Source organism: Bradyrhizobium sp. PUT101, assembly GCF_052043945.1.
Taxonomy (GTDB): Bacteria; Pseudomonadota; Alphaproteobacteria; order Rhizobiales; family Xanthobacteraceae; genus Bradyrhizobium.
In genome coordinates this window covers 5,044,716-5,101,244 of the sequence record NZ_CP197207.1, presented here as the reverse complement: position 1 = coordinate 5,101,244, position 56,529 = coordinate 5,044,716, and the positions used below count along the sequence as shown (strand labels likewise).

The following is a 56,529-nucleotide window of genomic DNA, read 5'->3' as shown; positions in this document are numbered from 1 at the left end:
CGGTCTCGATTTTCGAGGAGGCGACGCGCACGCGGCTGGAGCAACTCACCCAGTATTTCGTCAATCACGGCGTCCTCGACCAAGCGGATGCCGCGCATCGCGCCTATGTCGCGATCGGTCGTATCGTGCAGAAGCAGGCCTATATCCTCGCCTTCAGCGACACCTTCTATCTGCTCGGCATGGCGCTGATCGTGGCGTTGCTCGCCGTCCTCTTCCTGAAGAAGTCCGGCCAGACCTCGGCCGGTGGCGCCCACTGACCTCAACCCAAGAAGCAAGGAGACGATCATGAAGCCTCGCATGAACTACTTCCAGGCCGCGCCCGATACGATGAAAGCGCTGATGGCGCTGGAGGAGCAGATCCAGTCGACCGGCATCGAGAAATCGCTGATCGAGCTGATCAAGATCCGGGCGTCGCAGATCAATGGCTGCGCCTTCTGCATCAACATGCACAGCGAGGACGCGCGCAAGCGCGGCGAGACCGAGCAGCGCATCTACCTGCTCAATGCCTGGCGCGAATCCCCGCTCTATACCGAACGCGAACGCGCCGCGCTCGCCTGGACCGAGGCGGTGACGCTGATCTCGCAGACGCATGCGCCGGACGACGTCTACGAACAGGTCCGCGCGCAGTTCTCCGATGAGGAGACGGTGAACCTGACCATGCTGATCGGCGCCATCAACGCCTGGAACAGGCTCGCGATCTCGTTCCGCGCGGTGCATCCGGTAAAGGTGAAGGCTTCGGTGGCGTGAGGCATCCGCAACTGTCATGCCCCGCGAAGGCGGGGCATCCAGTACGCCGCGGTCCATCGGGCCTATCACTGCCGTCACGGCGTACTGGATCGCCCGGTCAAGCCGGGCGATGACAGCGGTGGGCGTGGCTCAGACCGCAGTCGCCTTGGCGAACTCCACGTAGATCTCGCGAAGGCGCGTTGCCATCAGACCGGGCTTGCCGTCGCCGATCGTCTTGCCGTCGATGGCGACCACCGGCTGCACGAACGAGGATGCGCTGGTGATGAACGCCTCCTTGGCAGCGAGCGCCTCGGCGACCGTGAAGGACCGTTCCTCGACGCGGAGCTGGCGCTCCTCGGCAAGCGCGATCACGGCCTTGCGCGTGCAGCCCGGCAGGATCGCGTTGGAATTCTTGCGCGTGACGATGACATCGTCCTTGGTCAGGATGAACGCCGACGACGAGCCGCCCTCGGTGACGTAGCCATCCTGCAACATCCAGGCCTCGCCCGCGCCGGCTTCTGCCGCTGCCTGCTTCGCCAGCACCTGCGCCAGCAGCGCCACGCTCTTGATGTCGCGGCGTTCCCAGCGGATGTCAGGCACCGTGATGACATTGATGCCGGTCTTCGCCGCCGCCGCGTTGATGATGTCCTTCTCGGACGTGAACATCACCAGGCTCGACTTGACGTCCTCCTTGGGGAAGGGGAAGTCGCGCCCCTTGTCGGCGCCGCGCGTGACCTGGAGATAGACGAGACCGTTCTGGAGCTTGTTGCGCGCGATCAGCTCCTTCTGGAGCGCGGTGATGCGCTCGATCGTCTCCGGCAGTTTCAGCTTGATCTCCCCGACCGAACGCTCCAGCCGGGCCAGATGCGAGGCATTGTCAACCAGCTTGCCATCCAGCACAGCCGAGACCTCATAAATGCCATCGGCGAACAGGAAGCCGCGATCGAGCACCGAGATCTTGGCCTCCGAGAGCGGGACGAATGAGCCGTTGACATAGGCGATCGGGTCCAAGGCAGGTCTCCTGGCGAGATGGGGAATTTGGCGCGCTTATACGCCAGTTAGGGGGACGGATCACCCCTCTATTCGTCATTCCGGGGCGGCGCGAAGCGACGAGCCCGGAATCCATTTCGCCCGCGTTACGCCGCTGATGGATCCCGGGCTCGCGCTACGCGCGCCCCGGGATGACGATCGGTTAGTGGGAGAGAATCTTCGACAAGAACTTCTGCGCGCGGTCGCTGCGCGGCTTGCCGAAGAAGTCTTCCTTCGCCGCGTCCTCGACGATCTCGCCGCGGTCCATGAAGATGACGCGGTTGGCGACCTTGCGGGCAAAACCCATCTCATGGGTGACAACCATCATGGTCATGCCCTCATGAGCGAGATCCACCATGACGTCGAGCACCTCGCTGACCATTTCCGGATCGAGCGCGGAAGTCGGCTCATCGAACAGCATGACGATCGGATCCATGGCGAGCGCACGGGCGATCGCAACGCGCTGCTGTTGGCCGCCGGACAGGTTCGCAGGATACTTTTGCGCCTGTTCCTTGAGGCCGACGCGCTCCAGCAGCTGCATACCTTTCGCCATCGCCTTGTCGCGTGACCGGTCGAGCACCTTCTCCTGCGCGAGGCAGAGATTGTCGATAATCTTCAGGTGAGGAAACAGCTCGAAGTGCTGGAACACCATGCCGACCCGCGAACGCAGCTTCGGGAGGTTGGTCTTAGGATCGTTGACCTTGATGCCGTCGACCAGGATGTCCCCGCTCTGGAACGGCTCCAGCGCATTGACGCATTTGATCAGCGTCGACTTGCCCGAGCCGGAGGGGCCGCAGACCACGACCACCTCGCCCTTGGTGACGTTGGTGGTGCAGTCGGTCAGCACCTGGAAGCTCGGGCTGTACCATTTGTTGACGTGGCTGATTTCGATCATGACCGACACGCTCTAGCGAATGATGGCGATGCGCGCCTGGAGGCGGCGGACGCCGTAGGACGCGATACAGGAGATGGTGAAGTAGACGACTGCTGCGAACAGATACATTTCGACGAGGCGCCCGTCGCGCTGCGCCACCTTGCTGGCCGCTCCCAGGAAGTCCGTGATCGACAGGACGTAGACCAGCGAGGTGTCCTGGAACAGCACGATGGTCTGCGTGATCAGAACCGGAAGCATGTTGCGGAAGGCCTGCGGCAGCACGACGTAACGCATGCTCTGCGCGTAGGTCAGCCCCAGCGCGCTCGCCGCGGCCGGCTGTCCGCGCGAGATCGACTGGATGCCGGCGCGCATGATCTCGGAGAAGTACGCCGCCTCGAACATGATGAAGGTGATGAGCGAGGAGGCGAAGGCGCCGACGCTGATCGGCCGCGAGGCGCCGGTCACCCACTGCCCGATATAGGGCACCAGGAAGTAGAACCAGAAGATGACCAGCACCAGCGGCAGCGAGCGCATGAAGTCGACATAAATTCCGGCGATGCGGCCGAGGACCTTGAAGCCGGAGAGCCGCATCAGCGCGAGCGCCGTGCCGAAGACGAGGCCGCCGAGGGCGGCGAGCCCCGTCAGCGTCAGCGTGAACGTCATGCCCTCGAAGAACAGATAGGGTAACGCGCGGCGGATGACGTCGAAATCGAGATTGGCGAACATCGCTTATTTCCCCGTGATGTAGCCGGGGATCGCGACCCAGCGCTCGAGGAAGCGCATCGCGGTCACGACGACGGCGTTGACGAGGAGGTAGAGAATGGTCGCGGCGGTGAAGGCCTCGAATACCTGGAACGAGAATTCCTGCATCGAGCGCGCCTGTCCGGTCAGCTCGAGCAAGCCGATGGTGATCGCGACCGCGGTGTTCTTGATGGTGTTGAGAAACTCGGACGTCAGCGGCGGCAGGATGATGCGGAAAGCCATCGGCAGCAGCACGTAACGATAGCCCTGCACGGTGGTCAGGCCCAGCGCGGTTGCGGCCATTTTCTGCCCGCGCGGCAGTGAACCGATGCCGGCCTGCAGCTGCACGGCCACGCGCGCCGACATGAACAGGCCGATGCCGATCGCGGCCGTCCAGAACGGCGCGTTCGGCAGCTGCTTCAGCCAGGTGCCGGCAGCTTTTGGCAGCAACTCCGGCAGCACGAAGTACCACAGGAAGAGCTGCACGAGCAGCGGCATGTTGCGGAAGAATTCGACATAGGCAAAGCCGAACCAGTTCGCCCCCTTCGACGGCAGCGTGCGCATCACGCCGACGATCGAGCCGGTGATCAGCGCGATCACCCAGGCCAGCGCCGCGGTCTTCAGGGTCAGCACCAGGCCTGACAGCAGCATGTCGAGATAGGTGCCGGTCCCCATCGGGTTCGGCTGGAAAAAGATTCCCCAGTTCCAGTTGTAGTTCACGTGTCCCCCGCGCGAACGCGCCAGTCATGGATTTCCTGAGCGCCTATGCAAATGTCCGGCCACCCTGGTGTCAAGAGTGGCCGGACATGATCCCGATCGAAAGATCGAGGTTTTATCTTACTTGTAGTCGTCCGGGTTCGGCGAGTCCGTCGGCTTGGCGAACTCGTTCTTCAACTCGGCCGAGATCGGCGTGTTGAGGTTCAGGCCCTTCGGCGGGATCTTGCTCATGAACCACTTGTCGTAGAGCTTCTGGGCTTCGCCGGAGGTGTAGAGCGCAGCAGTTGCCGCATCGACCACCTTCTTGAAAGGCGCATCGTCCTTGCGAAGCATGATGCCGTAGGGCTCGGGCTTGGAGAACGCATCCTTGGAGATGACGTAGTCGCCCGGGGACTTCGAGCCGGCGACGAGGCTGGCGAGCAGGATGTCATCCATGACGAAGGCTACTGCGCGGTCGGTTTCGACCATCAGGAAGGCTTCGGCATGGTCCTTGGCCGGGATGATGTTGGCGCCGAGGTTCTTCGCGACGTTGGCCTCGGTGAGCTGCTTGATGTTGGTGGTGCCGGCGGTCGAGACAACGGTCTTGCCCTTGAGGTCGTCGATCGACTTCAGGCCGCTCGACTTCTTGAAGACATAGCGGCTGGCGGTCAGGTAATGGGTGTTGGTGAAGGCGACCTGCTTCTGGCGCTCGGCATTGTTGGTGGTCGAGCCGCATTCGAGGTCGATGGTGCCGTTGGCCATCAGCGGGATACGCGTCGCCGAGGTCACCGGGTTGAGCTTGACCTCGAGCTTGTCGAGCTTGAGCTCCTTCTTCACGGCGTCGACGATCTTGTAGCAGATGTCCATCGCGAACCCGACGGGCTTCTGGTTGTCGTCGAGATAGGAGAATGGGATCGAGGAGTCGCGGAAGCCGAGCGTGATGGCGCCGGTGTCCTTGATGTTCTTCAGCGTGCCGGTCAGCTCCTGGGCCCCGGCCTGGCTGACGACGAAGGTCGCGGCGAGCGCGAGCCCGATGCTACGGAAATGTTTCACTTTCTTCTTCCCCTTTCAGGATGATGCGGCCCGGATGCAAGCACAAATCGAGCCGGATTAGAATGTGACTTTCGGCTGGATCGAAGGCTCAGGTTAACGGGCCTGCGAGTGGCTTTGCTAGTGGTCTTGGCAATTCCCCGAGATCCCAGAACAGCCCGGCCATCACCGTCAAGGCCTCCTCGGTCAATGGCAGCAGGATGTGCTCATTGGGCGCATGCTGGGAGCAGCCGGGATAGGAGTGCGGCACCCAGATCGTCGGCAGGCCCAGGATCTCGGAGAACACATCATTGGGCAGCGAGCCGCCAAAATTCGGCAGCACTGCCGGCGCCTTGCCTGTGGTCTCCTTGACCGAATCCGCCGCCCATTTGATCCAGGGGCTGTCGAAATCGGTGCGCGAGGCGGCAAAGCTCTGCGCCGCGCGGACCTCGACCATGGGAAAACCCTTCTCGACCAGATGCGCGCGGATCGCCTCGATCAGCCCGTCAATTTTGGTGCCGACCACGAAACGCAGTTGCAGCACGGCATTGGCGTGACCGGGAATGGCGTTCGCCGGCTTCTCGATATTGCCCGACGACATCGCCAGCACTTCGAGCGTGTTCCAGGCATAGAGCCGCTCGGCCGCCGACAGCCCCTCCTCGCCCCAGTTCTCCGCGAGCGCCGGCTCGTCCGCGGTCGGCACCACCTGCACGTCGGCGAGATAGCTGCGGATCTGGTTGGTGAGCCGCGGCGGCTTCAAGGCATCGAGCAGGAGACGGCCGTGGCCGTCGACCAGGGTCGAGATCGCGTTGACCAGGATGGTCGCGGGGTTGGCGAGCACGCCGCCCCAATTGCCCGAATGGTTGCCACCGTCGCGCAGATTCACGTCGAGATGAATGCGGATGCCGCCACGGCAGCCGAGAAAGAGCGTCGGCCGTTCGGCGGACAGGCGCGGCCCGTCGGAAGCCATGAACAGGTCGGCCTTGAGCGCGTCGCGATTGAGATCGCAGACCTTGCCGAGATCCGGCGAGCCGATCTCCTCGCCCATCTCGATGATGAATTTCGCGTTGAAGCCGAGCTTGCCGCCGCGGGCATCACGCACCGCGCGGAGTGCCGCCATATTGATGCTGTGCTGACCCTTGTTGTCGGCGGTGCCGCGGCCGTAGAGGCGAGTCCCCGCAACCGCCGTGCGCCAGGGATCGCGCCCCTCGCGCCACTCGCCCTCCATGCCGTCGACGACGTCGCCATGGCCGTAGATCAGCACGGTCGGCGCAGACGCGCTCTCGTGATGTTCGGCAAACAGGAAGGGCGCCTTGCCGCTCGGGGATTCGACGATGCGGCTGGAAAAATCGAGCGTGGCGAAGGCCGGCTGCATCTCCTGTTCCAAATAGGCGCGCAGCTCGGCGCCGCGCGACGGATTCTGGCTTTCGGTCTTGAAAGCCACGCGACGGTCGAGTTCGGCGAGGAACGCGCCGGATTTGAAGTCGTCCCGGGCGCGGGCGATGGCGTCGGCTCTGGTCATTGCTTTCGTTTTCAAGGTTTCGACGCGGGCGAACGTAGCGGGCTACATAGGCCATCGAAAGTGGCAGGGCTTGGAGAGTTCTTGGAGTTTCTCTTGTAGTTCTCTTGGGATTTCGTTCCCGCTCGCTGGAGATTGGCTTGCCAAGCGGCGGTACCGCTGATTTTGACCTTGCCAACACCCCAACATATGCAAGAACTTCGCCAAGTTGGGGCGCACATCTATCATTCGAAGAGCGCTCAGTACAGGGCGCCGAGGGGACCAGCATGGCCAAAGAGATCAGGCTCAACGCCTTTGCGATGAATTGCGTCGCACACCAGTCACCGGGCCTGTGGACCCATCCACGCGACCGCACCGCCGACTATAACCGCCTGCCCTACTGGATCGACCTCGCCAGAACCCTGGAACGGGGCCGCTTCGACGGGCTGTTCCTGGCGGACGTGCTCGGCGTCTACGACGTCTATGGCAACAGCCCTGACGCAGCCTTGCGCAATGCGGCACAGACGCCTTCGAACGAGCCGCTGCTGCTGCTGTCGGCAATGGCAGCCGTGACCCAGAATCTCGGTTTTGGCGTCACCAGCAATCTGTCCTTCGAGCCGCCCTACCCGTTCGCACGGCGGATGTCGACGCTCGATCACCTCACCGAGGGGCGGATCGGCTGGAACGTCGTCACCGGCTATCTCGACAGCGCCGCGCGGGGCGCCGGCAAGGACAAGCAGACGGGGCATGACGACCGCTACGACATCGCCGACGAATATATGGAGGTGGTCTACAAGCTCTGGGAAGGGAGCTGGGAGGACGATGCCGTGCTGCGAGACCGCAAGCGCGGCATCTTCACCGATCCCGCAAAGGTTCATCGCGTCAATCATGAAGGCGCGAACTACCGCATCAACAACACCATTCATCTCAGCGAGCCCTCGCCGCAGCGAACGCCGGTGCTGTACCAGGCCGGCACGTCGCCGCGCGGGCGGCAGTTCGCGGCAAAGCATGCCGAATGCGTGTTCATGTCGGGACCGTCGGCCAAGGTGATCGCGCCGCGCGTGTCAGCAATCCGGCAGGAGGCCGCCGCGCTCGGCCGCAACCCGGCTGAAATCCTGATGTTCTCGATGATGACGATCATCCTCGGGCGGACCGAAGCCGAGGCGAAGGAGAAATACGCCGACTGCCGCCGCCACATCGGCCCCGAGGGCGCGCTCGCCCTGATGTCGGGATGGACCGGCGTCGATTTCTCCGGCTACGATCTCGACCAGCAGGTCCGCCACGTCCAGAACGACGCCGGCCGCAGCGCCATGGACAACGTCACCCGCGCCGATCCTGACCGGGTCTGGACCGTGCGCGACGTCATCGAGCATGTCGGCATCGGCGGCGCCGGACCGGTCGTGGTCGGCACGCCGGAGATGGTCGCGGACAAGATCGAGCAATGGTTCGAAGCGACCGACGTCGACGGGCTCAACGTCGCGTTTGCGATCTCGCCCGGCGATTTCGAGGACATCGCCGACATGCTGGTGCCGGAGCTGACCCGGCGCGGGCGGTACAAGCCGGAATACGCAAAGGGCACGTTGCGTGAGAAGCTGTTTGGCGAGGGCCGGGCAAGGCTAGGTGCGCCGCATCCGGCAGCGGGATATCGGGTGGGAGGGAAAGGGTAGCGCTCCTAGGTACGCTGTCATTCCCCGCGTAGGCGGGGAATCCAGTACGCCGCGGCATCTCGGTCGACAACAGCTGTCTCTGGAATACTGGATCGCCCGGTCGAAGCCGGGCGATGACACCGAGTGTGTCGAGATTCAGACCTTCCCGTCCACCATCACCTCGATCAGCTTGGTGCCCGGCCGGCCGAACGCCGACGTCAGCGTCGCCTTCAGCTCGCGGGGATCGCTGACCTTGATCGCCTCGCAGCCCAGTGCCTTGGCGACGCCGGCGAAATCGACAGGCGGATCGACGAAATCCATGCCGACATAATTGTCGTCGCCATGAAAGGCGAGCAGGCGCTGCTTGATGATGCGGTAGCCGCCATTGTTGGCGATGACGACGTTGAGCGGCAGCTTGTGGTGCGCCGCTGTCCACAGCGACTGGATCGAGTACATCGCGCTGCCGTCACCCGAGAAGCACACGACGGGCCGATCAGGATTTGCGATGCTGGCGCCGACCGACGCCGGCAGGCCCCAGCCGATGCCGCCCGAGGCAAGGCCGTGATAGCCATAGCGATCGCGGTGCGGCCGCAGCGCCGTGATCTGGCGGCTGGAAGTGAGGCCTTCGTCGACCAGGATGGCATGGTCCGGCATCGCCTCGATCATTTGCAGCACCAGGAAGTCCGGATCGATCGGCGCGCGGCCAGCGCTCTTGCTGATCTGCTCGACCAGCTCGGCGCGGCGCGCGGTCCAGTTCTTCGGCGCGAGCTCGGCAAGGCGCCGCTTGGCGCGTTGCGCCAATGCCTCGCCACCCATCTCCTTCAGCACAGGGATCAAAGCGCGCAGCGTTTCCTTCAAATCCGCCTTCAGCGCGATCTCGGCCCCATAATTCTTGGCGATCTCCCAGTCGACAAGACCGATCTGCACGATGCCAAGGCCATCCGGCAGCGCATCGACCTCGCTATGAACCGACATGCGCAAGGGATCGCCACCGAGCGCGATCAGCAGATCGTAAGGCGCCAGCGTATCGCGTGCGACCTTCTGCACGCGCGCGAGCGTGCCGACGAAACTCGGGCTCCCCGAGAGGAAATGCGAGCCATAGGGCGTGGAGGATTGATAGGCGGCAGCGCCCATCAGCTCGGCGAACTCGGCGGCCTCCTGCAACGCATCGCTCTTGACCACCTCGTCCATGGTGACCAGCACCGGGCGTTCGGCCTTGAGCAGACGGGCCGCAAAGGCCTTCAACGCTTCATCCGACGGTCTTGTCCGCGCATCGATGCGGGTGGACCGGCCGAGATCGATGCCGGCCTCGCTATTCAGGATGTCGCCGGGCAGCGAAATGAAGACCGGTCCGGTCGGCGGCGTCGTCGCGACCTTGGCGGCGCGGCGCACGATGCGCGGCAGGTCCTCCAGCCGCGTCACCTCGACCGCCCATTTCACCAGCGGCTCGGCCATCCGCACCAGCGGTCCATAAAGCACCGGCTCCATCAGGCCATGGCCCTGCTCCTGCTGGCCGGCCGTGAGGATCATCGGCGTGCCCGTGAACTGGGCGTTGTAGAGCGAGCCCATTGCGTTGCCGAGGCCGGGCGCAACATGGACGTTGCAGGCGACGAGCTTGCCCGAGGCGCGGCTGTAGCCATCGGCAATCGCGACCACCAGGCTCTCCTGCATCGCCATCACATAGGTGAGATCGGGATGATCCTTGAGCGCGTGCATGATCGGCAGCTCGGTGGTGCCGGGATTGCCGAACAGATGCGTGATGCCCTCGTCCTTGAGCAACGCGAGAAAGGCGGAGCGGCCGGTGATCTTGTTCTTCATGTTTCCTCCAGGAGCGGACGTTGCCGCAAGGGCTGAAGGCATGATGGCCGAAGTCCTGGGAAGTGCGCAAGGAAGCGCGGTCATGGCTGCGTTGCGCGGGAGAGGCAAACTACGCTCTCGTGTCCCGGACGCGACGCAACGTGCAACGTTGCGGCGCAGAGCCGGGACCCACCTTTAGCGAGGTTGCCGATGCATGAGCCCCGGCTCAGCAGCGCACCGCCGAAGAGGCGCTGCGCTGCGTCCGGGGCGCGAGAGGTGAGTGCGCGGCCCGCGCTACATCTCCTCCCGCCCCAGCTCGAATGGATCCTCGCCGCCCGCGCGCTTCTTCTTTTTCGAGCGCTGCCACACCACGCCCGGAAACCCCTTCAGTGGCACCAGCGGCTCGCCGGTATAGGCCCATTCCTGCAGCTCTTCGATGGCGATGTGATAGAGCGGCTGGCGGCCGGTGCGCTCTGTGAACAGCGCGCGGGGGATGTTGACCATGTGCGGACCGCGCGGACGCTCATAGGCGATCGGCGTACCGCAATGCGAGCAGAAGCTGCGCGTGGTCTTCGTGGCCTTGTCCTCATAACGCGTGAGCGAGGACTTGCCGGATGTGATGCGAAAGCGCTTCTTCCAGCTTCCGACATAGGTGGCGTAAGCCGCGCCATGGGCGCGGCGGCTGGCGGCCGAGTGATCGTGCCAGGCCCAGCGCGCGGGAACGTCGATCTCGAAGGTGACCTTGCCGCAGAGGCATTGGCCGGTGGCTGTACCTGCGGCGGCTGCGGCTTTGGCCATGGCGGCTCTCTCCGTCGTCATTGCGAGTGCAGCGAAGCAATCCAGAGTGCCTCAGCGGAGAGATACTGGATTGCTTCGCTGCGCTCGCAATGACGGAATTTGTGGTGGCGGTCGCGCAACAAATCAACGTCGTCATTCCGGGGCGATGCGAAGCATCGAGCCCGGAATCCATCCCACGTCTAGGTAATGCGGCCCGATGGATTCCGGGTTCGCGACTTCGTCGCGCCCCGGAATGACAGATCAGGCGGGCGTCAGTTCGTCATACACCGGATAGTCCGTATATCCCTTCTCCTCTCCACTATAGAACGTCGCACGGTTGTACGGCGTGATTGGATAGTCGTGCTCGAGACGGCGCGGCAGATCGGGATTGGAGATGAAGATGCGGCCGAAGGCGATGATGTCGGCATGCCCGTCGGCGATCGCCGCATTCGCGGTCTCGCCGGTGAAGCCGCCGGCGGTCATCAGCACGCCACTGTAGAACGGACGGAACAGCACCATTGCCGAGGGCACGTTGTCCCAATGGACGTCGGCGCGGCCGGCGCCGCTGGAGCGCGGTTCGATGAAATGCAAGTACGCGAGGCCAAGCTTGTCGAGCGCCTTCACGACATGGGTGTAGAGCGGCATCGGATCGGGCTCGCCGGAATCATTGGCGATGCCGTGCGGCGACAACCGCACGGCGACGCGGTTCGCACCCCAGACGTCGATCGCCGCCTGCGTGACTTCGAGCAGAAGGCGCGCGCGGTTCTCGATCGAGCCGCCATACTGATCGGTGCGCTGGTTGCTGCGCGACTGCAGGAACTGCTCGAGCAGATAGCCGTTGGCGCCGTGGATCTCGACGCCGTCGAAGCCCGCGGCGAGCGCGTTCCTGGCACCTTGCCGAAACGCCTCGACGATGTCCTTGACTTCCTCGGTCTCCAGCGCGCGCGGCGTCTCGTAGTCCGCAATCTTGCCGTCGGCCGTCATCGCCTTCACGCCTTCCGCCCTGATCGGGATGGCGGAAGCCGAGACCGGCAGCGCACCGCCGTGGAAGGAAGAATGCGAGACGCGGCCGACATGCCAGAGCTGGAGGAAGATGATGCCGCCCTTGGCGTGCACGGCATCGACCACCTTGCGCCAGCCCGCGATCTGCGACTCCGAATAGATGCCGGGTGTTGCCGGATTGCCGCGTCCGTGCGAGAGCACCGGCGAGGCCTCGGCGACGATCAGGCCGCCTTGCGTTGCGCGCTGGCCGTAATATTCGGCGTTCAGCGGCCGCGGCGCAAAGCTCTCGCGCTCGGCCCGCATGCGCGTGAGCGGCGCCATCGCGACGCGATGCGCGAGCTTGTATGGGCCGACCTGCAACGGTTTGAACAACGCCGGAAATTTCATGCTGGCACCGATTTTCTATGGAAGGATGCTGATCATATAGCATGGGGCGGCCGCCGGAAAAGGCGCCGCCCCACAAGAAGCAGGTATTCTCCCTCGCGGAATGCGACGAGGAACAGACCCTACGCCGTCTTGATCCAGACGGCCTTCACGTTGAGATATTCCTCGACATGCTGCTTGCCGGACTCGCGGCCGTAGCCGCTCATCTTGTAGCCGCCGAACGGCACGGCCGGGTCCATCGCCTGGTAGCAGTTGACCCACACCGAGCCGGCGCGCAGGCGCTTCGCCACCGCATGGGCCTTGCTGACATCGCGCGTCCACAGGCCGGAGCCAAGGCCGAACGTGGTGTTGTTGGCGCGCTTGACCAGCTCATCCATGTCCTTGAAGGCGATCGCGGAGATCACGGGACCAAAAATCTCCTCCTGCGCGATGCGCATGTTGTCCTCAACGCCCGCGAACACCGTCGGCGAGACGAAGAAGCCCTTCGACAGCGCGCCTTCGGTGACGCGTCCGCCGCCGGCGAGCGCCTTTGCGCCCTCCTTCTGGCCGATGTCGAGATAGCCGGTGACGCGCTCGAGCTGCTGCTCGGAGACGAGCGGTCCGATCTGCACGTTCGGATCGAGGCCGTTGCCGACCTGCAGCTTCTTGCCGAACTCGGCGACGCGGCCGACGAATTCGTCATAGATCGACTGCTCGACGAAGAGGCGCGTACCGGCGCTGCAGATCTGCCCCGAATTGGCGAACACCGCCATCGCCGCACCCGGCACGGCTGCGTCGAGATCGGCATCCGCGAACACGATATCCGGAGACTTGCCACCGAGCTCGAGCGAGACGCGCTTGAGGTTGCCGGCGGAGGCACGGATGATCGACTGACCCGTGACATGCGAGCCGGTGAAGGCGACCTTGTCGACGTCATGATGCGAGGCGAGCGCGGCGCCCGCAGTCTCGCCATAGCCGGGCACGACGTTGATGACCCCGGGAGGCACGCCCGCTTCCATCGCCAGCTCGGCGATGCGCAGCGAGGTCAGCGGCGCCTCCTCGGCGGGCTTGAGCACCACGGTGCAGCCGGTCGCGATCGCAGGGCCGATCTTCCAGATCGTCGCGGTCAGCGGCCCGTTCCAGGGAATGATGGCGCCGACGACGCCGATCGGCTCCTTCAGCGTGTAGGAGAAGATCTCGCCGGGCAGCGAGTTCTCGATGGTCTCGCCGTGGATCGCCGTGGTCTGGCCGGCGTAATAGCGCAGCATGCCGACGGCGCGCAGGCGGTAGGCGCGGGTGCGGCTGAGCGGCGCGCCCATGTCGAGCGTGTCGAGCTGCGACAATTCGTCGAAATTCTTCTCGACGAGGTCGGCGAGCTTCAAGAGCAGATTCTGCCGCTCGAACGGCTTGACCTTGCTCCAGGGGCCTTCGAAGGCGCGGCGGGCGGCAGCAACCGCACGATCGATGTCTTCCTTGTCGCCTTCGGCAACGGTTGCGAGCAGCTCGCCTGTGGCGGGATTGTGGGTCTCGAAGCGCTTGCCTGAGGCTGCATCGACCCACTTCCCGTCGATCAGCATCTGCTTGTAAGATCCATTTGCAAACGGATGGCGCGTGATCGGAATAGCCTGCGACACAGCCATGGCTGCACTCCCTGTCAGGTGATTGATTGGCTCGATCTGGGCGGGATCGTTTGATCGAGGATACAGCCGTGCCCGTTAGGCGTAAAGGCAGCGCAGGACGAAGACCTCCCATGCCGACTTGTGCAGGGTCGGACTGTTGCCATGTTATAGCTCGACCGAGAGCCCTCCACGGAGACAATCCATGCCACATCCCGCAATCGTCAAAGACAATGTTGCCGTGATCACAGGTGGCGCATCCGGCATCGGACTTGCCGCCGCCACCGCCTTCGCGCGCGCTGGAATGAAGGTGTGCGTCGCGGATGTCGACGAGACACGGTTGGCAGAGGCTGCAACAAAACTGTCATCCATCACGGCTGCCACAGACGTGATGACCGCGTCCGTGGATGTCAGCACGGTCGAGAGCGTGACGGAACTGGAGCGTACAGTACGCGAGCGGTTTGGCGGCACCGACGTCCTCATGAACAATGCCGGCATCCAGCCCGGAAGCACACTGTTCGGCGAACCCGACAATTGGCAACGTATCATCGGCGTCAACATGTGGGGCATCATCAACGGCTCGCGGATCTTCGCCCCCGGCATGATCGCGCGCGGCAAACCGGGCCTCATCATCAACACCGGTTCCAAGCAGGGCATCACCACGCCGCCGGGCGACCCCGCCTACAATGTCTCGAAAGCCGGCGTGAAAGCATTCACCGAGGCGCTCCAACACGAGCTGCGCAACACGAAGGGCTGCCACATCACAGCACATCTGTTGATCCCGGGTTTCGTCTTCACCGGCCTGACCGCAAAGGGACGGACCGAGAAGCCGGCCGGCGCCTGGACGCCGGAGCAGACGGTCGATTTCACGCTGGCGCGGCTGGAGGCCGGCGATTTCTACATCCTGTGCCCGGACAACGACGTGCCGCGCGCCCTCGACGAGAAGCGCATGCTCTGGGCCATGGGCGACATCGTCGAGAACCGCCCGCCGTTGTCGCGCTGGCACCCGGACTATGCCGATGCGTTCAAGAGGTTCGTGGAAGGACAGTGACTGTGGTGAGAAGCGCGGAAACGCGCTTCTCGGAACCATGCCAGCCCGCTCATGGGCTCGGCCCACGATCCTTCGAAACGCCGCGCGAAGAGCGCGGCTCCTCATGACGAGGAGCCGGAGCGCGACAGCACAGTGAAATCAGGGGGCCCGGCTACAACGTCTCTTGCTTATGCCCACACTGCTTGCAGGCGAACTTGACGCGGGTTTGACCCTTCTCCGCCTGCACCCGGTTCGGCGCACCGCACTTGCCGCAGACCGCCTCGATGCGGGTCGTGCCCTGCTTGACGACGATGGTCTTCTTTTCCATCGATTCGCGGATCAGGCGTTCAGCCTCCTCGCGCAGGGATTGTTTCGACAAAGCTCGTCTCCGCCTCAGGAAAGCGCGAGAGCCATATCGCACCTGCGTTCGAAGCACAATGCGTGATGAGACGGCTGGCCCCATCGACCGCATGCGAGGTGGCCCACAGCCGCGGGGGAGCGGCGGAGGCCCATTGCTCCGTCGCTACTCCATTGCCGGGACGGGCTCAAGCCGCCCCCGCCAGACCAATCTGGAACGAAATCCGAATTTTGAGATGACTAGGAACGAACATTCCAAGGGCCCGTTGTCGCCGTAGTTTCCCTCACAGCGCGAGCCGTCCCATGTATCACCACGTCAAGAAGCTGATGTTCACCGTGCGCGTCGACGAACCCGATCCGCGCTTCGGCAATATGCTCCTCGAGCAGTTCGGCGGCGCCAACGGCGAACTTGCGGCCGCGATGCAATATTCGATCCAGGGGCTGAATTGCGAGGATCCCGACCGCAAGGACCTGTTGATGGACATCGGCACCGAAGAGCTCAGCCATCTCGAAGTCGTCGGTTGCCTTGCCCGGATGCACCTCGCGCCTTCGAAGAACGACCGCCAGGCGGCCGAAGCCGATCCGCTGATTGCGATTGCCGGCGGCGGCGGCGTCAATCTGTTCAATTCGCAAGGCAATCCCTGGACTGCCGACTACCTCAAGATCACCGGCGAACTCGACGTCGATCTCCGCAGCAACATCGCCGCCGAAGCACGGGCAAAGATCGTCTACGAACGACTGATCAATTTCTGCGACGACGTCGGCAGCAAGGACGCGCTGCAGTTCCTGATGACGCGCGAGATCACACATATGAAGGCGTTCGCGCGAGCCCTCGAAAGCCTGTCCAAACCAGCCTTCAGCATCGGCCGGATCGCGCCGACGCCTGGCCTCGTGAACCAGTATTTCAACGACTCCACCGGCAGCGGCGACCACGGCGAAATCGACACCCGTGGTCCCTGGAACGAAGGCGAAGACTGGGTATTCACGGAATCGCCTGCCCTCCAGTCTTCTGATCCCGGCGCACCCCCATCAATCGTCACGGAGAGTTCGCCACTCGTGGACGAGTCCGGCCTGACTGAGCTCCTGCTCCATGAGCTGCGCGACATTCTCCATGCCGAGAAGCAGCTGACCAAGGCGCTTCCCAAGATGGCCCAGGCCGCGCGGTTCGATCAGTTGCGGGAGCTGTTCGAGCAGCATCTGGCGGAGACCGAGAGCCAGGTCGAGCGCATCAACGAATGCTTCGAGCTGCTCGGCGAGAGCGCTCGCGCCAAGCCGTGCAAGGGCATGATGGGCCTGATCGAGGAAGGCCAGGAAGTTATGAAAGAAGGTGAAGAGAAGGAGGACGCAGCGGCCGACCTCGCGCTGATCTCGGCGGCTCAACGCGTCGAGCATTACGAGATGTCCGGCTACACCACCGCGCGCAACCTTGCGCAGCAGCTCCGGCACAGCGCCATCGTTGCGCTGCTCTCCAAATCCCTCGCCGAGGAAGAGAATGCCGATCTCCTGCTCAACCAGGTTGCGCGGTCGCTGATGTCGGTCGCGAAGATGCCTGCCGCGCTGGAGCAGGCCGAATAGGCCGCACCCAGCGCGATACGCAGATGCACGGCGTTCAACCGCCCCTCGCTTTCGCGCGCGGGGCGGTACGCGCTGTCTCAAGCGCACTTCCAGTTAGTGAGACGGCTCGCGCCTGCTCGGCCGGGAAGCCTCTTTCCAGCCGCGCTTCGCTCGCGCGCAGCATGGCCGCGTCGAGCTTGCCCTGCCGGGCTCCATCCAGAGCGCAAGTGAAAATGCGGTAGAACTGTGCGCCGTCATAAGCGACCAGCAGCAGATCGACGCCCGCATTGATGGCCTCGACCACGGCCTTGCAGACGTCATTCTGATAGATCGCGCCCATCACGAGGTCGTCTGTCATCACCACGCCCTGGTAACCCCACTTCTGGCGGATGATGCCCTCGACGACGCGCTTCGAATGCGAGGCGGCGCGATCCGGATCGACGGCGGTGAGCGTGACATGGCCTACCATGAGCGCGCTGCGCGAATGCGACAGCCACCTCTCGGAACGGGAGCCAGTCAGCCGCCTCCAGCTCCTTGACCGGCGTATCCAGATTGGCGCTGACCATGAGCAATGACGGCGAGCCGATCTCGGCACCGAACCGCGACCGGATTTTTGATGCCTTCTTCATCACCCGCCGGGACCAGGGCGGCACCGGGATGGGGCTGGCGATTGCGCGTGCGGTGATGGCAAGCCATGGCGGCTCGATCAGGCTCAAGCCGACTGATGACGGCGTCGCCTTCGAGCTCAAATTCCCTGCAGCCTAGATCGCGAACACCCAGGCGGCAACGATGGCGCCGATGGTGACGAGACCAGCGATGGTCCAGCCCGCGGCATATTCAAGCTCAGGACGACCGTTCGCCCGCATGATCTCGACCGGATCGGCGGTATGCTTCTCTGCCATGACAGCCTCGCACGTTTCTTCCCGCGTCCTAGATAAGTCGCATCAGCCGCCATTAGGTTCCATCACGGAAGTGCGAGGCATGACGCAGCTTGGTTTGTTCGCCGAACCGGAAGCAGGCCCTGCGGGGCTTCGCTATGCGGACAACTTTATCGATGCCGCGGTCGAGCAGGACTTGATCGACCGCATCGCAGCATTGCCGCTCCAGCGCTTTCAGTTCGGCGCGTTCGAGGGCAACCGCCGCGTGGCATCGTTCGGCTATCGCTATGACTACGCGCTGCGGCGGCTGGCCGCGGCGGAGCCGATCCCGGACTGGCTGCTGCCCGTCGCGCGTCAGGTCGAGGCATGGGCGCGGCTGCCGGAGGCCAGCGTCCGGCAGGTGCTGTGCACCGAATACGAGGTCGGCGTCGGCATCGGCTGGCACCGCGACAAGCCGCACTTCAAGGAGATCCTGGGCCTGTCGCTCGGCTCGCCCTGCAAATTCCACTTCCGCCGCCGCAACGGAGACGGATGGGAACGCCACACGCTCGAGGCCATGCCGCGCTCGCTCTACATGATGGACGGCGAGGCGCGGTCGCAATGGGAGCACAGCATTCCGCCGGTCGAGGCGCGCCGCTACTCCATCACCTTCCGGACGATGAAGCGGACCTGACAGGCCGGCCCAACAAAAATGCGAAAACAACCCCATGCACAGTAGGAAGCCATGTCCGGTGCGGGGCTGGGTGGCGCCGGGCAACGGCTTGACGGATCGAGATAAAGTGGCCGCGCCGCGCAATCGTCGCGCGGCCCGCGAACTTGCGGTCCAATCGGGTTGCTTGCCGGACCGTAGCCCGTTCCACCCCGGCTGCCTGCCGACCAAGGGTGCCGTGAATTCGCCTCAACGTCAGCTGACTAATGAGGCGAATTGAAAAGACAGGCCAAATCGGCAAGCCAATATCGGGCCTTCAAGGCCGGCATCACCATGAAGAATTATCTGGCATTTTTCCTCCTCTTGACCATGACCACGGCCTCCGCACACGGACCCTTGCCGGCGCGGCTGTCGCCGCCCACCGGGCTCGTCCAAGCGGGCCTCACCGACAACGACACCACCGCCGGCGGCACCGCGCGGCTGTGCGAGCAGGTCACCTTCTCGCGCGGTCTGCGCTATGGCGAGAGCGAGGCCAATGTGCTCGATGTCGCGACCAGCGCGATCAAGGCGGATACGCCGCGCCCTGTGCTGCTGTTCGTGGCGGGCGACACCTTTACCGGCGACCGCGCGGCGCCGGAGCTGTCGCGCCAGATCCAGGACCAGGCCATGTGCTTTGCCGCGCGCAACGAGATGATCGGGGTCCGCGTCAACTATCGCCTGGCGCCCTCGGCGACCTGGCCCGCCGGCGCCTCCGATGTGGCGGCGGCGCTGTCATGGGTTCACGCCAACATCGACCTCTTCAACGGGGATGCCCGCGAAATCGTCGCGGTCGGCTACGGCGCCGGCGCCTTCCATGTCGCCACCCTGCTGGCGCATCCCGAGTTGCAGACCGACGGCGCCGACGTCGCCGGCGTCGTGCTGGTGTCCGGAGTCTACCGCGTCGGCAAGGACGCGAGCGACAGCGAGAAGGCCTATCTCGGCACTGATCCCACCGAGTACGACAAGCGGTCGGTCTTCCCCGGCATCCTCAATGTCGATGTGCCGATCGTGCTGGCCTGGGCCGCGGACGATTCCGCCGGCCTCGCGGCGCAGGGCGAAACCCTGAAGAAGACGCTCTGCGGCGCCGGCCACTGCCCGCGCGGCGCGCTGCTGCGCAGCCGCGAAGGTATCGCGAGCGCCTTCGGCCTCGACGGCTCCGGCGACAGCCTCGCCGAGCCGACACTGCTGCTGGTGCGTCAGCTCGAGGCACGCGGGCTGCCGTAGCGGCGTTGCGGCAGCGCGCTTATTACTCCGACCGTTTGCTGGGCCACCCCTCTCCCCCACCCTCCCCCGCAAGGGGGGAGGGAGCGCAGCGGCGCACGCGGCTGCACTGTGGGCTCATCACCGGCACGCTTGATGAATCGAGCCCATTCGCCACAAGGAAAGTGCGTTCCCTCCCCCCTTGCGGGGGAGGGCTAGGGAGAGGGGTGCCACACGGCGCGCTCTCTCGCTCGTCGGCGCGTCAGCACGACTGCCGCTTTCCTACGCGCCAAGAGCTGCACTGCGTCGAAGCGCGCCACCCAGCCATACGATTGACAAACGCTTGACCTAGACGGAGCGGTCTTGGTGTGGGGCCAACGACAGGATGTCGAACATGCGCGTCACCGGCAGACTGCTGCTCGTGTTGATCGCCGCTTTGGCCTCGCTCGGGGCGATGTCCCAGCAACGTGCCGAGCAGCCGGCAAGCAACGAGGAAATCCGCATCGGCAATGTCATGCCGTATTCGGGACCGCTCTCGGAATTCGGCGCCATCGGCCAGGCGGAGGCCGCCTATTTCGACATGATCAACGCGCGTGGCGGCATCAACGGCCGCAGGATCCGCTTCATCACGCGCGACGACAATTCCGATCCGGCGACTGCGCTGGAGCTGACGCGCAATCTGGTCGAGACCGAGGATGTGCACCTGATGTTCGGCTCGTTCGGCACACCCGGCAATCTCGCCGCGCGTTGGTATCTGAACGAGAAGAGAATCCCGCAGCTCTTCGTCGCCTCCGGCGACGAGGAGCTGAGCAAGGCCAAGGCATTTCCCTGGACCATGGGTTGGCAGCCGTCGTTCAGGTCCGAAGGGCGCATCTACGCCAACTACATCCAGGCCTACTACCCCAGAAAGAAGATCGTGGTGCTCTGGCAGAACGACCAGTTCGGGCGCATGCTCTACAAGGGCATCCAGGAAGGCCTCGGCGATCTCAACCGTCACGTCCTCGTCGACATCGCCTTCGACATTGCCGATGAGCATCTCGACGGGCACGTCTCGATCCTCAAGCGCGCGGGCGCCGACATCTTCGTCTTTCTCGGCGTGCCGTCGACGGCGTCCAAGGTGATCAAGCTGGCGGCGTCCTTCAACTGGCATCCGGTCTTCATCGTCAACGATGCCTCCGCCTCGATCGCCAATGCGATGGCGCCCGCGGGCCTCGAGAACTCCGCAGGCGTGATCTCGGCGGCCTTTCTGAAGGATCCGAGCGATCCCGCCTGGAAGGACGATCCCGCCATGAAGGACTGGTTCGCCTTCATGGACAAATACCATCAGGTCGAAAGCACCAACAACAGCGCCGCGCTCTATGGCTACGCCGCGGCCGAGGCGCTGACGCAGGTGCTGAAGCAATGCGGCGACGACTTCTCGCGCGAGAACATCATGCGCCAGGCGGCTTCGCTCAGGGACGTCAATCCCTCCGTTGCGCTACCCAACATCAGGATGAACACCTCGCCGAGCAACTATCTGCCGATCAGGCAGATGCGGCTCGTCCAGTTCGACGGACGCTCGTGGCAGCCGTTCGGCGAGGTGATCGAGACGGCCTTCACGGAAGGCGCGGCGCGGTGACGCGATTCAGGCTGCGGGCGCACGACGATCATACGCGCACCTTTTGCCGGGCTACCCCCTCCCCGCAGGGAGCGAGCACCTGAAGTGATCGTGGCACCGAAGCTTCCAGGGCGTCATGGCCGGGCTTGTCCCGGCCATCCACGTATTTCCTCGCGGCACAAAGAACGTGGAAGCCCGGGACAAGCCCGGGCATGACGACCTCTTGTGCCCGCCTCACGCCGGCTTGAGCGAGGCCAGCGCGTTCTCCAGCAGCGAGCGCACGCGTGCGGCATCGCCTGACTTCACCACGGCGGGGTCGAGATAGAGCTCCAGGCCCGGCGCGCGCTCGGTGATGATACCGCTGTTCTCCGCCGCCGCGTCGCTCAGCGCGTCCACCGAATAGGGAATGACCTCCCGGCTGATGCCCTTCATGGTGATCGCCGGCAACGCATGGGCGCGGACGATATCGCTGACGAGTGCAAAGGTCTCGTAGCTCAGCACGATGCCGCCGGGCTCGGCGATCGATTGCAGGCGCGCAGCGAGGTTCGCCTCCGCACCGATGATGGTGTAGTCCATGCGGTCGGCGCTGCCGAAATTGCCGACATTGCAATAGCCCGAATTGATGCCCATGCGCGAGCGGAACGGCTGCTCGATGCCGGAGGCGCGCCATTTCGCATTGAGCTCGGCGAGGCGCTGCTGCATGCGCCAGGCCATCTGCAGACAGGCCTGCGCATCGGCGCGGTCGCCCCTGGTCTCGGGGTCGCCGAAGAAGATCAGCATGGCATCGCCGATGAACTTGTCGATGGTGCCGCCATATTCGTGGGCGATCGCCGACATTTCCGTGAAATATTCGTTGAGGAGCTGCGTCAGTTGCTCCGGCTGCAGCCGCTCGGCGGTCGCGGTGAAATTCTGGATGTCGGAGAAGAAGATGGTGAGCTTCTTGCGCTCGGTGTGGATGGTGACGTCCTTCTGGCCGGAGAAGATGCTCTTGTAGACCTGGGGCGGGATGTAGCGCGAGATCTTCATCGAGAGCGCGGCGAGGAAGTCGTTGGCGGATTCGAGCTCCTTGTTCATGCCCTTGATGCGGTGCGCCTGGCGGCGCTGCTGCGAGAGGAACGACAGGCCGCTGCCGGCGGCGATCACGAAATAGGCCAGGAGAAACTTGAACGAGAAGATGTTGGAGGCGATCGGCTGGGCGATGATCACCTCCTGGATGCCGCGGACATCCCCCACCTTCCAGTCCTTCTTCGGGCTTTCGGGGTGGCTGTTGTGGCAGCTCACACAGGCCGGCCCCATGGTGACGGGCGCGACCAGGCGGACCTTGTCGTTGAACAGCGAGGTCTCGGTCTCCACGATCTTCTGCTCGGGGTCCTTCCGCAGCGCATCGAGCGCATCCTTCTCGAACTTGTCGAGCTGGTGCGGGGCGCGGTTCTGGAACGGGAAGTCCGAGACGAAGCGGTAGGTGATGTTCTCCTGCTGCGCTCCGATCACCCGCCCGAGCTCCAGCGACAGCGTTGCAGGAATCGGGATCGCGCCGGGGATGGATTCGTAATTGTGCACCACCCTGGTCGTGCCGTTGGGATTGGCCAGCACCCGCCCGACAACGTTTGTCGCGTAGTAGCTGCGCACGCTCGTGATCACCGAGTTGAGATCGATGGCCTGCCGGCGCAGCGCCGTCTTGCCGAGCTCGGTCAGGTCCAGCCATACCGCGAGCGGCAGGGCGAGCAGCAGGAAGGCGATCACGGCACCCGTGAGAATACCGCTCTTGGGCTGTTCTTCGGAGATCTCTTGTTTCACTCTGTGGCTCCGCTGTGTGCGATTTTGTCGCAAACCCGTCGGGATCGCGGCAAAGAATGCGGCCGCACAGAGCCAACAATTACGGGCCCGCGCAACCCCATTTTATGGTGGTCGGGGCCAAGCGCCTTTTCGTTTCATCACGGATGTTTAAGATCGGCCCCGTCCTGCATCCGCACCGCCGGGAGATCCCATGACCGAGACCATTCGCATCAAACGCTTCCACGCGCGCCCCGTGATGGTGCCGATGAACCTGCCGCTCCAGACCTCGACCGGGGCAATCGCCAAAGCGCCGCTGGTGCTGATCGACTGCGAGACTGACGAGGGCGCGGTGGGGCACGCCTATCTGTTCTCGATCACGCCCTCGGCCTTGAAGCCGCTGACGGCGATGGTCACGGAAATGTCAGACCTGCTCGCCGGCGACGAGCTGCTGCCGTTCGAGATCGAACGCAAGCTGACCCAGCGCTTCAGGCTGCTGGGTCTCGCCGGCCTGCAACGGCTGGCCCAATCCGGCATCGACATGGCGGCCTGGGACGCGCTGGCGCGCGCGCGCGGCCTGCCGCTGGCCCGCCTGCTCGGCGGCGCACCGAAACCGGTAAGGGCCTACAATTCGAAGGGGCTCGGCATCATGCCGGCCGGCGCCGCGGTCGAGGAAGCCCACAAGCTGCTGGCCGAGGGCTTTCGGGCGGCGAAGATCCGCGTCGGGCGGTCCGATGCGCGGGAGGACCTCGCCGTCGTGCGCGCGGTGCGCAAGGCGGTCGGAGACGAGGTCACGCTGATGTGCGACTACAACCAGGCCCTGACGGTGACCGAGGCGATCCGCCGCGGCGAGATGCTCGACGACGAGGGCCTGAGCTGGATCGAGGAGCCGATCCGTCATGACCATTATGCCGGCTGCGCCCGCATTGCCGATGCGCTGCATACGCCGGTCCAGATCGGCGAGAATTTTGACAGCGCCTTCTCGATGCAGGCGGCGCTCTCGGCAGAAGCCTGCGACTACGTGATGCCCGACGTCCAGCGCATCGGCGGCGTGACCGGCTGGCTCCGCGCCGCCGCGCTGGCGCACGCCGCCGGCATCGAGATGTCGACGCACCTGTTCTCGGAAGTCAGCGCGCATCTGCTCTGCGTGACGCCGACCGCGCATTGGCTGGAATATGTCGACTGGGCCGACGCGGTGCTGGCAACGCGGCTGAAGATCAAGGACGGCTTTGCGCTGCCGGGCGAGGAGCCGGGGAATGGCATCGAATGGGATGAGGCGGCGGTGAAGAAATATCTGGTCGGATAGATCTTGATTGGCAGACGCTCCTTCGCGTGTTCGTCATTGCTGTCGATCTTATGACGCGTATTTCGGGAGGGGGTCCTTTAATCGATCTGCCTATCATTGGATATTGAATCGCGCGCCCGGACATTCGTTGGTGACGGTCGTTGCGACGAGCTGGGCGGCGAACGAGGTCGGCTTCGGGACCGCGACGATCTTCCAACGACCCTGTTTATTGAGCCAGAACCGTCCCGTCGTGGTCGCGATGCGGCGCTCGGTGTATTTCTTCGTCGAGATCAAGGGGACCTTCGACTTCGGCGCGGGGACTTCCTTCCAGCCGTCGAACGAATAGAACTCCTGGAAGAAATAGTGCCACTCGATTTTCTGGAATTCATGGTGCGAAACGACGACCCGGACCAGTGAGTTTCCCGTAAGCCATTCCGAACCCATCGGGTCGGGTTCGACCTGCAGGCACCTCGTGTGCAGCGGCTCCTGGACCTGAAGCAGATTCAATCTCTGACTTTGCGAAAGCATCGCCGAGGTCACCGGCTGCCCCACATTTGGGTCGTTGGCCGGCCCCGAGCAGATCGGCACCGTTGGCGGGCCTTGTCCGGTCCATGGGTTGTTGCTGCAATAGACGTAGCGCGACCACGACGACCAGCCGGTGGACGCCTTTTCCTCCGCTTTGCCCGTCTCGCGGTCCCAAATGCCGGTAAACTTGATCGTCTTGCTCGGCGGGCAGGCCGTTATGGGAGGCCCAGTCCACCAATGGGTGGTTTCGAACTCATAGATGGATTGGTTCGGATGCGGGTACATCACTGCTTTGGCGCTGGTGAGCGCGTGGTGCTCCGAACACCCCTCGCCCTTCGTATCGAGCCAACATACGAGCGGAAAGTTCTCGCTCGGCCAGCAACCCGCGTGGGCCGAGGACGATCCCAGAACAGCGATCACGAGAGCCAACGCAAAGAGACAAGCACGCACTGTCAATCCCCCCTTTTGCATCTTCTCGTTGAGATTGCCTGGCTTCGTCGCCATCACCTTGATCAAGATCAACGCATTGATCCCAGCGACGCAGCCGTGTCGGAATGGGCGAAGCCGCCGGACGTCTGCCTCACCTTCGCGAGCTCATGACGCAAGTGCACGTAGGTCGTGCGTTGGCGCGCCGGCCGATGCCTCCTGTCATCACCCCTTTCGTGCTGCGAAGTCGGGACGAGATCGATGATCATCTCGGCCTTCGTCACGCCGGGGCCATAGCCTCGGTCAGGCTACCACGCTTCCGCGCCCGGAATTTTCTTCCGCACCGCCTTCCGCTGGATCCAGATGCAGCGACGGACGGACCTGTTGGATCGGCCGACGGCGGATATCCCCTCGCCGGCCTGAAGCAGCGGCGCCACGTTTTCGCGCAAGCTCCGGCAGCGCTGGAGTTCGGCTTGCCAGTCGACGGCGGCGTCAGCGCGCGACGCGATCAGCGCCAGGATCGCCATCGCAAGACAGATCGTCCGCATCGCTCGCATTCCCTTCATCGCGATCCGCCCGCATCGCGCTTGTAGCGGAAGTCGCAATGAGAGGCGCCTTGCATGATCGTCTGCGTACGCGTGAGCTTGATGTCGGGACCAAAACCTTCCGCGGTCGCAAAGTCCGCAGTGCAGATCAGGAGGAAGCCGAGTTCCGGCTCACCCAGCGCCTTGTAAAACTCGGCATAGGCGCACCGCTTCACGTCGAATGCGAATGCGTCATGCGTCTGCTCGATGACGTCATAGGCGAGCGCATCGTCGCGGGCGTAGGTGCTGAAGGCCGACGCGACGGCCTTGCCGAGATCGGCTTCGTTCTTGCCGTGGTTCCTGGCCTTCCAGAACTCCTCTCCGAAGCCGCGATAGAGATCGGCGAGAGCCTTGCGCACCAGCGCATTGGCGCGCGCCGCGCCGAGTTCGGCCTGGAGCGTCTTGACCAGCGGCACCAGCACCTGCGCCTGGATTTTTGCCTGTTCGATAACGGAGATGCTCATGGGCAGAGCCTCGCTTGCAACCGGGCGCGTAGCGTAATCCGGAACAGCGCCCGAGAGGATACATCCCGGATTGCGCGGGGGCTGCATCGGGCGGCGCTTTGCCGCCGGATGACTCGGTCCGACCATAGAAAGATCAGATATCGGCTTGCCCGGCCGTAGCTCGCGGCGGCAGCCCGCCTGCGCCCGTTGGCTTCGGCGTGGCTCCGACACCGAGCAAGCCGCACCAGTCCGTCTCCGCTCTTCGAGCTACGCCGGACACGCTTCGCCGCAATTATTCAGGCTATGCCACGCGAAGCCGAAGGCGAAGCGTGGTGGGCACGACAGGGATCGAACCTGTGACCCCTACCATGTCAAGGTAGTGCTCTCCCGCTGAGCTACGTGCCCTAGAGGTCATTTCATCGGTGGGGTCCCTATAACGGCTCAGGGGACCCGGCGCAAGGACGGAAGGGAGCCGATTTAGGCAGCCAGCATCTTGTTCACTTCGCTGACCAATTCGCGCAGATGCACGGGCTTGGACAGCACCTTGGCGTTCTTGGGGGCGTCCGAATCCGAGTTCAGGGCGACCGCGGCAAAGCCGGTGATGAACATGATCTTGATGTCGGGGTCGAGTTCCGAAGCCCGGCGGGCGAGCTCGATGCCGTCCATCTCCGGCATGACGATGTCGGTGAGCAGCATCTCGAACGGCTCTTCCCGCAGCCGCTGATACGCGGCCATGCCGTTGTCGTGGGACGAGACCTGGAAACCGGCATTTTCCAGCGCCTTGACCAGGAAACGGCGCATGTCGTTGTCGTCTTCGGCGAGCAGGATTTTTGCCATGGCAGGAAACGTCGAATCCCCAGAGGATATCAGCAGAGGTCACTAAGCCCGACAGAGGGTAAATTTGGGGTGAAAATCTTTACCTTGGGCCGGCTGCGCTGCCGGCACTTGTGAACCGGAATGGGCTCCGAAGCAATCGAGCCGGACCGACTGGTCCCCGCCACGATGCCCGCACGGTTAAGACTTGTTCCAACGTCCATCACATCTTTTCGCTTGGCAGAATGGTTGCGATTCCGGACAATGACGACACATAAGAGCCGTTCGACCGGCCGAATCATTCGAGCCGGAGCTTTCCGGATCGTGCGGCGCCGAGGGGGCGAAGCCTGAGTAAGGACGAAGCTTGAGAAGATGACCCGGTTTGACGGCGACATGTCGCCAGCCTTCGAGATCTTCGAGCCCGCCCAATGGCGCGCGCCTGTCATCTTCAACTCGCCCCATTCGGGCTCGACCTATCCGGACGAATTCCTGGCGGCGTCGCGGATCGACCTGCCGACGCTGCGGCGGTCGGAAGATTCGTTCATGGACGAGCTGATCGGCCATTTGAGCGATCGTGGCTTTCCGACGGTGCGGGTCAACTTTCCCCGCTCCTACGTCGACGTCAATCGCGAGCCCTATGAGCTCGACCCCCGCATGTTCAGCGGACGGCTGCCGAGCTTTGCCAATACCCGCTCGATGCGGGTCGCCGGCGGCCTCGGCACCATTCCGCGCGTGGTCGGCGACGGCCAGGAGATCTACCGCGACCGCATCCGGGTCGACGATGCGCTGGGGCGGATCGAGGCGCTGTACAAGCCCTACCATCGCGCGCTGCGCCGGCTGATCAACAAGGTGCACCAGATGTTCGGCACCGTGGTGCTGGTCGACTGCCACTCGATGCCCTCGGTCGGCGTCAGCAGGGACGAGCCGCGCCGACCCGACGTCGTGATCGGCGACCGCTACGGCACGAGCTGCACGCCGCTGCTTCCCGATCGCGTCGAGGAGACCATGACGGGCCTCGGCTATTCGATCGGCCGCAACAAGCCCTATGCCGGCGGCTTCATCACCGAACATTACGGCAATCCCGCAAGCGGCCTGCACGCGGTACAGCTCGAGCTCAACCGCGCGATCTACATGGACGAGCGGCGGCGCGAGCGGAGTGCACGCTTTGCGCAAGTGGCCTCCGACTTCGGCGTTCTCGCCGACGTGCTGGCCACCACGATTCCGTTCGCCGATCTCGGCCCGTTCCAGGCCGCGGCGGAATAGGCGCCGGCTCTTCGTCGTACGATCATGTTGTCTGCGATTGGCGCGAACGCGTCTTCGCTTCGCTGCGCACCCGAAACAAAAAGAGGCGCAAAGAAAAAAGGGCCGCTTCTGATGAAGAAGCGGCCCAAGTCTAGGGAGGAAACGCCCAAGGAGGGCAGCGGTAACGCCAAGCGCTACCGCACCGCAACAATATGCGACCGCGCCGCACAAAGTGCAAGGCCTTTTGAGCCATTTCCCATGCAATTCGCACATGGCTCGGTTGCTTCCAGAGAAACCCAGATTCAGTTTCTTTGATAAGGAAATTCAATGGGTTGATAGTCATTTGCATACGAACGAGGCAACTTCGGAACGTAGTTTTCAACTCCGTGATCGATATTTGGCCAGCAGATGACTGGGATGAGGCAGCACGCCTCGGCATCCAAAATACCAGGGAGCAAATCGAGACAGCGCTGCACCCGGGGGACGAATTGGGCTAGGCAGGAGGCGAGCTTCAGCCAACCTTCGCTTCGAGGATTCCCGTGACGGTGATCGACTTCTCCGCCTTCATCGGTCGGCTCGCCACCGCCTCCGGCGAAACCATCCTGCCGTTCTTCCGCACCTCGCTGTCGGTCGACGACAAGAGCAAGACCAAGGATTTCGACCCCGTGACGGAGGCCGACCGCGCCGCGGAGGCGGTGATGCGGCGGCTGATCAGGGCCAATTTCCCTCAGCACGGCATCGTCGGCGAGGAATTCGGCAATGAGCAGGACGATGCCGAGTATGTCTGGTTGCTCGACCCCATTGACGGCACCAAATCCTTCATCGGCGGCTTTCCGATCTGGGGCACGCTGATTGCGCTGCTCCACAAGGGCGCGCCGGTCTACGGCATGATGCACCAGCCCTTCATCGGCGAGCGCTTTTCCGGCGACAACGGCTCGGCCAATTACAGGGGCCCCTCCGGCGAGCGCCGGCTCCAGGTCCGCCGCTGCGCTTCGCTCTCGGAGGCCACCACCTACACCACCAGTCCCCTGCTGATGAACGAGAGCGACCGCGCCATCTTCGGCCGCATCGAGCAGGGTGCGCGGCTGTCGCGCTATGGCGGCGACTGCTATTCCTATTGCATGCTCGCCGCAGGTCATGTCGATCTCGTGATCGAGACCGAGCTGAAGCCCTACGACATCGCGGCGCTGATCCCGATCGTGACCGGTGCCGGCGGCGTGGTCACCACGTGGGAAGGCAAGCCGGCCCAGGGCGGCGGCCGCATCATCGCGGCCGGCGACGCGAGGGTTCACGAAGAGGCCTTGAGGCTTTTGAACCAATAACAACTCTCACGCAGGCGGCTCCTTGGACGAAGGAGATCAAGCACCGCCTGCGTGGAAGCACCTCACACCGCCTCTGACCGCAAATGCTCCACCAGCATCTTCGCCGGCCGCGGCAACGTCTTGAAGTTTCGCGCGCAGATCACGAGCCGCCGGTTAGCCCAGGCATCGCGCAGGCGGACCATGGCGAGCGGCATGGTCCTGGCGCAGCGCCGCGCGGCGGCTTCCGGCACCAGGGCAACGCCGACATCGGCGGCGACCATCTGGCAGATCGCGTCGAAATCGCGCAGGCGCGCGCGGAAATGCGGGCGCAGGCCGAGCCGCGCGGCGTGCTTCGAGATGTGCACCTGCAGCGCGGTGGCGCTGGTCAGGCCGACGAAGTCGCAGGCCCCCGCCTCCTGAAAGTCGATCTGGCGCCGGCCGGCGAACGGGCCGCGGCGGGAGGTCACCAGCGTCAGGCGGTCCTCGCTGAAGACGAAGCGCTCGATATGGTCAGGTAGCGCGTGCTCGGCGGCGAAACCGAGATCGGCGGCGCCCGTCGTGATCGCCGCCGCGATGTCGGTGCTCTCGCGCTCCTCGATGTCGACGGCGACGTCGTGATGCGCACGCAGGAAGCCGGCGAGCGCCTTCGGCAGATGCTCCGAGAGCCCCGAGGTGTTGGCGAGGAAATGCACGCTGGCGCGCAAACCACTGGCAAAGCCGGCAAGATCGCCGCGCATGGCGTCGATCTGGTGGATGACGAGCCGCGCATGATCGAGCAGGCTCTCGCCGGCCGCGGTCAATTCGACGCCGCGGCGTCCGCGCTTGAGCAGCGCGACGCCGAGCGCATCCTCGAGCCCCTTGATGCGTGCGCTGGCGGAGGCCAGCGCCAGGTGCGAGCGCTCGGCACCGCGTGTGATGCTGCGCTGGTCGGCGACCGCGATGAAGAGCTGGAGGTCGACGAGGTCGAAGCGCATGCCGTGTCTCCTTAGCCTTCGCTCCTGACGAAGGCTGTCTCCGTAACCTCCAGATTGTGCCCGATCGTGGCATCGGTCAATGTGCAGTGATGATCGACCCGCTTCTCATTCTCATCGCCGCCGTCTTCCTGCTTGCCGGATTCGTCAAGGGCGTGGTCGGGCTCGGCTTGCCGACGGTGTCCATGGGCCTGCTCGCGGTGAGCATGGCCCCAAGCCGCGCCATCGCCATCGTCATCGTGCCCGCCATCATCACCAACATCTGGCAGACCTTCATCGGCCCTCATTTGCGCGACATCCTGAGGCGGCTGTGGCCGCTGATGATCGGCACCGTGATCGGATGCTGGCTCAATGCCGGCGCGCTGACCGGCCCGCATGCGCGCTACGGCACGATCGTGCTCGGCGCCCTGCTCGTCACCTACGCCGTGATCGGCCTGAACAAGTTCCAGTTCCGCGTCGCACCCGAGAACGAGAAATGGGTCGGCGGCGTGGTCGGCGTCGTCACCGGCGTGATCTCGGCCTCGACCGGCGTGCAGGTGATCCCCTCGATGCCGTTCATGCAGGCGATCGGCATGGAAAAGGACGAGCTGGTGCAGGCGCTCGGCGTGTTCTTCACGACGGCGACGCTGGCGCTCGCCTTCAACCTGACCGCGGTCGGATTGCTGACGCCCGCGAATGTCGTGCCCGGCGCCGTGGGTCTCGCCATGGCCTTTGCCGGCATGTTCATCGGCCAGTCGGTCCGCGCGCGGATGCCGGCCGAAGCGTTTCGCCGCTGGTTCCTGATCGCGATGATCCTGCTCGGCCTCTATCTCGCGGGAAGCGCGCTGGCGAAGGAATTGGCCTGAGGCTACGACCCGGGTGCGTAGCCGGGCACCCATTTTTCGTACTGAGGCAAATCGTCCTGAATCGTCCACCACGGCGCGCGGGACGACGTAAACACGTGAAGGCGCGGCTTTAGCTGCGGGTCGTCATCGAGCAGGCCGGCGGGAATGCTGACGGTTTCGAGACAACTCGCCTTGCCAGGCGTAAGGCAGCCGCAAGTCTTGCAGCGATAGCGGAAACTGCCCGGCGCGGATTCGTAACGCACCGCTTCGTCCTCGCCCGCGACAAAGCGAAACTTGTCCGCATCCACATGGGCGTAGGTGGCGAATGCCGCACCGGTCAGCTTGCGGCAATTGGCGCAGTGACAATGCGTCAGCGAACGCACCGCGTCGATCTCGAAACGCACGGCGCCGCATAGACAGCTTCCACGAATCATCGAAACCCTCCGCATGCTCCAGTCATTCGTCCGAACGAGCTACCGCGTCTCCAGCATGGCGACGCGGATGCCGAGATAGATGAAGAGGCCGCCAAGCGCGCGATTGACCCAGGCGATGGCGCCCTCGGACTGCCGCAGCCGGTGCGCGGCCTTGGCGGCGAATGCGGCCAGCACCAGGCACCACAGCGTCCCCGTGAAGATGAAGATCAGGCCGAGCGTCAGGAAGGCGAGCGGCTTGTGCGGCGCATCGGCTGCGACGAATTGGGGCAGGAAGGCCAGGAAGAACAGCGCGACCTTGGGATTGAGCGCGTTGGTGAAGACACCCTGGAGGAAGACCCGCCGCAATGAGCTCCGCACCGGCTCGTCGATCGCCGACGCCAGCACCGGGCGCGACAACAGCATCTGGAGCCCGGTTACGACGAGATAGACCGCGCCGACCAGCTTCAGGATCGAGAAGGCGGTCGACGAGGCCATCAGCAGGGCCGAAAGCCCGATCGCCGCGCCCGCGACATGGACAAAGCAGCCGCAACTGATGCCCAAGGCGGCAGCGGCGCCGCCCCGCCAGCCCATTTGCATGCTGCGGCCGATCACATAGACCGAATCCGGCCCCGGCGTGATGTTGAGCAGTACGCCCGACAGGATGAAAAGCCCGATCTCGTGAATGCCCAGCATGCAAGTTTCTCCCGCCGCCCGTCCGGGCGCGTTGGTTCCGCTTAATCGGTTCGCTCGTCCCCGTCCACCGCCGGGATCGCTTAGGATTTACCTCGAATTTGCAATGCGGATCATGCTTCCGCTGGGCCTCATCTGCTTTATAAAGGGAGGGTTCTTGAAATGCGGGATGAGGCGACTGCCACGCCGTGGCCGGTCCCAGGTGCTTACCAATTCCCTTGGAGCTTCGCGGATATGGAAAGACGTCTGGCCGCCATTGTCTGCGCCGATGTCGCCGGCTATTCGCGCATGATGGGCAGCGACGAGGCCGGCACACATGCCGCCTTCAAGGCCCATCGCGCAGCGATCCATCCCATCATCCTCAATCACGGCGGCCGCGTCGTGAAGAACACCGGCGACGGCTTCCTGCTCGAGTTCCCCTCGATCGTCGGCGCCACCGAGGCGGCGATCGCGATGCAGACGGTGATGGCGGAGCGCAACCAGCATCTGCCCGGCGACCGTGCCATGCAGTTCCGGCTCGGCATCCACATGGGCGACGTCATCGCCGACGAGGACGAGGTCTTCGGTGACGATGTCAACATCGCCGTCCGCCTGGAATCCGTGGCGAGCCCCGGCGGCTTCGCGATCTCGGCCAAGGCCTACAAAGAGGCGAGCAAGCATCTCTCGGTGCCGCTGGTCGATGCCGGCAATCATCGCTTCAAGAACATCAGGGATGCGGTCGGGGTCTGGACCTGGACGCCCGATGGCGCACCGGCCCTCGCTCCCGAGCTCAGGGAAGCGTCGACGCTGTCGCAGCAGTACCGCACCGCGATCGTCGGCGTGCTGCCCTTCGCCAATCTCAGCGACGCCCAGGACGAATATTTCTCCGACGGCCTTACCGAGGATCTGATCCACGCGCTGTCGCTGCAATCCTTCTATCGCGTGCTGAGCCGCAACTCGACCTTCGCGTTCAAGGGCAAGAACACGAGCACCCGCCTGATCGCGCGCGAGATCGACGCCACCTATCTGATCCAGGGCTCGGTGCGGCGCGCCGGTGCCAAGATCCGCGTCACGGCCGAGCTGATCGCGCCGGAGACCGGCGAGCAGCTCTGGACCGGCCGCTACGACCGCGACATCGGCGACCTCTTCGCGATGCAGGACGAGATCACGACCAACCTGTCCGCCGCGGTCGCCACCGAGATCGTGCGTGCCGAGGCCTCGGCGCCGGCGCGGCTCTCGACCGACGTGAGCGCCTGGGACCGTTTCCTCAAGGGGCTGTCGCACTACTATCGGCATACCAAGGAGGATCTGGCCGCCGCCGTCGACCTGTTCCGGGAGGCCATCAGGCTCGATCCCAAACTGTCGATCGCACACGCCTATCTGGCCACGATCCAGATCCAGAGCATTCAGTTCGGCTGGGTCAAGGGCACGCGCGAGATGTGGGCCGAGGCGATGAACCTCGCCGAAACCAGCGTGCGCCTCGACCCGCGCTCCTCCTTTGCGTTCTCGATCCTGTCGTGGGCCCATGCGATGGAGGGACATCACGAGGCCGCGATGGACGCCGCCAAGCGCGCGGTCGCGCTCAACCCCTACGACAATGGCGCGCGCGGCGTGCTCGGCATCTGCCATTTCATGATCGGCGAGCACCGCGAGGCGATCGAGCTGTTTTCGATGGCCGCGCAGCGCGACAACAGCGACCCGCGCTACCAATGGGCCGCGCTGAACGCGTTCAGCCATTATTTGTTGCGCCAATATGACGCGACCCTGTCTTGGGCCCGCGAGCAGCTCTACATCAATCCGAACCACATGCAGGCGCTGGCGATCCGCGCCGCGGCGCTGTCACAATTGGGACGGACAGACGAAGCGAGCGAGGCGACCGGCGTGCTGATGGCAAACTATCCGGCGCTGAACGTCGATCGTCACTTGCGCAACTTCCACTGGAAGCGACCCGAGGACCTCGCCCATTATCGCGAGGGATTGCTGAAGGCCGGCGTACCGGTCGGCAAGCTGGCCCTGGTGCAGAGCGACGTCAAACGCGCCGCCGAGTCCTGAGAAACTGCCCGCGTCCGGGGGGTCTCGCACCGGCTTTTATTGACAGGACAGTGAAGTCAGCCACACTTCATTGCACGCTGAAGTGGTATATCCTGCTGTCGGTTTGTTAGGACTTTCCGCGCTCTAACAGCGCGCCTGCTTTTTACGACTCGCTGTTTTCAGGATTGGGCCATGCATCACCCCGCTTCGAAGCCGCCCTTCGATCCCTCGATCCCGGTCTCGCCGAACAATCCCTGCCCGTTCCTGCGCGGCCTCGTCGGTGAAGGTTTCGTCGACGGCGGGACCGTCCCGCTGAACGCGCTGTCGCAGACCATCGCGAATGCGAGCGGTGAGACGGGGCTGAAGAAGATCTCGGCCCGCATCCAGGTCCGCGGCGTTGCGCTCATCGCCAACGGAATCGGCCACATCCTCAAGAGCATCTGGTCGGGTGCGCAGCTCGACGCGCTGCGCGGCGGTCCGCTCGACAAGCGCGGCGCCGGCTCGCGTATCCTCGGCGTCGACGGCAAGGTCAACGAGGACGAGATCGCGCGGTTCGCGAGCTTCGGCCGGACCTATACCGACCCGAACACCGGCAGCAGCGAGCCCGGCCTCAACGCCGCCGAAATCAAGACCTTCATGCGCGACAACCTCAAGCGCGCCGGCAACGCCGCGCGCTGGTACTACCCGCTGCTGATGAAATTCGAATGGCCCATCCTCTTGAAGATCATGGGCAAAGGCAAGCGGGACGAGGAGCGTTATCTCAGCGTAGCCGACGTGCGCACGCTGTTCGAGGAGCGCAAATTCCCCGAGCGTATCAATCAGCGGATTTTGTCGCAGCCGCTGTTGTCGGCCTGCCAGCTCCGCTTTCGCTGGGCGGTCGCGCTCACGGCGTTCGTCATCGGCCTTGGCCTCGTCGCCCTGGTGGCCGTGGCCGAATTCCCCAATCAGGTCCGCGCCGTGCTGCCCCAGAAGGGCGTGCTCGCGAATCTGCTGCCGCCGCCCTTGCCCGCGGTCCCCGAAACCAAGGCGGCTTACTGGCTCGAGCAAAACTGGTCGCTGAAGGACCGCCACTGGTTTCACCATGCCAGCCAGGGCACCGCGACCTTCCCGGTGCCCTATGAGTGGTTCGTGGCATTGGAGCAGCCGCAGCTTCATCTGTTCTCGAAGCCCGGCATGATCAAGGACAGCGCCTATCTCGAGCGCTTCGGCTTCATCCCGAGCCCGCAGACGATCCAGGCCGACACGGCGACGCTGCGCCGCTTCGGCTACGCCAATGTCTACGAGACGACACAGGTGTCGGACTGGTCGACGAGATGGACGCCGGCGGAGAACGTCGACGGCCTGCCGGTCGGCTTTGCGCGGATGACCGGTGTCGTCGACCCCGCGACGGGCCGCCGCGAAGAGGACAAGATCGGACTGACCTGCGCCGCCTGTCATACCGGCCAGATCCACTACCAGGGCGTCGATGTCCGCTTCGACGGCGGCGCGGCGATGACCGACCTGAAGAAGCTCGAGCTCGTGACCGGCCTGTCGATCGCCTACACCCTGTACGTCCCGTTCCGCTTCCAGCGCTTTGCCGATCGCGTGCTCGGCCCTGAGGCCAGCAAGGCGGACCGCGCCGCGCTCAAGCAGAAGCTCAGCGCGACCGGCAACTTCCTGATCGACTGGGCCAAGAATTACGAGAAGACGATCGAGGGCAAGAAGACCTGGGACGGCAAGCAGCAGCAGGACACGGAGGAGGGGTTCGGCCGCCTCGACGCCCTCAACCGCATCGGCAACCAGGTCTTCTCGCAGGACCTTGCGATGAGCGGCGTCAAGGGATTCGAGAAGAACCTGCACGCCCAGGACGCGCCGGTCAGCTACCCCGCGATCTGGACCGTGCCGTGGTTCAAGTTCGCCCAGTATGACGCCTCGATCGAGCAGCCGCTGATCCGCAACGCCGGCGAAGCTCTCGGGGTGACGGCCCTGCTCAACCTGTCCGACGCCTATCCCGAGGACAGGCTGTGGCGCTCCTCGGTGAACATCAGGACGCTCGGCTGGATCGAGGACATGCTGAGAGGTCCCGATCCATTCAAGGCGGCCGATCCTTCCACCGGTCCGAAGTTCGGCGGCCTGCTCGCGCCGAAATGGCCCTCGCAGATCCTCGGCGACGCATGGAAGCTGAAGCCCGATCGCGTCGAGCGCGGCCGCGCCATCTACGCCGAGATGTGCTCCGGATGCCACCTGCCGGCCATCGACACCCCGGCCTTCTGGTCATCCAAACATTGGGAGCCGAGCGGCGACAGCAAGGTCCTGAACGCGGTGACGATCCCTCTCGACGAGATCAAGACGGATCCCGAGCAGTCCCTTGTTCTCAGCAAGAGGATCCTCGATGTACCCGGCTTCCTGAAGGTCAACACGTCCGACCTGCAGAAATGGTGGCAATGCGAGGTCCCGACCGCGAGCACTTCTCCCAACGAGATGGTCTATGCGCTCGGCCTCATGACGGTGGTCGATCTCGTCGCCCGCAAATGGATGGAGGATGAGAAAATCCCGGAGGCCGAACGGGCACAAATCTGGAATCTCGCGCGCAAGAACTGTCTCAATCCGGCGCCCGATCCGCGCTATCGCGCGCGGCCGCTGAACGGCATCTGGGCCACGGCGCCTTACCTGCACAACGGTTCGGTGCCTTCGCTGTACTGGTTGCTGAAGCCGGCGAGCGAGCGCCCGCAAAAATTCTGCATGGGCCGCCGCGACTATGATCCTGACACCGTCGGTTTCGCAGTCACCGCCAGCGACCGTTGCAAGACGGGTGAGACGGAGTTCTCTGCGACAAGAGCTGACGGCAAGCCGATCCAGGGCAACAGCCTGCTCGGCCATTCCTTCGAGCTCAAGGAGGGCGAGCCGAAACGACCGGGCGTCATCGGCCGCATGTTCAAGGACGATGCCGAGCGCTACGATCTGATCGAGTATCTGAAGACGTTGTAGCGGGTCGTCGTCATGGCCGGGCTTGTCCCGGCCATCCACGATCTTCATAGCGGCGCGAAGGACGTGGATGCCCGGGACAAGCCCGGGCATGACGGAGATTGCGGATCTTCCGCCCCTCTCACTTGAACAGCGGCGTGCCCGGGACGAAGGCGTCGAAGGCGGCCCAGAACTGGGAGCGGTAGCGGTCCTGCTCCTGCAGGATCTCGTGCTTGGCGCCAGCGATCACGAGATGGGAGCCGGCGCGCAAGTGATAGGCGAACTCCTCGATCGCGGCAGTCGAGACCACGGTGTCGTTGGAGGCTGCCAGCATCAGGATCGGCTGGCGGATCTGGGAGGGGTAGTTCACGCGCTTGAATGTGTGCATCGCGCGGAAGGCCGTATCGGCCCAGGCGACCGTCGGTGACGCCAGTCCGAGCGTCGGATCCTCCTCCAGGATCGCGGCATTGCGCGCATAGCGCACGGGATCGCTGGTCAGGGGATTGTTGATGAAGGGATCGAGCCCGGTGAGGCGGTCGCTGCCGCCGGGAATGTAGCGGCCGCCCTGCCCGAGCAGGCGCATCGTCTTGAGCAGCGCACGCACCGGGAACGACGTGGTGCGCCCCGGCAGGTCGATCATCGGGGCCGACAGCACCATGCGGTCGAACCAGCGCTTGCCGGCATGCGCCACCCGCAGCATCACCGTGCCTCCCATGGAGTGGGCGAGCGCGAAGAAGGGCGGCGGGCAATCCGGCAGCACCACCTGCTGCACGAAGGTCTCGACGTCGATCTCGAAATCGGAGAAGTCGCGCACATAGCCCTTGCGCGGATCGCGGAGGCGGCGCGAGGAATGGCCCTGCCCGCGCCAGTCGATCATCGCCACCGCAAAGCCGCGGTCGCGCAGGTCGCGCACGGTCTCGAAATATTTCTCGATCTGCTCGCTGCGCCCGGTGAAGACGCAGACGGTGCCCTTGCGGTTCGCCGGCGGCGCCCACCGCGCAAAGCGCAACTCGGCGCCATCGGGGGTCCTGATGGTGCCGCTGACGACGTTTTCGGGAACGGGATTGGACGGGATCGAGACCAGCGTCATGATTGGAAGTGCTAGAAATCAAGGGGCGGGAGCGCCGAAAAGGCGCCTATCCCGCCCTCTTGAACGCCGTCTCGTTCCACCCATATCACTTTCGTGCAGGCCGCTACCAGTGTTTCGGAACCGGAACATCAGGCTGCACACAGACGAAAGCCCGGCCCGATTGGCGGGCGGGTTGCCTAACAGTCGCTCAATGGAGGACTTGACCATGCGTACCTACGATCTCACCCCGTTCTACCGTTCCACCGTCGGCTTTGACCGCCTCTTCAACCTGCTCGACCAGGCCGGTTCGGACGGCAGCCCCGGTTACCCCCCGTACAACATCGAGCGTACCGGCGAGAACGCCTACCGCATCACCGTTGCGGTCTCCGGCTTCTCCAAGGATGAGCTCTCGATCGTCGCGAAGGAAAACACGCTGACGATCAAGGGCGAGAAAGTCGCCAACGAGAACAGCAAGAACGATGTGCTCTACCGCGGCATCGCCGCGCGCGCCTTCGAGCGGGCCTTCCAGCTTGCCGACTTCGTGCAGGTGAAGGACGCTTCGCTCGAGAACGGGCTGCTTCACGTCGACCTCGTACGCGAGATTCCCGAGGCGAAGAAGCCGCGCCAGATCGCGATCAACGCCGGCGCCAAGGCGCAGGTGATCGAGAACTCGGCCGCGCAAGCCGCCTAAGCCAAGCGACTTCCAAGTTACGAAAGCGCCCCGGTGCCCCGGGGCGCTTTTTCGTTTTGCATGGCATCACAGAGCGGTGAAGACGAGTAACGCTGCCATCTCTCCCGCCGTCCTTTGGGGCATCGAAACCCGAACAAGACGGAAAAAGATCATGTCACTCTGGCGCAGCCTTCTTGTCGCCGCGAGCCTTCTGGCGGCTCCACTCGGCCTTGCTCACGCGCAGACACTGCAGACCGTGAAAGCGAAGAACGTCGTGCTGGTGCACGGCGCCTGGGCCGACGGATCGAGCTGGTCGGAGGTGATCCCGATCCTCCAGGCTGCAGGCCTGCATGTCACCGCCGTGCAGAATCCGCTGTCATCGCTTGCGAACTCCGTCGAGGCGACCAAGCGTGCGCTGGCCGAGCAGGACGGGCCGACCGTGCTGGTGGCGCATTCATGGGGCGGCACTGTGATCAGCCAGATCGGCACCGACCCGAAGGTCACCGGGCTCGTCTACATCGCCGCCCGCGCGCCCGATGCGAACGAGGATTTCGTGGCGCTGTCGAAGCAGTTTCCGACCGGACCCGCGCGCGCCGGCATCGTCGAGCGCGACGGCTACACCAAGCTCTCGGAAGACGCCTTCCTGAAATACTTCGCCAATGGCGTGAAGCCGGAGCAGGCCAAGGAGCTCTATGCGGTGCAATGGCCGACGGCGGCCTCGATCTTCGCGGGCCGCACCACAGAAGCGGCGTGGCACTCCAAGCCGAGCTGGTACGCGGTGTCGAAGAACGACTACACCATCAACCCCGATTTCGAGCGCTTCCTCGCCAAGCGCATGAACGCCACCACGATCGAGCTCGATGCCGGCCACCTCTCGCTGGTGTCGCATCCGAAGGAGGTCGCGAATCTGATCCTGGACGCCGCGGGGTATCCGCGAAGCTGAGGTGATTGCGTGAATGCAAAAAAAGCGCCCGAGCTGTTCGGGCGCTTTTTGTTTTGGCCAACTCTTTCCCCGATGTCGTCCCCGCGAAGGCGCTAGGGCATGCAGGGACGACAGCGAGGGTGTGATGGGCACTGTCGCGTCGTCGCCCTAATCCAACCCCTGCACGGCCGGCATCTCCTGTGTCGGCAGGATCATCGGGGCTGGCTTGGCCTGACCGACGGTCGGCGCGGCAGCTTGCGGCACGGGCTCGGCCGGCACGGCGGCCGCTTGCTGCGAAGGCTGGGCCTGCGGTGCTTGAGCTTGCTGCGCCACTGGTGCCACCGGCTTCGCCGCAGCGACCGGCGTCTCGGCGCGCCGCGGGGCGGCCTTGGGCAGCGGCACGGCGCGGCTTGCCACATGCGGGATCGGAGCTGGCGGCCGCGGCGGGCCGCTGCGGATCACGGTCGGCGGCGGCAGCGCGCTTTGCGGCCCATACGGCGCGACCGCGCGTTCGCCATAGGCGGGCGCCATGCCGTAGGCGTCAGCGGCGGGCATGAAGCGGATGATTCGGCCGTCGCGGGCGTCGATCACCAGCCGGCCATCGTCGCCGCGGCGGTCGATCACCGCGATGGTGTAGACGCTGCCGCGCAGGCGCGGGATGCCGAGCGGCGAGAAGCCGTTTTCGCGCAGCACCGCATAGACCTCAGTGGCCGGCAAAAGCGCCGGGGCCGGGCCACGCTCCTCGTAGCCATAGCTGTAGCCGTAACGCGGCGGGGGCGGCGCGACCTCCGGCGGCGCATAGGGGCCGTCGAAATCCGACACCGCGATCACAGCCCCGCTCGGGATACCGCTCGCGGGAACCTGGGCATGGCCCGCGCTTGCGGCCAGCACCAGCGCGGCGGCGGCCACAGATCTTGTGAAAAACTTCATGGTCGAGACGCTCCTGTCAGGCCCCGATGGCCGCCCTCTTTCGCTTCTCGCGGCGTGGCGCGCCTTTCCGAAGGGTTGATCCGAAGCTTCATTGGGGATTTCGGCGCGCGCGGGGCCGGATCGGGGCGCGTTTGCTTCAAAACCGGGGCCGCGCAACTTTTGGAAAGCGATTGATTGACATATCGGGAATCGGGACTTCCGCGCGCTTGTGTGCTAGACAAAAATTTGGCAAGGTGATGTTTAGGACAGGAAGACTGTCTCAATTTTGCGTGCGGTTCCGGCACAGGGATTGCAGCGAAAACCGGTGCTCTCGAGCGTCGGCAAGGTACCAGGCAAAGCCGTTCTCGGGGACGAAGAGCGCCTAGGCCTGAATTTAAGAAAATGCGGCTCGCAGCGGACGAGCGGTGGCCCAGGAGCGGGTGCCGCGGGACGCCCAAGGTGCGCCGAAGGTGGCGGTGAGGCAGCTTGCCGCATGGAGAGGACGGAACAATGAACGGGTCGCAATTCGAGCGCGCAAGCATCGTGGCAGAAGAGCTGTCGGCGACGATCGCCTCGAAAACGACCGATCCGATTCAGGAACACAATTCGCGCCCCAAAGCCGAGGGCCTCTACGATCCGAGCCTTGAGAAGGATTCCTGCGGTGTCGGCTTCATCGCCAACATCAAGGGCAAGAAGTCGCACGAGATCGTCTCGGACGCGCTGAGCATCCTCTGCAATCTCGAGCATCGCGGCGCCGTGGGTGCCGACCCGCGCGCCGGTGACGGCGCCGGCATCCTGGTGCAGATCCCGCACGCCTTCTTCAGCCGCAAGGCCAAGGAGCTCGGCTTTGCGCTGCCGGGTCCCGGCGAATATGCCATCGGCGCGCTGTTCATGCCGCGCGACACCGCCTGGCGCAACGTCATCAAGAGCATCATCGCCGACCAGATCAAGGAAGAGGGCCTGACCCTGCTCGGCTGGCGCGACGTGCCGACCGACAATACCTCGCTCGGCGTCACCGTGAAGCCGACCGAGCCCGCCTGCATGCAGGTGTTCATCGGCCGCAACGGCACCGCCAAGACCGAGGACGAGTTCGAGCGCCGGCTCTACATCCTGCGCAAGTCGATCTCGCAGGCGATCTACCAGCGCCGCGACCGCGGCCTTGCGGGCTATTATCCCTGCTCGATGTCCTGCCGCACCGTGATCTACAAGGGCATGTTCCTCGCCGACCAGCTCGGCAAGTACTACCCCGACCTGCACGAGAAGGATTTCGAGAGCGCGCTCGCCCTCGTTCACCAGCGCTTCTCGACCAATACCTTCCCGGCCTGGTCGCTGGCGCACCCCTACCGCATGATCGCGCATAACGGCGAGATCAACACGTTGCGCGGCAACACCAACTGGATGGCGGCCCGCCAGGCCTCGGTGAACTCCGAGCTGTACGGCAAGGATATCAACCGGCTCTGGCCGATCTCCTACGAAGGTCAGTCCGACACCGCCTGCTTCGACAACGCGCTCGAATTCCTGGTGCAGGGCGGCTACTCGCTGCCGCACGCAGTGATGATGATGATTCCGGAGGCGTGGGCCGGCAATCCCTTGATGGATGAGCAGCGCCGCGCCTTCTACGAATATCATGCCGCGCTGATGGAGCCGTGGGACGGCCCCGCCGCGATCGCCTTCACCGACGGCCGCCAGATCGGCGCCACGCTCGACCGCAACGGCCTCAGGCCCGCGCGCTATCTCGTCACCAAGGACGACCGCATCGTGATGGCGTCCGAAATGGGCGTGCTGACGATCCCCGAGGACCAGATCATCACCAAGTGGCGCCTGCAGCCCGGCAAGATGCTGCTGGTCGACCTCGAACAGGGCCGTCTCATCCCCGACGACGAGATCAAGGCCGAGCTCGCCAAGAGCCATCCCTACAAGGAGTGGCTGGAGCGAACCCAGATCGTGCTGGAGGAGCTGCCGAAGGTTGCGACCACCGGCGTGCGCTCCAACCTGTCGCTGCTCGATCGCCAGCAGGCGTTCGGCTACAGCCAGGAAGACATCACCATCCTGATGACGCCGATGGCGGCCACGGGCGAGGAAGCCGCGGGATCGATGGGCAACGACACGCCGATCTCGGCGCTGTCGGACAGGGCCAAGCCGCTGTTCACCTACTTCAAGCAGAACTTTGCGCAGGTCACCAACCCGCCGATCGATCCGATCCGCGAGGAGCTGGTGATGAGCCTCGTCTCCATCATCGGACCGCGGCCGAACCTGTTCGACCTCCAGGGCATGGCCACGACCAAGCGCCTCGAAGTGCGCCAGCCGATCCTGACCGATGCGGATCTGGAAAAGATCCGCTCGATCTCGGAAGTGGCGGAGTCTCATTTCAAGTCGCGCACGCTCGACACCACGTTCCACGCCGGGCTCGGCGCGGCCGGCATGGACCAGGTGCTGGACGAGCTCTGCGCGCGCGCCGAAAGCGCGGTGCGCGAGGGCGTCAACATCATCATCCTGTCCGATCGCATGGTCGGCACCGACCGCGTGCCGATCCCCTCGCTGCTGGCTTGCGCCGCCGTGCACCATCACCTGATCCGCACGGGCCTGCGCACCTCGGTGGGCCTCGTCGTCGAATCCGGCGAGCCGCGCGAGGTGCATCACTTCGCCTGCCTCGCGGGCTACGGCGCGGAAGCGATCAATCCTTATCTGGCGTTCGAGACCATCATCGCGATGAAGGACCGCCTGCCCGGCTCGCTCGACGACTACGAGATCGTCAAGCGCTACATCAAGTCGATCGGCAAGGGCCTGCTCAAGGTGATGTCCAAGATGGGCATCTCGACCTATCAGTCCTATTGCGGCGCGCAGATCTTCGACGCGGTCGGCCTCAAGGCCGACTTCGTCGCCAAGTTCTTTGCCGGCACGCATACCCGCGTCGAGGGCGTCGGCCTGGCCGAGATCGCGGAAGAGGCCGTGCGTCGCCATGCCGATGCGTTCGGCGAGGCACTGGTCTACAAGAGCGCCCTCGATGTCGGCGGCGAATATGCCTATCGCAGCCGCGGCGAGGACCATGCATGGACTGCCGAATCGGTGTCGCTGCTCCAGCACGCCGCGCGCGGCAATTCGCAGGAGCGTTATCGCGCCTTCGCCAAGATCCTCAACGAGCAGTCCGAGCGCCTGCTGACGCTGCGCGGCCTGTTCCGGGTCAAGAGCGCGGAGGAGGAGAAGCGCAAGCCGGTGCCACTCGACCAGGTCGAGCCGGCCAAGGATATCGTCAGGCGCTTCGCCACGGGCGCGATGAGCTTCGGCTCGATCTCGCGCGAGGCGCACACCACGCTCGCGATCGCCATGAACCGGATCGGCGGCAAGTCGAACACCGGCGAAGGCGGCGAGGAAGCCGACCGCTTCAAGCCGATGCCGAACGGCGATTCCATGCGCTCGGCGATCAAGCAGGTCGCCTCCGGCCGCTTCGGCGTCACCACGGAGTATCTCGTCAACTCCGACATGATGCAGATCAAGATGGCGCAGGGCGCCAAGCCCGGCGAAGGCGGCCAGCTGCCCGGCCACAAGGTCGATGCGACCATCGCAAAGGTCCGGCATTCGACGCCGGGCGTCGGCCTGATCTCGCCGCCGCCGCACCACGACATCTACTCGATCGAGGACCTGGCGCAGCTCATCTACGACCTCAAGAACGTCAACCCGACGGGCGACGTCTCGGTCAAGCTCGTCTCCGAGATCGGCGTCGGCACGGTGGCCGCGGGCGTCGCCAAGGCGCGCGCCGACCATGTCACCATCGCGGGTTTCGAGGGCGGCACTGGCGCTTCGCCGCTGACCTCGATCAAGCACGCCGGCTCGCCGTGGGAGATCGGCCTCGCCGAAACCCATCAGACGCTGGTGCGCGAACGGCTGCGCAGCCGCATCGTCGTTCAGGTGGACGGGGGCTTCCGTACCGGCCGTGACGTCGTGATCGGCGCGCTCCTGGGTGCCGACGAGTTCGGCTTTGCCACTGCGCCCTTGATCGCGGCCGGCTGCATCATGATGCGCAAGTGCCATCTCAACACCTGCCCGGTCGGCGTCGCGACGCAGGACCCCGTCCTGCGCAAGCGCTTCACCGGCCAGCCCGAGCACGTGATCAACTACTTCTTCTTCGTTGCCGAGGAAGTCCGCGAGATCATGGCGAGCCTGGGCTTCCGCACCTTCAACGAGATGGTCGGCCAGGTGCAGCTGCTCGACCAGACCAAGCTCGTTGCGCACTGGAAGGCCAAGGGCCTCGATTTCTCCAAGCTCTTCGTCAAGCAGAAGGAGGAGAAGGGCCAGAAGATCTATCACTCCGAGCGCCAGAACCATCATCTGGAGGCGGTGCTCGACCGCACGCTGATCGAGAAGGCGACGCCTGCGCTCGATCGCGGCGCACCGGTGAAGATCGAGGCCACGATCAACAGCACCAACCGCTCCGCCGGCGCCATGCTGTCGGGCGCGGTGGCCAAGATCTACGGCCATGCCGGCCTGCCGCACGACACGATCCATGTCAGCCTCAAGGGCACCGCCGGACAGGCCTTCGGCGCGTGGCTCGCCCACGGCGTCACCTTCGAGCTCGAGGGTGAAGGCAACGACTATGTCGGCAAGGGCCTCTCGGGCGGCAAGATCATCGTCAAGCCGCCGAAGAACTCCGCGATCGTGCCGGAAGAGAGCATCATCGTCGGCAACACCGTGATGTACGGCGCGATCGAGGGCGAATGCTACTTCCGCGGCATCGCCGGCGAACGTTTTGCCGTGCGCAATTCCGGCGCCGTGGCGGTGGTCGAAGGCGCGGGCGATCATTGCTGCGAATACATGACCGGCGGCATCGTGGTCGTGCTCGGCAAGACCGGGCGCAACTTCGCGGCCGGCATGTCCGGCGGCATCGCCTATGTGCTGGACGAGACCGGCGACTTCGACAAGCTGTGCAACCTCAGCATGGTCGAGCTCGAGCCGGTGCTGTCGGAGGAGCTGATCAACGCCGGCACCTATCACCACTCCGGTGATCTCGAGGCGCACGGCCGGGTCGACGTGTTCAAGAACCTGCTCGCCTCCGACGTCGAGCGCCTGCACGTGCTGATCTCGCGCCATGCCAAGGCGACCGGCTCCAAACGCGCCGCGGACATCCTTGCCAACTGGAAGGAATGGCTGCCCAAATTCCGCAAGGTGATGCCGGTCGAGTACCGGCGCGCGCTGCGCGAGATGGCCGCCAACGCGGACGCCGAGCCGAAAATCGCGATCGGGGCGTAGCAACAAGCCCTCATGGTGAGGAGCGCGAAGCGCGTCTCGAACCATGAGGTCACCATGTGGGCCTCTATCCTTCGAGACGCGGCGCGAAAGAGCGCCGCTCCTCGGGATGAGGAGTGAGAGAACAAACGACTAAGCGGCAGGGACTTCGGGTTTAATGGGCAAGATCACGGGTTTTCTGGAAATCGAACGGCACGACCGCAAGTACACCCCGGTCGCCGAGCGCGTGAAGCATTACAAGGAATTCGTCGTTCCGCTCTCCGAGAAGGAGGTGCGCGACCAGGCCGCGCGCTGCATGAACTGCGGCATTCCCTATTGCCACGGCACCGGCTCGGTCGCACCCGGCACGCCCGGCTGCCCGGTCAACAACCAGATCCCCGACTGGAATGACCTCGTCTATCAGGACAATTGGGAAGAGGCCTCGCGCAATCTGCACTCGACCAACAATTTCCCGGAGTTCACTGGCCGCATCTGCCCGGCGCCATGCGAGGCGTCCTGCACGCTCAACATCGACGACAACCCCGTCACCATCAAGACCATCGAATGCGCGATCGTCGACCGCGCCTGGGACAATGGCTGGCTGAAGCCGGAAGTGGCGGCCGTGAAGACCGGCAAGAAGGTCGCGGTGATCGGCTCGGGCCCGGCCGGCATGGCCTGCGCGCAGCAGCTGGCGCGCGCCGGGCACGACGTCCACGTCTACGAGAAGTACGCCAAGGCCGGCGGCCTGCTGCGCTACGGCATCCCTGACTTCAAGATGGAAAAGGACGTCATCGACCGCCGCGTGGCGCAGATGGAAGCCGAGGGCGTCACCTTCCACTACAACAGCCATGTCGGCGCCGAGGGCAATGTCGATCCGCGCGAGATGCTCAACGAGTACGATGCGGTGGCGCTGACAGGTGGTGCGGAAGCTCCGCGCGACCTGCCGATCCCCGGCCGCGACCTCGCCGGCATCCACTACGCCATGGATTTCCTGCCGCAGCAGAACCGCCGCGTCTCCGACGAGCCGCTCGGCGGCGTCCAGGAGATCCTGGCCGGCGGCAAGCATGTCGTCGTCATCGGCGGCGGCGACACCGGCTCCGACTGCATCGGCACCTCGCTGCGCCAGGGCGCGCTCTCGGTGACCCAGCTCGAGATCATGCCCGCGCCGCCCGAGCGCGAGAACAAGGGCCTGACCTGGCCGAACTGGCCGCTGAAGATGCGGACGTCCTCCAGCCAGGCCGAAGGCGCGGTTCGCGAGTTCGCCGTGCTGACGCAGAAGTTCTCGGGCGAGAACGGCAAGGTCAAGAAGCTGCACTGCGTGCACGTCGACGACAAGTTCAAGCCGATCGCCGGCACCGAGTTCGAGCTCGATGCCGATCTGGTCCTGCTCGCGATGGGTTTCGTCCACCCCGTGCACGAAGGCCTGCTCAAGCTGCTCGCGGTCGACCTCGACCCGCGCGGCAACGTCAAGGCCAACACGCTGGACTACCAGACCTCGCGCCCGAACGTGTTCTCCGCCGGCGACATGCGGCGTGGCCAGTCGCTGGTGGTGTGGGCGATCCGCGAGGGCCGGCTGTGCGCCCGGTCGATCGACACGTTCCTGATGGGGAAGACGGATCTGCCGCGGTGATTTTTTTGCTCCGCCGCCAAATCAGCAAAAGGTGTCATCGCCCGGCTTGACCGGGCGATCCAGTATTCCAGAGACGGTTGTAATGAACCGATAGGCCTCGGCGTACTGGATGCCCCGGTCGAGCCGGGGCATGACAGCTGAGTGAATGGTTGGAGAGCAGGCTTCACTCCAAGACGTGCGGGAAGTGCTGCGCGTCCCACTCGTCAAGCCGGAACAACACCTTGCCGTATTCAAGAAGCCTGTCGTTCGGTCGATAGCGTCGCGTCGAAACCTCGACATCCGACGGGACTTCACTTGGCATCAAGTGGAAATGCTCGTTGATCTCGCTCAGAGCCAGTAGTTTCTTGACAAGAAGGTCTCGACCTTCTGGATTGAGCCATAGCTCGAATTCGCCAGCCGAATTGATGTCCAAGGTAATTCGAGCAGCCATGGTGGCCTCTTAATTCTGCAGCCTCACCCCAAGCAGCATCACCGTCCCCTGCGAACTCGCGCTCGCCACGTTCGAATCAAGGATGTCGTGGCGAAGCGTCCCCTTGATCCAGATGTTGCGGTTGAGCTTGTAGATCAGGTTGCCTTCGAGCGAGTAGGTCTTGTCGTTGCGATTCTGGCCCTGGTAGTCGTAGGTGCCGTAGGTGAACTTGCCGACCGCCGTGAGCCAGCGTCGGAAGTCGTGGTCGACTTCGGCGGCGTAGGTGCGCACCAGGACGCCGGAGGAGCCGGGGATCGTGGTCTCGTTGATCTGCGTGTCGGTGAAGAATTTCACCGTGGTGAGGCCGCTGGCGTTCCAGATCAGGGAGCCCGTGGTGAGGAAGCCGGCGAGCTGGCTGAGACGCGGGTCGGTATAGTTGCGCGCGGAATAGCCGACCGAGATCTCGCCGGTGAGGATGCGCGAGAACTCGAAGGACGAGCCGACCTTGGCATAGCCGCCGTTCGAGTCGCGGAAATAGCCGTTACGGTCGGCGGCCTGGTCGTGGACGCGGGTGTCGCCCTCGATTTCGACGAACGGCTTCAGGCCGGGCTTCAGCTCGTAGGAGAAGCGCCCGACGCCGCCATACTGGTTGAAGTCTCGGTCGGTGTTGGGAAAGATCGAGCCGTCGGTGAGTTTCGAATCCGTGTACGCCGTGCGATCGACAGTGGCGCCGGCGGCGACCTGGAAGCGATTGAAGGTCTGGTCGAAGCCGATCGTCGTGCCATAGGCGGCGTAGACCGGATATTTCTGCAGGCCGGCCTGCACGTTCGGGCTGCCCGGATTGTCGGTGGCAAGCCGCAGGCGCAGCTGCGAGGTCAGCTTGAAATCGCGGGTGACGTCGAGCCGGCCATCGACATGGCCGGTGAAATCGGGACGGTTGGCCTCGACCGGGGACGGCGAGGCGAAGCCGTCGATCGTCGCCGGCATGTTGCTGGTGTAGCCCGAGAACGAACCGCGCAGATCGGCGACCAGCGCATGGCGCTCCCAATCGGACACCACGAGCAGATCTGGTGCGATCACATAGGCCGGCGAACCGACAGGCTTGTTGAGGCGCGTCGGATTGGTGTCATAGCCGGCAGAGAGCTCGAGCCCGCCCTTGATCAGAAAGCTGCCGGCATAATCGCCGACCGCGCCGAACGGATCGTCATCGGCCCTCAGGCGGCGGCGCAGCGGCTGGCCGGGCACGTTGCCCGCCATCGCCGGCGGCACCGGGACCTTGTGCGCGGTCTCGGAGGGCGGCGGCGCGATGCGCGGCGGAGTGAGCGTGCGCTCCGGTGTTGCCGGCGGGGCCTTCGAGCCCGGACCGGCCGCGCGCTTCGGCTTCGGCTGGCCGGGATAAAGCTTCGGCTGCTGCCGCTTGCGGTTGAGCGAATCGTAGCCGGAGCTGCTCGCGCCGGTGGCGGCGGGCAGGCCGTAGGTCGGGACCTGACCGATGCGCGAGGTCGCCGGCGTCTCGCGGGCCTTGCGCGGATCGGCATTGGGATCGGGCAGCGCCGGCAGCGAATCCGACGGCGCCTGCGGCACGCCCGCCGTGCGGCGCGTCGGCAACGTGTCGGGCGAGGCAAAACCGCCGCGGTTGGGATTGAACAGGTCGGGCGTGAGGCTCTGGGCGGACGCCGGGGCGCTTCCGAGGGCGGTCAGCGCGAGGCACGGCAAAGCCGCGCGCAGGAAATGCGCGCGTTTGCTCCGGCCATTGCCTGGAGACGGCACCACGATGGAATAACCCCAACGAAATCAAACACTTTCACGATCATCCCCACCGGGCGGCAGGAACCATCGTTAATGGAGTTAAAACAATTATGGTTAATGACCGGTTGAGGGTGTTGCGGCGCTCGTCGCCTCACTGGTCGGGGCGTGCTAAGCAGGCGCCAACGGGCGAACGCCCCTCCTCCCTGGACCAGACCATGCCGAGTTCGAAACCGCTGATGACCGCATCATCCGGCCCCATCCCCGACAGCGTCGAATCCGCCCTCCGCACGCTGGAGACGGAGAGCGGCGGCATCAACGCGCTTGCCGCAGCTCTGCGCGGCCCACTGGGCGCGACCTTCGCAAAAGCCGTCGACCTGATCCGCAACGCCAAGGGCCGCGTCATCGTCACCGGGCTCGGCAAGTCCGGACACATGGGCCGCAAGATCGCGGCGACACTGGCCTCGACCGGCACGCCCGCCTTCTTCGTGCACGCCGCCGAAGCCGGCCATGGCGACCTCGGCATGATCACCACCGACGACGTCATCATGGCGCTGTCCTGGTCCGGCGAGCAGCCGGAGATGAAGAACCTCGTGAACTATTCGGCGCGCTTCGCGATTCCCATGATCGCAGTGACGTCGAATGCGGCCTCGTCGCTGGGACAGGCCGCCGACATCGTGATCGAGCTGCCGAAAGCGCGCGAGGCCTGTCCGCACAATCTGGCGCCGACCACCTCGACCCTGATGCAGGCCGCGATCGGCGACGCCATCGCGATCGCGCTGCTCGAAGGCCGCGGCTTCACAGCGCTGGAATTCGCGCATTTCCACCCCGGCGGCAAGCTGGGCGCGATGCTGAAATTCGTTCGCGACTACATGCGCACCGGCGCGGAGATTCCGGTCAAGCCTGAAGGCACCAAGATGTCGGAGGCCGTGGTCGAGATGTCGGCCAAGGGGCTCGGCTGCGTCTGCATCGTCAACGCTGCGGGCGAGGCCGTCGGCATCATCACCGACGGCGATCTGCGCCGCCACATGCGGCCCGACCTTTTGACGGTGACGGTCGATGAGATCATGACGAAGCAGCCCAAATCCGTGCCGCCCTCGATGCTCGCGACCGAGATGATCGAGGTGCTGAACACCCGCAAGATCACGACGCTGCTGGTGACGGAGGCGGGCAAGGTGGTCGGCATCGTGCATCTGCACGATCTGCTGCGGGCGGGGGTGGCGTAGGGCGCGGTCTTTCCGCATCGTCATTCCGGGGCGCGCCACTTGGCGCGAGCCCGGAATCCATTCATCTCCGAGGCTCCTGCTCCATGGATTCCGGGCTCGCGCTTCGCGCGCCCCGGAATGACGGTGAGGAGTTCATTGCGGAAACCGCGCCGCATTCTCCTCCGGCGGCAGCCGCAGCCCGTTCGCCAGATACGACACGGTGCGATAGAAGCCGCACAAGAGCATGATCTCCAGGATCTGTGCCTCGTCGTGATGCGCCGAAAGTGCGACGAATTCCTCGTCGCTCAACGTCGCGCGGTGATGCAGCGCGTCGACGGCTGCGATCAGCGCCTGCTCGCTCGGTGACCAGCATGCTGATGCTGCGTCGCCCTGCACCGTCGCACGCACTTCATCCTCGGCGAGCTTTGCCGGCCCGGCAAAGATCGCGACATGCACGCCCCATTCGTATTCGCATCTGTTCAGTGCGCAGGTGCGGTCGATGACGATCTCGCGCTGGCGCAGGGAGAGCGGGCCGGGATCGAGCAGGCCGCCGGCGCGAAACTTGTCCCAGGCGCGGCTGTGGCCCGCCAGCACCCGGAACAGCACCAGCGGCGGCGCGCCGCGCATGATGCGGTCGAACTGCGCCTGGATCTCCGGGGGATAAGGCGGCGTGAGCGGGGCGATGCGCGGTGCGGCTTCGGACATAGGCCGGCTCCTGTGCTACATTTATAGTAGCAATACGCTACATTATTTGTAGCACGACGCAAGAGGCGACGATGGCGAAACAGGCTGGCTCGAAGACACGCAGCGTCCGCGGCTCGCGCACCGGGCGGCCGATCATGGCTTTGCTCGACCTGCTCGGCCGGCGCTGGACCTTGCGGATATTATGGGAGTTGCGCGAAGAGTCCCTCACCTCGCGCGCACTGCGCAGCGCCTGCGACGAGGCCTCGCCGACGGTGCTGCAAGCGCGGCTGACGGAACTGCGCGAGGCTGGGTTCGTGGAGTTGGGCGAAGGTGGCGGTTACGGATTGACGGCGCTGGGGCGGGATTTGTGCGAGACGTTCATGCCGCTGCACAGATTTGCGGAGCGGTGGAAGAAGTAGAGCTTTCTCCTACCCTCCCCTGGAGGGCAGGGGAATCGCATGTGCACATTTTGCAGAGGTCGTCATGCCCGGGCTTGTCCCGGGCATCCACGTTCTTGTGCTGCGTGGAAACGCGTGGATGGCCGGGACAAGCCCGGCCATGACGCTGTAGAAACAGTCGGTGCCCCACAACTCACACCTCACATGCGATGGCCCTGCCCTCCAGGGGAGGGTAAGAAGCTACGCGACAGCGACGGTCAGGTTCGCACCATCCACCTGCACCACCTTGACCCGCGTTCCGGCCGGCGTATCCGGACCGGCAACGCGCCACACCGTGTCGCCGATACGCATGGTGCCGCTGCCGTCGATGATCGGCTTCTCCAGCGTGAACTCGCGCCCGAGCAGCGCTTCGCTGCGCTTGTTGAGGAAGGGGCTCGCGCTCGCGTCCGGCTTGGGCCGGGCGAGGCGGCGCCACACCGGCACGGCGGCCGCGGCAAAGACCGCGAACATCACGAGCTGTAGCTGCCATGACACCACGACCGCGAACGAGATCAGGCCGACCAGCAGCGCGGCGAGCCCGAGCCAGAACAGGAAGATGCCGGGCGCCAGCACCTCCAGCGCCATCAGGAGAAAGCCGAGAATCAGCCAGTTCCAGGTTCCGAGCGAGACGAACATCTCGGTCATGACACGACCTCTATCAATTGGCGCAAGTCCTCATCGGAAGGTCATGCGCCCGTCACTATCCCTGCCGCGGCGGCACCGCCGGCGGCGTGCTGCCAGTCGTCGGCACCGAGCCGCCGCGGCGGGCGGCGGTCGCCGCGCTCTCCCCGAACGTGGCCTTCGCAATTTCGCCGATGCCGGCGAGCGAGCCCAGCATGCTCATCGCTTCGACCGGAAGCATGATGACCTTCTGGTTCGGCGAGTCCGCCAGCTGCCCGAACGCCTTGATATACTTGTCGGCGATGAAATAGTTCAATGCGGCGACGTCGCCCTTGGAAATCGCTTCGCTCACCATCTGAGTGGCCTTCGCCTCGGCCTCCGCTGAACGCTCGCGTGCCTCGGCGTCGCGGAACGCCGCTTCCTTGCGGCCTTCCGCCTGGAGGATCTGGCCCTGCTTGGCGCCTTCGGCACGCAGGATTTCCGACTGGCGCTGGCCTTCGGCCGCCAGAATGTCGGCACGCTTGACGCGCTCGGCCTTCATCTGCCGGCCCATGGCCTCGACGAGGTCGGCCGGCGGCACGATGTCCTTGATCTCGATGCGGTTGACCTTGAGCCCCCAAGGCGAGACCGCGGCATCGACCACGCGGAGCAGGCGTTCATTGATCTCGTCGCGGTGCGACAGCACCTGGTCGAGATCCATAGCCCCCATCACCGAGCGGATGTTGGTCATGGTCAAGACGGTAATGGCCTGGGTGAGGTTGGAAACCTCGTAGCTGGCTTTCGCAGCGTCGAACACCTGATAGAAAGCGACGCCGTCGACCGTCACGGTGGCGTTGTCCTTGGTGATCACCTCCTGCTCGGGAATGTCGATCACCTGCTCCATCATGTTGATCTTGTGTCCGACGCGATCGAAATAGGGCACGATCAGGTTGAGCCCGGGGCTGAGCGTCTGGGTGTATTTGCCGAACCGCTCGATGGTCCAGTCATAGCCCTGCGGCACCGTCTTCACGCCGGCCACCAGCGTGACGATGACGAGCAATACCAGAACAATCGCGAAAATGTCGAAACCGCTCATATGTCCTCCAAGGCGGGAGAGCCCTTTCCCGCGCTGTCATTGGTCGAGATCGCGACCTTACCGGTTCAGCGGTCGCGCGTAACCTCGGCATGGGTGCGATTCTGCACAAGTCGCGCGGAGAGGGAATGCTCGCGAGATGTATTTGCATGAGGTTCTTGAAAGCGGCGCCCACTTCGCGACAAATGTCAATGCATCCGGCCATGCCGTCCGCCGCGCGCGGCTTCATTCGATGACGTCATTCGCGATTGCGAGCAGGCCCGCGGAAAGTGTGACGCCGAGCGCCTTCGCCGTCCTCAGGTTGATCGTCAGCTCGAACTTGGTGGGGTTCTGGACCGGGAGGTCGGCCGCCTGTGCACCTCTGAGGATGCGGTCGATGTAGCCCGCCGCACGCCGGAGCTGCTCGGCGCTGTCGGTGCTGTAGGACATCAGCCCGCCCTCGTCGACGAAGGTCCGGCTCCAGAATACCGCGGGCACGCGCGCCTGTGCGATCGCCGAGAGCAGTTGCCCTCGGTTGGCCATGGTGAAGAAGTCCGGCAGGACCAGGATGGCGCCGTCTTTGCGCGAAGCCAGCGCCGCGATCGAGGCGGCGTCATGGACCGGCGCGGGCTCGACCACCACGCGAAGCGTTCGTGCGGCGTCCTCGATGGTGCGCAGCATCAGGGGCGCGAACGGCGCGGTGGCGGGATTGTAGACGACGAGCACGCGGCGGACGGGCGGCGCGATCTGGGTCAGCATCTCCAGCCATTTGCCGGCGAGCGGACCGTCATAATCGGTGAAGCCGGTGACGTTGCCGCCGGGATGCGCGAGATTTTCGACAAAGCCCTGGCTGACGGGATCGGTGACGACGGCGAACACGATCGGGATCGTCGTGGTACGTCGGCGCAGCTCCTCCACCGAGGGCGTGCCGATCGCGAGCAGGATGTCGGGCTTGAGCGCGATCAGCTCGTCCGCAAGCTGTGCGATGCGCGCGCGGTCACCGCCGCCGCTGCGCCAATCGATCTTGAGGTTGTCGCGCTCCTTCCAGCCCTGGCTGGCGAGCGCCTCGACCAGAATCGTGCTGCGGGCCTGCCCGATCGCGTCATCGGCGGCCGTGACCGAGAGCACGCCGAGCCGCCGGGTCGCGTGCGGCGGCTGCCCCAGTATTGGGGCCGGCAGCGCCACGATCATCCCAAGAAGCGCCAGGCACCCACGGCGATTCATGGACGGCCCATCAGATCCAGCCCTGAAGCTCGCGCAGCACCAGGGTGCGGATCACGTCCATGCCGGGTTCACTGTCGTTCAGACAGGGGATTGCGGAAAACTGCTCGCCGCCATTGTGCTTGAAGATCTCGGCGTTCTCCTGCGCGATCTCCTCCAGCGTCTCCAGACAGTCGGCGGCAAAGCCGGGCGTCACCACCGCGATCCGGCGCACGCCTTCCTTGGCGAGACGCTCCATGGTCTTGTCGGTGTAGGGCTGGAGCCACTCGTCATTGCCGAAGCGCGACTGGAAGGTCAGCAGCAGCTTTGTCTCGTCCATGCCGAGCCGGCGGCGCAGCGCCTGCGTCGTGGCAATGCAGTGCTGCTGGTAGGGATCGCCCTTCTCGACATAGGATTTCGGCATGCCGTGGAAGGACGCCACGATCAGCTCCGGCTTGAAGGACAGCGTCGCCAGATGCACCTCGATCGAGGTCGCGAGCGCCTCGATATAGGCCGCGTCGTCATAGTAGGGCGGCGTCACCCGCAGCGTCGGCTGGTTGCGCAGGCGGGCCAGCACGCGGAACACTTCGTCGCAGACGGTCGCCGAGGTCGAGGCGGAATATTGCGGATAGAGCGGCACGGCGAGAATGCGCTCGCACCCCTTCGCGATCAGCGCGTCGATGCCCGATTTGATCGAGGGATTGCCGTAGCGCATCGCCCAGTCGACAACGACGTGGCCGCGGTCCGACAAGGCTGCTGCGAGCTTGTCGCTTTGCGAGCGCGTGATGGTTTTCAGCGGCGACTCGTTCCGCTCGGTGTTCCAGATCTTCTGGTAGTCCAACGCCTTGGTGCGGGGACGGCTGCGCAGGATGATCCCGTTCAGCACCAGCTTCCAGATCAGGCCCTGGTCCTCGATGACGCGGGCGTCACTGAGGAACTCCCTGAGGTAGACCCGTACGCCCGGCGCATCGGCGGTGTCAGGCGTTCCGAGATTGACCAGGAGCACGCCAACGCGCGGCAAGGCGGATCGGGTGGCCGGTCTCGTGGTCTCGATGGGGACGACACTGGTCATGGCTCTGTGGGTCGCGCGTTGGTCCGAACTTGTCAAGATGAGCCGGGGTTCGCTAGGGTCGCACCCAAGCGGGGGGAGGCGAGATGACGCTCGCGGAATGGTGCGTATTCGGAGCGCTGCTGCTGTATCTGGCGACGATCGCCTCGGTCAAATGGATCAGGTTTCGCCGCTTCGACAATTCCCGGCCGCGCGACCCCGCGTTCTATGAGGACGCCCTCTCGCAACGCGCTCTCGGCGCGCACCAGAACGGCATCGAGACCTTTCCGTTCTTCGCCTTCGCGGTGCTGCTCGCCGAATACAGGGACTCGCCGCAGCGCCTGATCGACGAGCTCGCGGCGCTGTT

General features: G+C 64.6%; 50 protein-coding genes, 1 tRNA gene and 2 pseudogenes (2 of these 53 running past the window's edge). 22 read left to right on the top strand and 31 right to left on the bottom strand.

Annotated features, from left to right (window positions below; genetic code table 11):
• A protein-coding gene (locus tag ACSHT2_RS24585) for an MDR family MFS transporter (protein ID WP_440637084.1) crosses the window boundary here: on the top strand, positions 1 to 257 show its 3' end. 1,351 nt of this gene lie to the left of the window's left edge; only the last 257 of its 1,608 coding nucleotides appear in the window; its start codon lies off the left edge, out of view; the stop codon is at positions 255 to 257.
• 28 nt (positions 258 to 285) lie between these two features.
• Positions 286 to 747: a carboxymuconolactone decarboxylase family protein gene (locus tag ACSHT2_RS24580; protein WP_239620970.1), complete on the top strand. Its 462-nt coding sequence runs from the start codon at positions 286 to 288 to the stop codon at positions 745 to 747.
• Between the two features lie 129 nt (positions 748 to 876).
• Here ACSHT2_RS24580 and ACSHT2_RS24575 read toward each other — a convergent pair whose 3' ends face one another.
• From ACSHT2_RS24575 to ACSHT2_RS24550, 6 genes are all read right to left on the bottom strand, one after another.
• Positions 877 to 1,737, bottom strand: a complete 861-nt coding sequence (locus tag ACSHT2_RS24575; RefSeq protein WP_440637082.1) for a D-amino-acid transaminase — start codon at positions 1,735 to 1,737, stop codon at positions 877 to 879.
• Between the two features lie 181 nt (positions 1,738 to 1,918).
• On the bottom strand, positions 1,919 to 2,650 hold the full coding sequence (locus ACSHT2_RS24570; RefSeq protein WP_319338138.1) for an amino acid ABC transporter ATP-binding protein: 732 nt from the start codon (positions 2,648 to 2,650) through the stop codon (positions 1,919 to 1,921).
• A 12-nt stretch (positions 2,651 to 2,662) separates the two neighbouring features.
• Positions 2,663 to 3,355, bottom strand: coding sequence for an amino acid ABC transporter permease (locus tag ACSHT2_RS24565; protein WP_271531822.1), 693 nt, complete (start codon positions 3,353 to 3,355; stop codon positions 2,663 to 2,665).
• A 3-nt stretch (positions 3,356 to 3,358) separates the two neighbouring features.
• A complete protein-coding gene (locus ACSHT2_RS24560) occupies positions 3,359 to 4,090 on the bottom strand; it encodes an amino acid ABC transporter permease (protein WP_124163096.1) in 732 nt (243 codons plus the stop codon).
• Positions 4,091 to 4,207: 117 nt separating this feature from the next.
• Positions 4,208 to 5,119, bottom strand: a complete 912-nt coding sequence (locus ACSHT2_RS24555) for an amino acid ABC transporter substrate-binding protein (RefSeq protein ID WP_440637078.1) — start codon at positions 5,117 to 5,119, stop codon at positions 4,208 to 4,210.
• Positions 5,120 to 5,207: 88 nt separating this feature from the next.
• Positions 5,208 to 6,617, bottom strand: a complete 1,410-nt coding sequence (locus tag ACSHT2_RS24550) for a M20 family metallopeptidase (RefSeq protein ID WP_440637076.1) — start codon at positions 6,615 to 6,617, stop codon at positions 5,208 to 5,210.
• Positions 6,618 to 6,880: 263 nt separating this feature from the next.
• On the opposite strand from ACSHT2_RS24550, the gene ACSHT2_RS24545 reads away from it, so the two are divergent.
• On the top strand, positions 6,881 to 8,260 hold the full coding sequence (locus ACSHT2_RS24545) for an LLM class flavin-dependent oxidoreductase (protein ID WP_440637074.1): 1,380 nt from the start codon (positions 6,881 to 6,883) through the stop codon (positions 8,258 to 8,260).
• 135 nt (positions 8,261 to 8,395) lie between these two features.
• Here the strand turns inward: ACSHT2_RS24545 and ACSHT2_RS24540 are convergent, their stop codons facing one another.
• From ACSHT2_RS24540 to ACSHT2_RS24525, 4 genes are all read right to left on the bottom strand, one after another.
• Positions 8,396 to 10,057 (bottom strand): thiamine pyrophosphate-binding protein, encoded by a 1,662-nt coding sequence (locus ACSHT2_RS24540; RefSeq protein ID WP_440637072.1) that lies wholly within the window; start codon positions 10,055 to 10,057, stop codon positions 8,396 to 8,398.
• Between the two features lie 273 nt (positions 10,058 to 10,330).
• On the bottom strand, positions 10,331 to 10,834 hold the full coding sequence (locus ACSHT2_RS24535; protein WP_440637070.1) for a GFA family protein: 504 nt from the start codon (positions 10,832 to 10,834) through the stop codon (positions 10,331 to 10,333).
• Between the two features lie 240 nt (positions 10,835 to 11,074).
• The gene (locus tag ACSHT2_RS24530) at positions 11,075 to 12,202 is read right to left on the bottom strand and encodes an alkene reductase (protein WP_440637068.1); all 1,128 of its coding nucleotides are present in this window, start codon (positions 12,200 to 12,202) and stop codon (positions 11,075 to 11,077) included.
• Between the two features lie 119 nt (positions 12,203 to 12,321).
• On the bottom strand, positions 12,322 to 13,818 hold the full coding sequence (locus tag ACSHT2_RS24525) for an aldehyde dehydrogenase family protein (protein ID WP_271531808.1): 1,497 nt from the start codon (positions 13,816 to 13,818) through the stop codon (positions 12,322 to 12,324).
• Between the two features lie 181 nt (positions 13,819 to 13,999).
• On the opposite strand from ACSHT2_RS24525, the gene ACSHT2_RS24520 reads away from it, so the two are divergent.
• The gene (locus ACSHT2_RS24520; RefSeq protein WP_440637065.1) at positions 14,000 to 14,845 is read left to right on the top strand and encodes an SDR family NAD(P)-dependent oxidoreductase; all 846 of its coding nucleotides are present in this window, start codon (positions 14,000 to 14,002) and stop codon (positions 14,843 to 14,845) included.
• A 151-nt stretch (positions 14,846 to 14,996) separates the two neighbouring features.
• On the opposite strand, the gene ACSHT2_RS24515 is transcribed toward ACSHT2_RS24520, so the two are convergent.
• Positions 14,997 to 15,203: a hypothetical protein gene (locus ACSHT2_RS24515; protein ID WP_028180482.1), complete on the bottom strand. Its 207-nt coding sequence runs from the start codon at positions 15,201 to 15,203 to the stop codon at positions 14,997 to 14,999.
• Positions 15,204 to 15,484: 281 nt separating this feature from the next.
• On the opposite strand from ACSHT2_RS24515, the gene ACSHT2_RS24510 reads away from it, so the two are divergent.
• Positions 15,485 to 16,756: a DUF892 family protein gene (locus ACSHT2_RS24510; protein ID WP_370119079.1), complete on the top strand. Its 1,272-nt coding sequence runs from the start codon at positions 15,485 to 15,487 to the stop codon at positions 16,754 to 16,756.
• A 34-nt stretch (positions 16,757 to 16,790) separates the two neighbouring features.
• Here the strand turns inward: ACSHT2_RS24510 and ACSHT2_RS24505 are convergent.
• Positions 16,791 to 17,295: pseudogene (locus ACSHT2_RS24505) on the bottom strand (glycoside hydrolase family 3 N-terminal domain-containing protein); the annotation flags it as partial.
• Here ACSHT2_RS24505 and ACSHT2_RS24500 point away from each other — a divergent pair.
• A pseudogene (locus tag ACSHT2_RS24500) lies at positions 17,282 to 17,500 on the top strand (sensor histidine kinase); the annotation flags it as partial. The pseudogenes ACSHT2_RS24505 and ACSHT2_RS24500 overlap by 14 nt on opposite strands.
• Here the strand turns inward: ACSHT2_RS24500 and ACSHT2_RS24495 are convergent.
• A complete protein-coding gene (locus tag ACSHT2_RS24495) occupies positions 17,497 to 17,637 on the bottom strand; it encodes a hypothetical protein (RefSeq protein WP_440637063.1) in 141 nt (46 codons plus the stop codon). The pseudogene ACSHT2_RS24500 and the gene ACSHT2_RS24495 overlap by 4 nt on opposite strands.
• A 79-nt stretch (positions 17,638 to 17,716) precedes the next feature.
• On the opposite strand from ACSHT2_RS24495, the gene ACSHT2_RS24490 reads away from it, so the two are divergent.
• The 3 genes from ACSHT2_RS24490 to ACSHT2_RS24480 all read left to right on the top strand — a co-directional run bounded on the left by ACSHT2_RS24490 (position 17,717) and on the right by ACSHT2_RS24480 (position 21,119).
• Positions 17,717 to 18,286, top strand: coding sequence for an alpha-ketoglutarate-dependent dioxygenase AlkB (locus ACSHT2_RS24490; protein ID WP_440637061.1), 570 nt, complete (start codon positions 17,717 to 17,719; stop codon positions 18,284 to 18,286).
• A gap of 309 nt (positions 18,287 to 18,595) precedes the next feature.
• Positions 18,596 to 19,525: an alpha/beta hydrolase gene (locus ACSHT2_RS24485; RefSeq protein ID WP_440642920.1), complete on the top strand. Its 930-nt coding sequence runs from the start codon at positions 18,596 to 18,598 to the stop codon at positions 19,523 to 19,525.
• 370 nt (positions 19,526 to 19,895) lie between these two features.
• Complete coding sequence (locus ACSHT2_RS24480) at positions 19,896 to 21,119, top strand: ABC transporter substrate-binding protein (RefSeq protein ID WP_440637059.1); 1,224 nt, start codon at positions 19,896 to 19,898, stop codon at positions 21,117 to 21,119.
• A 213-nt stretch (positions 21,120 to 21,332) separates the two neighbouring features.
• On the opposite strand, the gene ACSHT2_RS24475 is transcribed toward ACSHT2_RS24480, so the two are convergent.
• Positions 21,333 to 22,895, bottom strand: a complete 1,563-nt coding sequence (locus ACSHT2_RS24475; RefSeq protein ID WP_440637057.1) for an adenylate/guanylate cyclase domain-containing protein — start codon at positions 22,893 to 22,895, stop codon at positions 21,333 to 21,335.
• A gap of 190 nt (positions 22,896 to 23,085) precedes the next feature.
• Between ACSHT2_RS24475 and ACSHT2_RS24470 the strand changes: the two genes are divergently transcribed.
• Positions 23,086 to 24,177 carry an enolase C-terminal domain-like protein gene (locus tag ACSHT2_RS24470; RefSeq protein ID WP_440637055.1) on the top strand — a complete coding sequence of 364 codons (1,092 nt, stop codon included), beginning with the start codon at positions 23,086 to 23,088 and terminating at the stop codon, positions 24,175 to 24,177.
• Between the two features lie 93 nt (positions 24,178 to 24,270).
• Here ACSHT2_RS24470 and ACSHT2_RS24465 read toward each other — a convergent pair whose 3' ends face one another.
• The 5 genes from ACSHT2_RS24465 to cpdR form a co-directional block, all read right to left on the bottom strand.
• Positions 24,271 to 25,203 carry a hypothetical protein gene (locus tag ACSHT2_RS24465; RefSeq protein WP_440637053.1) on the bottom strand — a complete coding sequence of 311 codons (933 nt, stop codon included), beginning with the start codon at positions 25,201 to 25,203 and terminating at the stop codon, positions 24,271 to 24,273.
• Positions 25,204 to 25,415: 212 nt separating this feature from the next.
• On the bottom strand, positions 25,416 to 25,634 hold the full coding sequence (locus ACSHT2_RS24460) for a hypothetical protein (RefSeq protein WP_440637051.1): 219 nt from the start codon (positions 25,632 to 25,634) through the stop codon (positions 25,416 to 25,418).
• A gap of 35 nt (positions 25,635 to 25,669) precedes the next feature.
• Positions 25,670 to 26,155: an L-2-amino-thiazoline-4-carboxylic acid hydrolase gene (locus tag ACSHT2_RS24455; protein WP_440637049.1), complete on the bottom strand. Its 486-nt coding sequence runs from the start codon at positions 26,153 to 26,155 to the stop codon at positions 25,670 to 25,672.
• 309 nt (positions 26,156 to 26,464) lie between these two features.
• A tRNA-Val gene (locus tag ACSHT2_RS24450) sits at positions 26,465 to 26,539 on the bottom strand.
• Between the two features lie 72 nt (positions 26,540 to 26,611).
• Positions 26,612 to 26,971: a cell cycle two-component system response regulator CpdR gene (gene cpdR, locus ACSHT2_RS24445; protein ID WP_028179810.1), complete on the bottom strand. Its 360-nt coding sequence runs from the start codon at positions 26,969 to 26,971 to the stop codon at positions 26,612 to 26,614.
• 348 nt (positions 26,972 to 27,319) lie between these two features.
• On the opposite strand from cpdR, the gene ACSHT2_RS24440 reads away from it, so the two are divergent.
• Together ACSHT2_RS24440 and hisN are read left to right on the top strand one after the other, a co-directional pair.
• On the top strand, positions 27,320 to 28,210 hold the full coding sequence (locus tag ACSHT2_RS24440) for an N-formylglutamate amidohydrolase (RefSeq protein ID WP_440637047.1): 891 nt from the start codon (positions 27,320 to 27,322) through the stop codon (positions 28,208 to 28,210).
• 518 nt (positions 28,211 to 28,728) lie between these two features.
• Entirely contained in the window at positions 28,729 to 29,511 is a 783-nt protein-coding gene (gene hisN / locus ACSHT2_RS24435) for a histidinol-phosphatase (RefSeq protein ID WP_440637045.1), read from the top strand.
• 62 nt (positions 29,512 to 29,573) lie between these two features.
• On the opposite strand, the gene ACSHT2_RS24430 is transcribed toward hisN, so the two are convergent.
• Positions 29,574 to 30,464: a LysR substrate-binding domain-containing protein gene (locus tag ACSHT2_RS24430; RefSeq protein ID WP_440637043.1), complete on the bottom strand. Its 891-nt coding sequence runs from the start codon at positions 30,462 to 30,464 to the stop codon at positions 29,574 to 29,576.
• An 89-nt stretch (positions 30,465 to 30,553) separates the two neighbouring features.
• Between ACSHT2_RS24430 and ACSHT2_RS24425 the strand changes: the two genes are divergently transcribed.
• Positions 30,554 to 31,306, top strand: a complete 753-nt coding sequence (locus ACSHT2_RS24425) for a sulfite exporter TauE/SafE family protein (RefSeq protein ID WP_440637041.1) — start codon at positions 30,554 to 30,556, stop codon at positions 31,304 to 31,306.
• 2 nt (positions 31,307 to 31,308) lie between these two features.
• On the opposite strand, the gene ACSHT2_RS24420 is transcribed toward ACSHT2_RS24425, so the two are convergent.
• Both ACSHT2_RS24420 and ACSHT2_RS24415 read right to left on the bottom strand, forming a co-directional pair.
• Entirely contained in the window at positions 31,309 to 31,719 is a 411-nt protein-coding gene (locus ACSHT2_RS24420; protein WP_440642919.1) for a GFA family protein, read from the bottom strand.
• A 39-nt stretch (positions 31,720 to 31,758) separates the two neighbouring features.
• Positions 31,759 to 32,391: a LysE family translocator gene (locus ACSHT2_RS24415; protein WP_440637039.1), complete on the bottom strand. Its 633-nt coding sequence runs from the start codon at positions 32,389 to 32,391 to the stop codon at positions 31,759 to 31,761.
• A gap of 231 nt (positions 32,392 to 32,622) precedes the next feature.
• Between ACSHT2_RS24415 and ACSHT2_RS24410 the strand changes: the two genes are divergently transcribed.
• Positions 32,623 to 34,419, top strand: a complete 1,797-nt coding sequence (locus tag ACSHT2_RS24410) for an adenylate/guanylate cyclase domain-containing protein (protein ID WP_440637037.1) — start codon at positions 32,623 to 32,625, stop codon at positions 34,417 to 34,419.
• A gap of 171 nt (positions 34,420 to 34,590) precedes the next feature.
• A complete protein-coding gene (locus ACSHT2_RS24405; protein WP_440637035.1) occupies positions 34,591 to 37,365 on the top strand; it encodes a di-heme-cytochrome C peroxidase in 2,775 nt (924 codons plus the stop codon).
• Between the two features lie 118 nt (positions 37,366 to 37,483).
• On the opposite strand, the gene ACSHT2_RS24400 is transcribed toward ACSHT2_RS24405, so the two are convergent.
• Positions 37,484 to 38,431 (bottom strand): alpha/beta fold hydrolase, encoded by a 948-nt coding sequence (locus tag ACSHT2_RS24400; protein WP_440637033.1) that lies wholly within the window; start codon positions 38,429 to 38,431, stop codon positions 37,484 to 37,486.
• Positions 38,432 to 38,636: 205 nt separating this feature from the next.
• Between ACSHT2_RS24400 and ACSHT2_RS24395 the strand changes: the two genes are divergently transcribed.
• Both ACSHT2_RS24395 and ACSHT2_RS24390 read left to right on the top strand, forming a co-directional pair.
• A complete protein-coding gene (locus tag ACSHT2_RS24395; protein ID WP_440637031.1) occupies positions 38,637 to 39,101 on the top strand; it encodes an Hsp20 family protein in 465 nt (154 codons plus the stop codon).
• Between the two features lie 151 nt (positions 39,102 to 39,252).
• Positions 39,253 to 40,023, top strand: a complete 771-nt coding sequence (locus tag ACSHT2_RS24390) for an alpha/beta fold hydrolase (RefSeq protein ID WP_440637029.1) — start codon at positions 39,253 to 39,255, stop codon at positions 40,021 to 40,023.
• Between the two features lie 147 nt (positions 40,024 to 40,170).
• On the opposite strand, the gene ACSHT2_RS24385 is transcribed toward ACSHT2_RS24390, so the two are convergent.
• Positions 40,171 to 40,932 (bottom strand): hypothetical protein, encoded by a 762-nt coding sequence (locus ACSHT2_RS24385; protein WP_440637027.1) that lies wholly within the window; start codon positions 40,930 to 40,932, stop codon positions 40,171 to 40,173.
• 489 nt (positions 40,933 to 41,421) lie between these two features.
• Here ACSHT2_RS24385 and gltB point away from each other — a divergent pair, with 489 nt between their 5' ends.
• The gene (gltB, locus tag ACSHT2_RS24380; protein ID WP_440637025.1) at positions 41,422 to 46,155 is read left to right on the top strand and encodes a glutamate synthase large subunit; all 4,734 of its coding nucleotides are present in this window, start codon (positions 41,422 to 41,424) and stop codon (positions 46,153 to 46,155) included.
• 154 nt (positions 46,156 to 46,309) lie between these two features.
• Positions 46,310 to 47,761 (top strand): glutamate synthase subunit beta, encoded by a 1,452-nt coding sequence (locus tag ACSHT2_RS24375; protein ID WP_440637023.1) that lies wholly within the window; start codon positions 46,310 to 46,312, stop codon positions 47,759 to 47,761.
• A 163-nt stretch (positions 47,762 to 47,924) separates the two neighbouring features.
• On the opposite strand, the gene ACSHT2_RS24370 is transcribed toward ACSHT2_RS24375, so the two are convergent.
• Together ACSHT2_RS24370 and ACSHT2_RS24365 are read right to left on the bottom strand one after the other, a co-directional pair.
• Entirely contained in the window at positions 47,925 to 48,191 is a 267-nt protein-coding gene (locus ACSHT2_RS24370; RefSeq protein WP_440637021.1) for a hypothetical protein, read from the bottom strand.
• A gap of 9 nt (positions 48,192 to 48,200) precedes the next feature.
• Entirely contained in the window at positions 48,201 to 49,943 is a 1,743-nt protein-coding gene (locus tag ACSHT2_RS24365; protein WP_440637020.1) for an outer membrane beta-barrel protein, read from the bottom strand.
• A 191-nt stretch (positions 49,944 to 50,134) separates the two neighbouring features.
• On the opposite strand from ACSHT2_RS24365, the gene ACSHT2_RS24360 reads away from it, so the two are divergent.
• Positions 50,135 to 51,142 (top strand): KpsF/GutQ family sugar-phosphate isomerase, encoded by a 1,008-nt coding sequence (locus ACSHT2_RS24360; protein ID WP_440637018.1) that lies wholly within the window; start codon positions 50,135 to 50,137, stop codon positions 51,140 to 51,142.
• 132 nt (positions 51,143 to 51,274) lie between these two features.
• Here ACSHT2_RS24360 and ACSHT2_RS24355 read toward each other — a convergent pair whose 3' ends face one another.
• A complete protein-coding gene (locus tag ACSHT2_RS24355) occupies positions 51,275 to 51,826 on the bottom strand; it encodes a carboxymuconolactone decarboxylase family protein (protein WP_440637016.1) in 552 nt (183 codons plus the stop codon).
• Between the two features lie 71 nt (positions 51,827 to 51,897).
• On the opposite strand from ACSHT2_RS24355, the gene ACSHT2_RS24350 reads away from it, so the two are divergent.
• The gene (locus tag ACSHT2_RS24350) at positions 51,898 to 52,224 is read left to right on the top strand and encodes a winged helix-turn-helix transcriptional regulator (protein WP_440637014.1); all 327 of its coding nucleotides are present in this window, start codon (positions 51,898 to 51,900) and stop codon (positions 52,222 to 52,224) included.
• A 219-nt stretch (positions 52,225 to 52,443) separates the two neighbouring features.
• On the opposite strand, the gene ACSHT2_RS24345 is transcribed toward ACSHT2_RS24350, so the two are convergent.
• The 4 genes from ACSHT2_RS24345 to hemH form a co-directional block, all read right to left on the bottom strand.
• A complete protein-coding gene (locus ACSHT2_RS24345) occupies positions 52,444 to 52,887 on the bottom strand; it encodes an NfeD family protein (RefSeq protein ID WP_440637012.1) in 444 nt (147 codons plus the stop codon).
• A 55-nt stretch (positions 52,888 to 52,942) separates the two neighbouring features.
• Positions 52,943 to 53,938, bottom strand: a complete 996-nt coding sequence (locus ACSHT2_RS24340) for an SPFH domain-containing protein (RefSeq protein ID WP_319338051.1) — start codon at positions 53,936 to 53,938, stop codon at positions 52,943 to 52,945.
• Between the two features lie 222 nt (positions 53,939 to 54,160).
• Positions 54,161 to 55,138 (bottom strand): ABC transporter substrate-binding protein, encoded by a 978-nt coding sequence (locus tag ACSHT2_RS24335; RefSeq protein WP_440637010.1) that lies wholly within the window; start codon positions 55,136 to 55,138, stop codon positions 54,161 to 54,163.
• A gap of 10 nt (positions 55,139 to 55,148) precedes the next feature.
• Complete coding sequence (gene hemH, locus ACSHT2_RS24330) at positions 55,149 to 56,186, bottom strand: ferrochelatase (protein WP_440637008.1); 1,038 nt, start codon at positions 56,184 to 56,186, stop codon at positions 55,149 to 55,151.
• 83 nt (positions 56,187 to 56,269) lie between these two features.
• On the opposite strand from hemH, the gene ACSHT2_RS24325 reads away from it, so the two are divergent.
• On the top strand, positions 56,270 to 56,529 hold the 5' portion of the coding sequence (locus ACSHT2_RS24325; RefSeq protein ID WP_028179197.1) for an MAPEG family protein. The gene runs 139 nt beyond the window's last position; the window shows 260 of its 399 coding nt (coding positions 1-260); the start codon lies at positions 56,270 to 56,272; the stop codon falls past the right edge of the window.

Bases quoted from the DNA above. Each gene is read 5' to 3' on its own strand.
- ACSHT2_RS24580 (WP_239620970.1), top strand. From the start codon at position 286: ATGAAGCCTCGCATGAACTACTTCCAGGCCGCGCCCGATACGATGAAA.
- ACSHT2_RS24570 (WP_319338138.1), bottom strand. From the start codon at position 2,650: ATGATCGAAATCAGCCACGTCAACAAATGGTACAGCCCGAGCTTCCAG.
- ACSHT2_RS24565 (WP_271531822.1), bottom strand. From the start codon at position 3,355: ATGTTCGCCAATCTCGATTTCGACGTCATCCGCCGCGCGTTACCCTAT.
- ACSHT2_RS24550 (WP_440637076.1), bottom strand. From the start codon at position 6,617: ATGACCAGAGCCGACGCCATCGCCCGCGCCCGGGACGACTTCAAATCC.
- ACSHT2_RS24545 (WP_440637074.1), top strand. From the start codon at position 6,881: ATGGCCAAAGAGATCAGGCTCAACGCCTTTGCGATGAATTGCGTCGCA.
- ACSHT2_RS24540 (WP_440637072.1), bottom strand. From the start codon at position 10,057: ATGAAGAACAAGATCACCGGCCGCTCCGCCTTTCTCGCGTTGCTCAAG.
- ACSHT2_RS24535 (WP_440637070.1), bottom strand. From the start codon at position 10,834: ATGGCCAAAGCCGCAGCCGCCGCAGGTACAGCCACCGGCCAATGCCTC.
- ACSHT2_RS24530 (WP_440637068.1), bottom strand. From the start codon at position 12,202: ATGAAATTTCCGGCGTTGTTCAAACCGTTGCAGGTCGGCCCATACAAG.
- ACSHT2_RS24525 (WP_271531808.1), bottom strand. From the start codon at position 13,818: ATGGCTGTGTCGCAGGCTATTCCGATCACGCGCCATCCGTTTGCAAAT.
- ACSHT2_RS24520 (WP_440637065.1), top strand. From the start codon at position 14,000: ATGCCACATCCCGCAATCGTCAAAGACAATGTTGCCGTGATCACAGGT.
- ACSHT2_RS24510 (WP_370119079.1), top strand. From the start codon at position 15,485: ATGTATCACCACGTCAAGAAGCTGATGTTCACCGTGCGCGTCGACGAA.
- ACSHT2_RS24495 (WP_440637063.1), bottom strand. From the start codon at position 17,637: ATGGCAGAGAAGCATACCGCCGATCCGGTCGAGATCATGCGGGCGAAC.
- ACSHT2_RS24490 (WP_440637061.1), top strand. From the start codon at position 17,717: ATGACGCAGCTTGGTTTGTTCGCCGAACCGGAAGCAGGCCCTGCGGGG.
- ACSHT2_RS24485 (WP_440642920.1), top strand. From the start codon at position 18,596: ATGAAGAATTATCTGGCATTTTTCCTCCTCTTGACCATGACCACGGCC.
- ACSHT2_RS24480 (WP_440637059.1), top strand. From the start codon at position 19,896: ATGCGCGTCACCGGCAGACTGCTGCTCGTGTTGATCGCCGCTTTGGCC.
- ACSHT2_RS24470 (WP_440637055.1), top strand. From the start codon at position 23,086: ATGACCGAGACCATTCGCATCAAACGCTTCCACGCGCGCCCCGTGATG.
- ACSHT2_RS24460 (WP_440637051.1), bottom strand. From the start codon at position 25,634: ATGGCGATCCTGGCGCTGATCGCGTCGCGCGCTGACGCCGCCGTCGAC.
- ACSHT2_RS24455 (WP_440637049.1), bottom strand. From the start codon at position 26,155: ATGAGCATCTCCGTTATCGAACAGGCAAAAATCCAGGCGCAGGTGCTG.
- cpdR (WP_028179810.1), bottom strand. From the start codon at position 26,971: ATGGCAAAAATCCTGCTCGCCGAAGACGACAACGACATGCGCCGTTTC.
- ACSHT2_RS24440 (WP_440637047.1), top strand. From the start codon at position 27,320: ATGACCCGGTTTGACGGCGACATGTCGCCAGCCTTCGAGATCTTCGAG.
- ACSHT2_RS24430 (WP_440637043.1), bottom strand. From the start codon at position 30,464: ATGCGCTTCGACCTCGTCGACCTCCAGCTCTTCATCGCGGTCGCCGAC.
- ACSHT2_RS24425 (WP_440637041.1), top strand. From the start codon at position 30,554: ATGATCGACCCGCTTCTCATTCTCATCGCCGCCGTCTTCCTGCTTGCC.
- ACSHT2_RS24420 (WP_440642919.1), bottom strand. From the start codon at position 31,719: ATGATTCGTGGAAGCTGTCTATGCGGCGCCGTGCGTTTCGAGATCGAC.
- ACSHT2_RS24415 (WP_440637039.1), bottom strand. From the start codon at position 32,391: ATGCTGGGCATTCACGAGATCGGGCTTTTCATCCTGTCGGGCGTACTG.
- ACSHT2_RS24410 (WP_440637037.1), top strand. From the start codon at position 32,623: ATGGAAAGACGTCTGGCCGCCATTGTCTGCGCCGATGTCGCCGGCTAT.
- ACSHT2_RS24405 (WP_440637035.1), top strand. From the start codon at position 34,591: ATGCATCACCCCGCTTCGAAGCCGCCCTTCGATCCCTCGATCCCGGTC.
- ACSHT2_RS24400 (WP_440637033.1), bottom strand. From the start codon at position 38,431: ATGACGCTGGTCTCGATCCCGTCCAATCCCGTTCCCGAAAACGTCGTC.
- ACSHT2_RS24395 (WP_440637031.1), top strand. From the start codon at position 38,637: ATGCGTACCTACGATCTCACCCCGTTCTACCGTTCCACCGTCGGCTTT.
- ACSHT2_RS24390 (WP_440637029.1), top strand. From the start codon at position 39,253: ATGTCACTCTGGCGCAGCCTTCTTGTCGCCGCGAGCCTTCTGGCGGCT.
- ACSHT2_RS24385 (WP_440637027.1), bottom strand. From the start codon at position 40,932: ATGAAGTTTTTCACAAGATCTGTGGCCGCCGCCGCGCTGGTGCTGGCC.
- gltB (WP_440637025.1), top strand. From the start codon at position 41,422: ATGAACGGGTCGCAATTCGAGCGCGCAAGCATCGTGGCAGAAGAGCTG.
- ACSHT2_RS24375 (WP_440637023.1), top strand. From the start codon at position 46,310: ATGGGCAAGATCACGGGTTTTCTGGAAATCGAACGGCACGACCGCAAG.
- ACSHT2_RS24370 (WP_440637021.1), bottom strand. From the start codon at position 48,191: ATGGCTGCTCGAATTACCTTGGACATCAATTCGGCTGGCGAATTCGAG.
- ACSHT2_RS24360 (WP_440637018.1), top strand. From the start codon at position 50,135: ATGCCGAGTTCGAAACCGCTGATGACCGCATCATCCGGCCCCATCCCC.
- ACSHT2_RS24355 (WP_440637016.1), bottom strand. From the start codon at position 51,826: ATGTCCGAAGCCGCACCGCGCATCGCCCCGCTCACGCCGCCTTATCCC.
- ACSHT2_RS24350 (WP_440637014.1), top strand. From the start codon at position 51,898: ATGGCGAAACAGGCTGGCTCGAAGACACGCAGCGTCCGCGGCTCGCGC.
- ACSHT2_RS24345 (WP_440637012.1), bottom strand. From the start codon at position 52,887: ATGACCGAGATGTTCGTCTCGCTCGGAACCTGGAACTGGCTGATTCTC.
- ACSHT2_RS24340 (WP_319338051.1), bottom strand. From the start codon at position 53,938: ATGAGCGGTTTCGACATTTTCGCGATTGTTCTGGTATTGCTCGTCATC.
- ACSHT2_RS24335 (WP_440637010.1), bottom strand. From the start codon at position 55,138: ATGAATCGCCGTGGGTGCCTGGCGCTTCTTGGGATGATCGTGGCGCTG.
- hemH (WP_440637008.1), bottom strand. From the start codon at position 56,186: ATGACCAGTGTCGTCCCCATCGAGACCACGAGACCGGCCACCCGATCC.